General features: G+C 68.0%; 54 protein-coding genes, 1 pseudogene and 1 riboswitch (1 of these 56 running past the window's edge). Of the genes and pseudogenes, 23 read left to right on the forward strand and 32 right to left on the reverse strand.

All coding sequences use genetic code 11. From position 1 onward, the window contains the following. Positions 1 to 191 precede the first annotated feature (191 nt). Positions 192 to 647: a copper uptake system-associated protein gene (locus tag K3F48_RS14425; RefSeq protein WP_255609069.1), complete on the reverse strand. Its 456-nt coding sequence runs from the start codon at positions 645 to 647 to the stop codon at positions 192 to 194. Between the two features lie 100 nt (positions 648 to 747). Between K3F48_RS14425 and K3F48_RS14430 the strand changes: the two genes are divergently transcribed. From K3F48_RS14430 to mutS, 3 genes are all read left to right on the forward strand, one after another. After that, on the forward strand, positions 748 to 1,311 hold the full coding sequence (locus K3F48_RS14430; RefSeq protein ID WP_370631429.1) for a TetR/AcrR family transcriptional regulator: 564 nt from the start codon (positions 748 to 750) through the stop codon (positions 1,309 to 1,311). Positions 1,312 to 1,389: 78 nt separating this feature from the next. After that, on the forward strand, positions 1,390 to 1,518 hold the full coding sequence (locus K3F48_RS24740) for a hypothetical protein (RefSeq protein WP_305080292.1): 129 nt from the start codon (positions 1,390 to 1,392) through the stop codon (positions 1,516 to 1,518). A 97-nt stretch (positions 1,519 to 1,615) separates the two neighbouring features. Beyond that, a complete protein-coding gene (gene mutS / locus K3F48_RS14440; RefSeq protein ID WP_370631430.1) occupies positions 1,616 to 4,342 on the forward strand; it encodes a DNA mismatch repair protein MutS in 2,727 nt (908 codons plus the stop codon). Positions 4,343 to 4,406: 64 nt separating this feature from the next. Here the strand turns inward: mutS and K3F48_RS14445 are convergent, their stop codons facing one another. Both K3F48_RS14445 and K3F48_RS14450 read right to left on the reverse strand, forming a co-directional pair. Continuing rightward, positions 4,407 to 4,784 carry a hypothetical protein gene (locus K3F48_RS14445; RefSeq protein ID WP_222576136.1) on the reverse strand — a complete coding sequence of 126 codons (378 nt, stop codon included), beginning with the start codon at positions 4,782 to 4,784 and terminating at the stop codon, positions 4,407 to 4,409. Positions 4,785 to 4,907: 123 nt separating this feature from the next. After that, positions 4,908 to 5,186 carry a TonB-dependent receptor plug domain-containing protein gene (locus K3F48_RS14450; protein WP_222576137.1) on the reverse strand — a complete coding sequence of 93 codons (279 nt, stop codon included), beginning with the start codon at positions 5,184 to 5,186 and terminating at the stop codon, positions 4,908 to 4,910. A 165-nt stretch (positions 5,187 to 5,351) separates the two neighbouring features. Here K3F48_RS14450 and K3F48_RS14455 point away from each other — a divergent pair, with 165 nt between their 5' ends. After that, complete coding sequence (locus K3F48_RS14455; protein WP_222576138.1) at positions 5,352 to 7,124, forward strand: acyl-CoA dehydrogenase family protein; 1,773 nt, start codon at positions 5,352 to 5,354, stop codon at positions 7,122 to 7,124. 247 nt (positions 7,125 to 7,371) lie between these two features. Next, positions 7,372 to 8,529, forward strand: coding sequence for a succinyl-diaminopimelate desuccinylase (dapE, locus tag K3F48_RS14460; protein WP_222576139.1), 1,158 nt, complete (start codon positions 7,372 to 7,374; stop codon positions 8,527 to 8,529). A 91-nt stretch (positions 8,530 to 8,620) separates the two neighbouring features. Here dapE and K3F48_RS14465 read toward each other — a convergent pair whose 3' ends face one another. From K3F48_RS14465 to K3F48_RS14505, 10 genes and pseudogenes are all read right to left on the reverse strand, one after another. Continuing rightward, positions 8,621 to 9,925 carry a folylpolyglutamate synthase/dihydrofolate synthase family protein gene (locus tag K3F48_RS14465; RefSeq protein WP_222576140.1) on the reverse strand — a complete coding sequence of 435 codons (1,305 nt, stop codon included), beginning with the start codon at positions 9,923 to 9,925 and terminating at the stop codon, positions 8,621 to 8,623. A gap of 19 nt (positions 9,926 to 9,944) precedes the next feature. Then, positions 9,945 to 10,802 carry an acetyl-CoA carboxylase, carboxyltransferase subunit beta gene (gene accD / locus K3F48_RS14470; protein ID WP_222576141.1) on the reverse strand — a complete coding sequence of 286 codons (858 nt, stop codon included), beginning with the start codon at positions 10,800 to 10,802 and terminating at the stop codon, positions 9,945 to 9,947. Next, complete coding sequence (gene trpA, locus K3F48_RS24385; protein WP_255609112.1) at positions 10,799 to 11,701, reverse strand: tryptophan synthase subunit alpha; 903 nt, start codon at positions 11,699 to 11,701, stop codon at positions 10,799 to 10,801. Before trpA ends, accD begins: the two co-directional genes overlap by 4 nt. Before the next feature lie 93 nt (positions 11,702 to 11,794). Then, positions 11,795 to 12,382, reverse strand: a pseudogene (locus tag K3F48_RS24390) (thiamine phosphate synthase); the annotation flags it as partial. Beyond that, the gene (locus tag K3F48_RS14480) at positions 12,379 to 13,182 is read right to left on the reverse strand and encodes a thiazole synthase (protein ID WP_222576143.1); all 804 of its coding nucleotides are present in this window, start codon (positions 13,180 to 13,182) and stop codon (positions 12,379 to 12,381) included. The pseudogene K3F48_RS24390 and the gene K3F48_RS14480, both read right to left, overlap by 4 nt. Continuing rightward, a complete protein-coding gene (locus K3F48_RS14485) occupies positions 13,172 to 13,333 on the reverse strand; it encodes a hypothetical protein (RefSeq protein ID WP_222576144.1) in 162 nt (53 codons plus the stop codon). The genes K3F48_RS14480 and K3F48_RS14485 overlap by 11 nt, the downstream gene beginning before the upstream one ends. 6 nt (positions 13,334 to 13,339) lie before the next feature. Continuing rightward, entirely contained in the window at positions 13,340 to 13,525 is a 186-nt protein-coding gene (gene thiS, locus K3F48_RS14490; RefSeq protein WP_370631431.1) for a sulfur carrier protein ThiS, read from the reverse strand. Next, on the reverse strand, positions 13,455 to 14,528 hold the full coding sequence (locus K3F48_RS14495; protein ID WP_222576146.1) for an FAD-dependent oxidoreductase: 1,074 nt from the start codon (positions 14,526 to 14,528) through the stop codon (positions 13,455 to 13,457). The genes thiS and K3F48_RS14495 overlap by 71 nt, the downstream gene beginning before the upstream one ends. 27 nt (positions 14,529 to 14,555) lie before the next feature. Then, positions 14,556 to 14,693: riboswitch (TPP riboswitch) on the reverse strand. 212 nt (positions 14,694 to 14,905) lie between these two features. Beyond that, positions 14,906 to 15,355, reverse strand: coding sequence for a cupin domain-containing protein (locus K3F48_RS14500; RefSeq protein ID WP_222576147.1), 450 nt, complete (start codon positions 15,353 to 15,355; stop codon positions 14,906 to 14,908). A 318-nt stretch (positions 15,356 to 15,673) separates the two neighbouring features. After that, positions 15,674 to 17,389 carry an OFA family MFS transporter gene (locus tag K3F48_RS14505; protein WP_222576148.1) on the reverse strand — a complete coding sequence of 572 codons (1,716 nt, stop codon included), beginning with the start codon at positions 17,387 to 17,389 and terminating at the stop codon, positions 15,674 to 15,676. Between the two features lie 335 nt (positions 17,390 to 17,724). Between K3F48_RS14505 and K3F48_RS14510 the strand changes: the two genes are divergently transcribed. Next, positions 17,725 to 18,729 (forward strand): LLM class flavin-dependent oxidoreductase, encoded by a 1,005-nt coding sequence (locus tag K3F48_RS14510; RefSeq protein WP_222576149.1) that lies wholly within the window; start codon positions 17,725 to 17,727, stop codon positions 18,727 to 18,729. 55 nt (positions 18,730 to 18,784) lie between these two features. Here the strand turns inward: K3F48_RS14510 and K3F48_RS14515 are convergent, their stop codons facing one another. Beyond that, positions 18,785 to 19,807 (reverse strand): SGNH/GDSL hydrolase family protein, encoded by a 1,023-nt coding sequence (locus K3F48_RS14515; protein ID WP_222576150.1) that lies wholly within the window; start codon positions 19,805 to 19,807, stop codon positions 18,785 to 18,787. A 150-nt stretch (positions 19,808 to 19,957) separates the two neighbouring features. On the opposite strand from K3F48_RS14515, the gene K3F48_RS14520 reads away from it, so the two are divergent. Further along, positions 19,958 to 20,269 (forward strand): hypothetical protein, encoded by a 312-nt coding sequence (locus K3F48_RS14520; protein ID WP_222576151.1) that lies wholly within the window; start codon positions 19,958 to 19,960, stop codon positions 20,267 to 20,269. A gap of 33 nt (positions 20,270 to 20,302) precedes the next feature. Here K3F48_RS14520 and K3F48_RS14525 read toward each other — a convergent pair whose 3' ends face one another. Beyond that, complete coding sequence (locus K3F48_RS14525) at positions 20,303 to 21,520, reverse strand: MFS transporter (protein ID WP_222576152.1); 1,218 nt, start codon at positions 21,518 to 21,520, stop codon at positions 20,303 to 20,305. Between the two features lie 93 nt (positions 21,521 to 21,613). Here K3F48_RS14525 and K3F48_RS14530 point away from each other — a divergent pair, with 93 nt between their 5' ends. The 5 genes from K3F48_RS14530 (at position 21,614) to modC (ending at position 27,220) form a co-directional block, all read left to right on the forward strand. Next, positions 21,614 to 22,117, forward strand: coding sequence for a MarR family winged helix-turn-helix transcriptional regulator (locus tag K3F48_RS14530; protein WP_222576153.1), 504 nt, complete (start codon positions 21,614 to 21,616; stop codon positions 22,115 to 22,117). Positions 22,118 to 22,289: 172 nt separating this feature from the next. Continuing rightward, positions 22,290 to 24,818 carry an excinuclease ABC subunit UvrB gene (uvrB, locus tag K3F48_RS14535; protein WP_222576154.1) on the forward strand — a complete coding sequence of 843 codons (2,529 nt, stop codon included), beginning with the start codon at positions 22,290 to 22,292 and terminating at the stop codon, positions 24,816 to 24,818. A 183-nt stretch (positions 24,819 to 25,001) separates the two neighbouring features. Further along, complete coding sequence (trxA, locus tag K3F48_RS14540; RefSeq protein WP_222576155.1) at positions 25,002 to 25,337, forward strand: thioredoxin; 336 nt, start codon at positions 25,002 to 25,004, stop codon at positions 25,335 to 25,337. A gap of 84 nt (positions 25,338 to 25,421) precedes the next feature. Then, positions 25,422 to 26,117, forward strand: a complete 696-nt coding sequence (gene modB, locus K3F48_RS14545; protein WP_222576156.1) for a molybdate ABC transporter permease subunit — start codon at positions 25,422 to 25,424, stop codon at positions 26,115 to 26,117. Further along, positions 26,114 to 27,220 carry a molybdenum ABC transporter ATP-binding protein gene (modC, locus tag K3F48_RS14550; protein WP_222576157.1) on the forward strand — a complete coding sequence of 369 codons (1,107 nt, stop codon included), beginning with the start codon at positions 26,114 to 26,116 and terminating at the stop codon, positions 27,218 to 27,220. The genes modB and modC overlap by 4 nt, the downstream gene beginning before the upstream one ends. A gap of 98 nt (positions 27,221 to 27,318) precedes the next feature. On the opposite strand, the gene purB is transcribed toward modC, so the two are convergent. Next, the gene (purB, locus tag K3F48_RS14555; protein WP_222576158.1) at positions 27,319 to 28,626 is read right to left on the reverse strand and encodes an adenylosuccinate lyase; all 1,308 of its coding nucleotides are present in this window, start codon (positions 28,624 to 28,626) and stop codon (positions 27,319 to 27,321) included. 734 nt (positions 28,627 to 29,360) lie between these two features. Here purB and K3F48_RS14560 point away from each other — a divergent pair. Beyond that, positions 29,361 to 30,380, forward strand: coding sequence for a hypothetical protein (locus K3F48_RS14560; protein ID WP_222576159.1), 1,020 nt, complete (start codon positions 29,361 to 29,363; stop codon positions 30,378 to 30,380). A 114-nt stretch (positions 30,381 to 30,494) separates the two neighbouring features. On the opposite strand, the gene fabI is transcribed toward K3F48_RS14560, so the two are convergent. Further along, on the reverse strand, positions 30,495 to 31,361 hold the full coding sequence (fabI, locus tag K3F48_RS14565; protein WP_222576160.1) for an enoyl-ACP reductase FabI: 867 nt from the start codon (positions 31,359 to 31,361) through the stop codon (positions 30,495 to 30,497). A 268-nt stretch (positions 31,362 to 31,629) separates the two neighbouring features. Between fabI and K3F48_RS14570 the strand changes: the two genes are divergently transcribed. Next, positions 31,630 to 32,118: a sigma factor-like helix-turn-helix DNA-binding protein gene (locus tag K3F48_RS14570; RefSeq protein ID WP_222576161.1), complete on the forward strand. Its 489-nt coding sequence runs from the start codon at positions 31,630 to 31,632 to the stop codon at positions 32,116 to 32,118. Positions 32,119 to 32,120: 2 nt separating this feature from the next. Continuing rightward, on the forward strand, positions 32,121 to 32,987 hold the full coding sequence (locus K3F48_RS14575; protein WP_222576162.1) for an anti-sigma factor: 867 nt from the start codon (positions 32,121 to 32,123) through the stop codon (positions 32,985 to 32,987). Between the two features lie 73 nt (positions 32,988 to 33,060). Here the strand turns inward: K3F48_RS14575 and K3F48_RS14580 are convergent, their stop codons facing one another. From K3F48_RS14580 to K3F48_RS14590, 3 genes are all read right to left on the reverse strand, one after another. After that, a complete protein-coding gene (locus K3F48_RS14580; protein ID WP_222576163.1) occupies positions 33,061 to 33,510 on the reverse strand; it encodes a DUF2147 domain-containing protein in 450 nt (149 codons plus the stop codon). 75 nt (positions 33,511 to 33,585) lie between these two features. Continuing rightward, positions 33,586 to 34,014, reverse strand: a complete 429-nt coding sequence (locus tag K3F48_RS14585) for a DUF1772 domain-containing protein (protein ID WP_222576164.1) — start codon at positions 34,012 to 34,014, stop codon at positions 33,586 to 33,588. 168 nt (positions 34,015 to 34,182) lie between these two features. Then, on the reverse strand, positions 34,183 to 35,250 hold the full coding sequence (locus K3F48_RS14590; protein WP_222576165.1) for a GSCFA domain-containing protein: 1,068 nt from the start codon (positions 35,248 to 35,250) through the stop codon (positions 34,183 to 34,185). 150 nt (positions 35,251 to 35,400) lie between these two features. On the opposite strand from K3F48_RS14590, the gene K3F48_RS14595 reads away from it, so the two are divergent. Then, positions 35,401 to 36,450: a WcbI family polysaccharide biosynthesis putative acetyltransferase gene (locus tag K3F48_RS14595; RefSeq protein ID WP_222576166.1), complete on the forward strand. Its 1,050-nt coding sequence runs from the start codon at positions 35,401 to 35,403 to the stop codon at positions 36,448 to 36,450. Between the two features lie 9 nt (positions 36,451 to 36,459). Here the strand turns inward: K3F48_RS14595 and K3F48_RS14600 are convergent, their stop codons facing one another. Continuing rightward, positions 36,460 to 37,815: an ATP-binding protein gene (locus K3F48_RS14600; protein WP_222576167.1), complete on the reverse strand. Its 1,356-nt coding sequence runs from the start codon at positions 37,813 to 37,815 to the stop codon at positions 36,460 to 36,462. Further along, the gene (locus K3F48_RS14605; RefSeq protein ID WP_222576168.1) at positions 37,812 to 38,474 is read right to left on the reverse strand and encodes a response regulator transcription factor; all 663 of its coding nucleotides are present in this window, start codon (positions 38,472 to 38,474) and stop codon (positions 37,812 to 37,814) included. The genes K3F48_RS14600 and K3F48_RS14605 overlap by 4 nt, the downstream gene beginning before the upstream one ends. 132 nt (positions 38,475 to 38,606) lie before the next feature. Here K3F48_RS14605 and K3F48_RS14610 point away from each other — a divergent pair, with 132 nt between their 5' ends. The 3 genes from K3F48_RS14610 to K3F48_RS14620 are packed head-to-tail and all read left to right on the forward strand — an operon-like array spanning position 38,607 to position 44,261. Next, the gene (locus tag K3F48_RS14610) at positions 38,607 to 39,743 is read left to right on the forward strand and encodes an efflux RND transporter periplasmic adaptor subunit (RefSeq protein ID WP_222576169.1); all 1,137 of its coding nucleotides are present in this window, start codon (positions 38,607 to 38,609) and stop codon (positions 39,741 to 39,743) included. 10 nt (positions 39,744 to 39,753) lie between these two features. Further along, positions 39,754 to 42,894: an efflux RND transporter permease subunit gene (locus tag K3F48_RS14615; protein WP_222576170.1), complete on the forward strand. Its 3,141-nt coding sequence runs from the start codon at positions 39,754 to 39,756 to the stop codon at positions 42,892 to 42,894. Continuing rightward, on the forward strand, positions 42,891 to 44,261 hold the full coding sequence (locus tag K3F48_RS14620; RefSeq protein WP_255609083.1) for a TolC family protein: 1,371 nt from the start codon (positions 42,891 to 42,893) through the stop codon (positions 44,259 to 44,261). The genes K3F48_RS14615 and K3F48_RS14620 overlap by 4 nt, the downstream gene beginning before the upstream one ends. A gap of 48 nt (positions 44,262 to 44,309) precedes the next feature. On the opposite strand, the gene K3F48_RS14625 is transcribed toward K3F48_RS14620, so the two are convergent. Then, a complete protein-coding gene (locus K3F48_RS14625; protein WP_222576171.1) occupies positions 44,310 to 45,425 on the reverse strand; it encodes a histidine phosphatase family protein in 1,116 nt (371 codons plus the stop codon). 80 nt (positions 45,426 to 45,505) lie between these two features. Continuing rightward, positions 45,506 to 46,345: a hypothetical protein gene (locus tag K3F48_RS14630; RefSeq protein ID WP_222576172.1), complete on the reverse strand. Its 840-nt coding sequence runs from the start codon at positions 46,343 to 46,345 to the stop codon at positions 45,506 to 45,508. 274 nt (positions 46,346 to 46,619) lie between these two features. On the opposite strand from K3F48_RS14630, the gene K3F48_RS14635 reads away from it, so the two are divergent. Beyond that, positions 46,620 to 46,949, forward strand: coding sequence for a hypothetical protein (locus tag K3F48_RS14635; protein WP_222576227.1), 330 nt, complete (start codon positions 46,620 to 46,622; stop codon positions 46,947 to 46,949). Between the two features lie 183 nt (positions 46,950 to 47,132). Here K3F48_RS14635 and K3F48_RS14640 read toward each other — a convergent pair whose 3' ends face one another. Next, the gene (locus K3F48_RS14640; RefSeq protein ID WP_222576173.1) at positions 47,133 to 47,342 is read right to left on the reverse strand and encodes a molybdopterin-binding protein; all 210 of its coding nucleotides are present in this window, start codon (positions 47,340 to 47,342) and stop codon (positions 47,133 to 47,135) included. Between the two features lie 127 nt (positions 47,343 to 47,469). Here K3F48_RS14640 and K3F48_RS14645 point away from each other — a divergent pair, with 127 nt between their 5' ends. After that, positions 47,470 to 47,958 (forward strand): TOBE domain-containing protein, encoded by a 489-nt coding sequence (locus tag K3F48_RS14645; protein WP_222576174.1) that lies wholly within the window; start codon positions 47,470 to 47,472, stop codon positions 47,956 to 47,958. Here K3F48_RS14645 and K3F48_RS14650 read toward each other — a convergent pair. The 5 genes from K3F48_RS14650 to K3F48_RS14670 all read right to left on the reverse strand — a co-directional run bounded on the left by K3F48_RS14650 (position 47,873) and on the right by K3F48_RS14670 (position 51,976). After that, on the reverse strand, positions 47,873 to 48,313 hold the full coding sequence (locus K3F48_RS14650) for a winged helix-turn-helix domain-containing protein (RefSeq protein WP_222576175.1): 441 nt from the start codon (positions 48,311 to 48,313) through the stop codon (positions 47,873 to 47,875). The genes K3F48_RS14645 and K3F48_RS14650 overlap by 86 nt on opposite strands. An 80-nt stretch (positions 48,314 to 48,393) precedes the next feature. Then, positions 48,394 to 49,266, reverse strand: a complete 873-nt coding sequence (locus K3F48_RS14655) for a xanthine dehydrogenase (protein WP_222576176.1) — start codon at positions 49,264 to 49,266, stop codon at positions 48,394 to 48,396. 175 nt (positions 49,267 to 49,441) lie between these two features. Beyond that, the gene (locus K3F48_RS14660; RefSeq protein WP_222576177.1) at positions 49,442 to 50,413 is read right to left on the reverse strand and encodes an LLM class flavin-dependent oxidoreductase; all 972 of its coding nucleotides are present in this window, start codon (positions 50,411 to 50,413) and stop codon (positions 49,442 to 49,444) included. A 430-nt stretch (positions 50,414 to 50,843) separates the two neighbouring features. Next, a complete protein-coding gene (locus tag K3F48_RS14665; protein WP_222576178.1) occupies positions 50,844 to 51,281 on the reverse strand; it encodes a cyclic nucleotide-binding domain-containing protein in 438 nt (145 codons plus the stop codon). 17 nt (positions 51,282 to 51,298) lie between these two features. Further along, positions 51,299 to 51,976, reverse strand: coding sequence for a winged helix-turn-helix domain-containing protein (locus K3F48_RS14670; protein ID WP_222576179.1), 678 nt, complete (start codon positions 51,974 to 51,976; stop codon positions 51,299 to 51,301). Between the two features lie 99 nt (positions 51,977 to 52,075). Between K3F48_RS14670 and K3F48_RS14675 the strand changes: the two genes are divergently transcribed. Then, complete coding sequence (locus K3F48_RS14675) at positions 52,076 to 52,642, forward strand: L,D-transpeptidase (RefSeq protein ID WP_222576180.1); 567 nt, start codon at positions 52,076 to 52,078, stop codon at positions 52,640 to 52,642. On the opposite strand, the gene K3F48_RS14680 is transcribed toward K3F48_RS14675, so the two are convergent. Next, complete coding sequence (locus K3F48_RS14680; RefSeq protein WP_222576181.1) at positions 52,627 to 53,301, reverse strand: YggS family pyridoxal phosphate-dependent enzyme; 675 nt, start codon at positions 53,299 to 53,301, stop codon at positions 52,627 to 52,629. The two genes, K3F48_RS14675 and K3F48_RS14680, sit on opposite strands and share 16 nt — an antisense overlap. 7 nt (positions 53,302 to 53,308) lie before the next feature. Continuing rightward, a complete protein-coding gene (locus K3F48_RS14685; RefSeq protein WP_222576182.1) occupies positions 53,309 to 53,782 on the reverse strand; it encodes a CCDC90 family protein in 474 nt (157 codons plus the stop codon). A 615-nt stretch (positions 53,783 to 54,397) separates the two neighbouring features. On the opposite strand from K3F48_RS14685, the gene rpsL reads away from it, so the two are divergent. Next, positions 54,398 to 54,704, forward strand: the 5' portion of a protein-coding gene (gene rpsL / locus K3F48_RS14690; RefSeq protein WP_003610013.1) for a 30S ribosomal protein S12. Its footprint extends 65 nt past the window's final position; the window shows 307 of its 372 coding nt (coding positions 1-307); it begins with the start codon at positions 54,398 to 54,400; its stop codon lies off the right edge, out of view.

Raw genomic sequence — 54,704 nt, forward strand, 5'->3', positions numbered from 1 at the left:
TTAGGGGGAGGGTCGGACCGCCATAGCCCGGCGCTTGCGACGGGCGTTCTTCCACAACGCCCTATGGCGGTCCGGGGAGGGGCTTTCACGGCAAAGACTCGGGGAACCCTCTCCCGAGCGAGCGCCTCTTCCAGCAATAATTTTCGATCACCCGATTGCCCTGAGGCGCCACAGGGAGCGTTTCGGGGAAACTATGGGATGGGCTTATGATGAGGATCGACCGGCGAATGGCCGCCGGCCGCGTCGACGGCGACGACGCCGTCGAATTTTGCCATGCGCTCGAGCAGGGCGGGCGAAAGGCCTCGCTCCGCCTTCGCCAGCGAGGCGGCCAGCGCTTCGGCGCGCGGCCTGGCGAGTCCGAGCTTTTCGAGCGAGGCGCTCTGACGCAGCGCGTCGCCGCCGCAGAGCGCGACCTCCCATGCGCCGTCCTTGCGCTTCAAGAAGGCGCGTCCTCCGAGCTCCCCCTGGCTCCAATCGGCGATCGCCGCGTCCTGCTCGATCACCACTGGCTCGACCGTGAGCGGAGCCTCCGGCTTGTCGAACAGATCCGCCAGCAGGCGGCGGATGGCGGCGACGTCGTCCGCGCCCTGCGCCGGCGCCCCCAGCATTGCGATGAGAATTGCGAGTCCCGCCCGGCGACGATCCATGTTTTCCTCCCGATCCGCCTTTGCTGGTGCTATTGGTAAACTACCAAGACGCGGCTGGCAACAGGCGCGAGCAGCCCGCGCATGAGAGAAATTCGGCGGCGTGCGCGGCACAGGGGAGCATGGCGTCGTCGTGACAGCGCAGCCGGGCGTCAGACAGCGGATATTGAGCGCCGCGCTCGATCTCATCGAGCAGGAGGGGGTGGACGCGCTCACCCAGCCGCGCATCGCCAAGGCGGCGGGCGTGCGCCAGTCGCATCTCACCTACTATTTTCCACGCAAGGCCGATCTGTTCGTCGCGCTGCTGCAGGCTTCGCACGAGCGCGCGCCGAACGCCGGCGACGCAGATCCGCTCGCCGAGGCCATCACGCTGATGCTCGACCGTCGGCGCATGCGCTTTTTCCTGGCCATTGTGCTCGGAGCGGCGGAGCAGCCGGAGTTGCGCCCCGTGCTCGCGGCCCATGCGCGTGAGCTGACGGCGCGCGTCGCGGCCGCCTTCGGCCGCGGCGCGGATGATCCGTCGGCGGCGGCCTTTGTCGATCTGCTGCGCGGCGCCGGGCTGCGCAGCCTGCTCGAGCCGGAGACGATGCGCCTCGACAAGGCCGAGGCGGAGCGCCTCGCCGCCGCCCTCGGCCTATCGCGCCCGTCGCCGCCGGGGCAGGGCTGAAGCCATGCGCCGGCTCGGAGGGGAGGGGCGCAAGATCGTCCGGCGGCTTGCGCCGACGAACTCCGCGAACAGCCGATCGTGACGCAGCGCGTCGCGATCATTCGTGTCTTCATAGCCGAGCGCGAGGCCGACCAGCCGCTGTCCGAGCAACGTCGCGACCTCGCGCTCGATCAGCGCGGGATTTGTAGCAAAGCAACTTATCCATGATTCGCCGCCTCGATGCACTGGATTTGGTGAGATATGCGGGCTAGGGATTTTCTCCCCCTCCCCTTCGTGGAGAGGGCGGGGCGCGCGCTGTTCGCCGATGCATTGCCCCGAGGCGCCGAGGATAGACGTGCGACCATCGACCGAGTCGTCCGACGATAAGAACGCCGCGCGGCCGACGCCGATGATGGCGCAATACATCGAGATCAAATCCGCCAATCCGGATTGCCTGCTGTTCTACCGGATGGGCGATTTCTACGAGCTGTTCTTCGACGACGCCGAGACGGCGTCGCGTGCGCTCGGCATCATGCTGACGAAGCGCGGCAAGCATCAGGGCCAGGACATTCCGATGTGCGGCGTGCCGGTCGAGCGCGCCGATGATTATCTGCAGAAGCTCATCGCGCTCGGCCATCGGGTCGCCGTCTGCGAGCAGCTGGAGGACCCGGCCGAGGCGCGCAAGCGCGGCGGCAAGTCGGTGGTGCGGCGCGACGTCGTGCGGCTCGTCACGCCCGGCACCATCACCGAGGAGACGCTGCTCGACCCGGCGCGCGCCAACGCCTTCGCGGCGCTCGCGCGCCTTCGCGCCGCCGATGGCGGCTGGCGTTACGGCTTCGCCTGCGTCGACATATCGACCGGCGCCTTCGATGTCGGCGAAGCCGGCGAGGCGGAGCTCGCCGCAGAATTGGCGCGGCTCGAGCCGCGCGAGATGGTCGCCGCCGAAGCCGTCTGCGCCGACCCCGGGCTCGCTCCCCTGCTCGAGACCATCGACGCGCCGCTGACGCCGCTCGGCCGCGACGCCGGCGGCGGCGAGAGCGCCGCCCGCCGCCTGCTCGATTTCTATGGCGTCGCGACGCTCGACGGCTTCGGCGCGCTGTCGGAGGCGGAGGTCGCCGCGGCGGCCGCCGCGATCCTCTATGTCGAGCGCACGCAGAAGGGCAGGAAGCCGGCGCTCCGCCTGCCCGCGAGCCGACGCTGCGGCGCGACGCTGGAGATCGATGCGGCGACGCGCGTCAATCTCGAGCTGACGCGCACGCTGAAGGGCGAGCGCGACGGCTCGCTGCTCGCCGCCATCGATCTCACCGTGACGCCCGCCGGCGCGCGCCTCCTCGCCGAGCGCATCGCCGCGCCCGCGACCGATCCGGCGCTGATCGCAGAGCGGCTCGACGCCGTCTCTTTCTGTGTCGAAGACTTCGAGCTGCGCGCGCGCTTGCGCGCGCAGCTCGCCCGCGCGCCCGATCTCGCCCGCGCGCTCTCGCGGCTCTCGCTGCAGCGGGGCGGACCGCGCGACCTCGGCGCCATTCGCGCCGCTCTCGCCTCGGCGCGCGACATCGCCTCCTGCTTCGCCGGGTGCTCGCCCGTCGCGCTCATCGCGCGCGAGAGCGCGGCGCTCACCGAGGCCGATGCGGAGCTGGAGCAGGCGATCGAAGCGCGCCTCGTCGCCGATCCGCCGCTCGACAAGCGCGCCGGCAATTTTATCGCGCGAGGGTTCGACGACACCCTCGACGAGGCGCGCGACCTGCGTGACGAGAGCCGCCGCGTGATCGCGTCGCTGCAGCAGAAATATGTCGAGCTCGCCGAGACGAGGCAGCTCAAGATCAAGCACAATCACTTTCTCGGCTTCTTCATCGAGGTCCCGCAGGCGCAAGGCGAGCGGCTGCTGCGCGCGCCGTTCGACGCGACCTTCACGCATCGCCAGACGATGCAGGACGCGATGCGCTTTTCGACGCGCGAGCTGGCCGAGCTCGAGGCGAAGATCGCCTCCGCCGCCGATCGCGCGCAGGAGCGCGAGCTTGCGCTGTTCGACGATCTCGCCGCGCGCGTGCTCGACAAAGCGCAGGAGCTGCAGCGCCTCGCGCAGGCTTTCGCGGCGCTCGACGTCTTCGCCGCGCTGGCGGAGCTCGCCGCAGCGCGCGACTGGACGCGGCCGCATGTCGACGCCTCGCTCGATTTCGAGATCGTCGGCGGCCGCCACCCCGTCGTCGAGGCGGCGCTGCGCGCGCAAGGAAAAATCTTCGCCGTGAATGATTGCGATCTCTCCGACGCGCGCGCCGGCAAGATCGCCGTGGTGACCGGTCCGAACATGGCCGGCAAATCCACCTATCTGCGCCAGAACGCGCTGATCGCCATTCTCGCCCAGGCCGGCTCCTATGTCCCCGCAACGCGCGCGCGTGTCGGCGCCGTGGATCGCCTGTTCTCGCGCGTCGGCGCCGCCGACGATCTCGCGCGCGGACGCTCGACCTTCATGGTGGAGATGGTGGAGACGGCGGCCATATTGAATTGCGCCGGCCCGCGCTCCTTCGTCATTCTCGACGAGATCGGCCGCGGCACGGCGACCTTCGACGGCCTCTCCATCGCCTGGGCGACGATCGAGCACCTGCACGAGATCAATCGCTCGCGCGCTCTGTTCGCGACGCATTTCCACGAGCTGACGCAACTGACGAAGCGCATGGGCCGGCTCGTCAATCTCACCATGAAGGTGACGGATCACGCGGGCGAGGTGGTGTTCCTGCACGAGGTGACGAAGGGCGCCGCCGACCGCTCCTATGGCGTGCATGTCGCCGAGCTCGCGGGCCTTCCGGCGAGCGTCGTCGCGCGCGCCCATGCGATCCTCGCCGAGCTCGAGGCCGCCGACCGGCGCGCGCCGGTGGAGAAGCTCATCGACGATCTGCCGCTCTTCGCCCATGTCACGCCGAGCGCGGTCACGCCGAGCGCCCCGCCGAAGGACCCGCTGCGCGAGGCGCTGGCCGCGATCGACCCGGACGCGCTGACGCCGCGCGAGGCGCTGGCCGCGCTCTATGAGCTGAAGGCGAAGGCTGCAGGGCGTTAGCCGCAGACAAAGCGTCTCCGTCTTCCGCCCGCGGAAGACGGAGCGCGCGTCGGAGGCTGCCGCTTCACATTTGCAGCGGCGCGCTCAGGCCGGGCGGGTTGTCCGAATGCCCGACATAGGCGGTGATCGCCTGCGTCGTGGTTGCAGTGGACGCGGTCGTGGCGCTCTCCGCGCCGCCCAGCGTGAGCTGGCGCATATGGTTGAGCAGCGTGTCGATGCGCGCCCAGGCTTCCTCGGAGGCGGTTCCATTGCTCGCTTGGCTCAGCTCGTCGAGCGCCAGGGGCATGCCGGCGACCCGGGAGCTCTGACTCTCGGCCGAGAGGAGCGAGGCGGCGCGGTCCGATCCGCGCTCGACGTCCGACGATGGGGACAATCGCTGCAGATAGGCGGCGACCGGCGCCCGCGCCAAAGCGGCGGCGGAGCCGGAAACAGAAAGGGTCATTCGGGCGTCTCTCGCTCGGGTGGTCGTGACGCCCAAGATCCGGCATTCGCCTTTAATTTGTGCGTTCCAAATGGAGACGATCGACGACGTCGCGTCAATCTTTCGCTTACCGTTCGCGGCCGGTCAGCGACCGACGACGACCCCTGGAACAAAGCGCAGCGCATCGCCGAGCGACGTCGCCTGGGTGTCGTCCATCAGCTTGCGCGAGACGACGGTGACGCTGCCGGGGATCGCCATCACGTCACGCTTTTCGCCGCCCGGTCCGGTGACGAAGGGAACATAATAGCCGTCCTCGGCCGGCGGCTTTGTCGCGCGACGCTCCCGGCTCGACGATCCGGCGAGCGCTGCGGTCGAAACCAATGCGAGCGCGACGCTCGCGCCGATCATGCGTGAAATCGTCATGACGAGGGCTTCCTCACCGGCGATGGGAGCTCGAAACGCGCTAAGATACGATAGACTCGATGATTGCGCATGATCTTTCGACCTAGGGGCGAAAGGTCGCGCGCCCGGTCGCTGGCGTCCGCCCGCGACTGCGCTAGACTCTGAGAGATTCGCCCGGAGACCCTGATGGCCTATCGCGCCCCGCTCGATGATCTTCTCTTCGCCATGCGGCGAGCGGCCGGAGAGACGGCCTTCGCGCCGGACGGGCTCTACGCCGATTGCGACGAGCAGACCATGCGCGCGACCCTGGAGGAGGCGGCGAAGCTCGCCGAGGGGGTCCTCCTGCCTCTGGATCGGATCGGCGATCGCGAGGGGCTGCGTTTCGCGGAGGGCGAGGTGGCGACCGCTCCCGGCTGGCGCGACGCCTATCGCCAATGGGTCGAGGGCGGCTGGAACGCGCTCGCCGCCGGCCCCGCCCATGGCGGAATGGGCCTGCCGCTGCTGCTCGCCGCCGCCTGCACCGAGATCTGGAACGCCGCCAACATCTCCTTCGCGCTCTGTCCGCTGCTCGGCCAGGGCGCGATCGAGGCGATGGAGGCGCATGCGAGCGAGGCGCTGAAGGCCGTCTATCTGCCGAAGATGATCTCCGGCGAATGGACGGCGACGATGAATCTCACCGAGCCGCAGGCGGGCTCCGATCTCGCGCTGCTGCGCGCCCGCGCCGAGCGCGCCGGCGACGGGACCTATCGCCTCGCCGGCCAGAAGATCTTCATCACTTACGGCGAGCACGACCTCGCCGAGAACATCGTGCATTTCGTGCTGGCGCGCCTGCCCGACGCGCCAGCCGGCACGCGCGGGATCTCGCTGTTTCTCGTGCCGAAATTCCTGCCCGACGCCGATGGGCGTCCCGGCCGGCGCAATGATCTTCGCTGCGCCGGCCTGGAACGCAAGCTCGGCATCCACGCCGCGCCGACCTGCACCATGGCCTATGGCGATCACGGCGGCGCGACGGCCTTTCTCGTCGGCGAGGAGAACGCCGGCCTCGCCTGCATGTTCACCATGATGAACAACGCCCGGCTCTCGGTCGGCCTGCAGGGGGTCGCGCTCGCCGAGCGGGCGACGCAGGCCGCCCTCGCCTATGCGCGCGAGCGGCTGCAGGGCCGCGCGCCCGGAGGCCCCGACCCCTCGCCGATCGTCGCGCATCCAGATGTCGCGCGCATGCTGCTGACGATGAAGGCCGAGACCGCGGCGGCGCGGGCGATCTGCCATCTCACCGCGGCCTCGCTCGACCGCGCGCGGCGGCAGGGCGGCGCAGCCGCGCGCGAGGCGGAGGAGCGCGCCGGCCTGCTGACGCCGCTCGCCAAGGCCTACTCCACCGACATCGGCGTCGAGGTCGCCTCGCTCGGCGTTCAGGTCCATGGCGGAATGGGCTTCATCGAGGAGACCGGCGCGGCGCAGCTGCTGCGCGACGCGCGCATCACGCCGATCTATGAGGGGACCAACGGCATACAGGCGATCGATCTCGTCACGCGCAAGCTGCGCCGTTCGGAGGGCGCGGCGGTGTGGCGCGAGATCGACGACATGCGCGCAGATCTCGACGCGCTCGCATCGAGCGACGTGATCTTCGCTCACATTGCGGCGCACGCCACGGCCGCCGTCGACGCCTTCGAACGCGCGACCGATTTTCTGTTCTCGATCAGCGAGCCGCGCGGCGTCGACGCGCTGGCGGCGGCGACCCCCTATCTGAAGCTCTTCGGTCTCGCCCGCGCGGTCACTCTGCTCGGGACGGCCGCGCTCGCCGCGCATCGCGCCGGCGCCGCCGCCGCCGAGGAGAAGATCGTGCTGGCGCGTTTTTACGGCGACAATCTCGCCGTGGGCGCGGATGGATTGGAGCGGGCGGTCGTCGCCGGCGGCGACTCGATCGCCGCGGCTCTGCCGCTGCTCGCGCGAGACCAGTGACTTGCTTCCTCGATATCGGCGCCGATGTCGGCAGCTCTACGATCTTGGTCGCGGGCGTGCGCCGGGCCGGGCGGGCTATCGTCGAGGCGCGCGTCGAGCCGGGGGCGTCGAGATTTTCGGGCGGCGAATCTGATGGTCTGGACACTTTTCAGCGCAGGACCATGGTCCTCTCGGACGACGTCCGCGCGCCATTGCCGGCCGCGCGGAACGGTTGCGCGGCGCGCCGCCTTTTCCTAATTTCGCGCGCATGACCCTTTCCCCCGCACTTTCCATCACCCGCGATCTTCTTCGCTGCCCCTCCGTCACCCCGGCCGACGCCGGCGCGCTCGGCGTGCTGGAGCAGAGGCTGAAGGAAGCCGGCTTCATCACGCATCGGCTCGTCTTCTCGCAGGAGGGGACGCCCGACGTCGACAATCTCTTCGCCAAGATCGGCGAGGGACGGCCGCATCTCGTCTTCGCCGGACATACGGATGTGGTGCCGAGCGGCGATCCGGCGCGCTGGCGCTTCGATCCCTTCTCCGGCGAGATCGCCGACGGCAAGATTTTCGGCCGCGGCGCCTCGGACATGAAGGGCGGCATCGCCGCCTTCGCCGCCGCGGCGATCGACTATGTGAGGGCGCATGGCGTTCCCGAGGGCGCCATTTCCTTCCTCATCACCGGCGACGAGGAAGGGCCGGCCGTCAATGGCACGGTGAAGATGCTCGACTGGGCGAAAGCTCATGGCGAGATTTTCGACCATTGCATCGTCGGCGAGCCGACCAATGTCAAATATCTCGGCGACACCATCAAGATCGGCCGGCGCGGCTCGCTCAACGGGCGGCTCGCCGTGCGCGGCAAGCAGGGACATTCGGCGCATCCGCATCGCGCGGAGAATCCCGCGCCCATCGTCGCGCGCATCGTGACGGCGCTGTCGACGCATCGCTTCGACGACGGCACGGAGCATTTCGACCGCTCCCATCTCGAGGTGACCTCGATCGACATCGGCAATCCGGCCGCCAATGTCATTCCCGGCGAAGCGCGCGCGCGCTTCAACATCCGCTTCAACAACAGCTGGACGCTGGAGACGCTGCAGGCGGAGATTTCCCGCGTCATCGAGGCCGCGGCGGCGGGCGCGCGCGTCGAGGTGGAGTTTTTGCCGTGCAACTCGCTGCCCTTCCTTACCGCGCCGGGCGATTTCACCACGCTGGTGTCGGAGGCGATCGAGGAGGTGACGGGGCGCCGTCCCGGCCTTTCGACCAGCGGCGGCACCTCGGACGCGCGCTTCATCACGCGCGATTGTCCGGTGCTGGAGTTCGGGCTCGTCAATGAGTCGATCCACGCCGTCGACGAGCATGCGCGGCTCGCGGATGTGGACGGGCTGACGGCGGTCTATCAGCGCGTTCTGGAAAAATATTTTACGCGGTGAGCGGTGTGGGCGGAGCCGAGCAACCGCCTGCGGCGACGAGAGCGCATAGGCGAAGGCGCGCGGCGAGTGTCGGGAAAAAAGGAAGAGCCGCCTATTCGATCACCGAGCCGTTGAGGGCCAGCACGCCGGCGGCGAGATAGAGAGAGCCGGCGATCAATATGCGCGGCGGGACCTCATATGATCCCTGTGCGATGATGGCCAGCGCCTCCTCGACGCTGCCGGCCGCCGCGGCGCGCATGCCCTCGGCGCGGGCGAGGGCGGCGATCTCCTCGGGCGGCCAGCTCTTGTGCTCGCCCTCGACCGGCACGGCCGCCACCTCGCGGGCGAGGCCGGCGAAATGCTTCAGCAGCGCGCCGACGTCCTTGGTCACCTGCGCGCCGCAGACGAAGACGAGCGGCCGCGCGGATTTCTCCTCGAACTCCGCCATCGCCTCGGCGAGCACGCGGCCGCCGTCGTCATTATGCCCGCCGTCGAGCCACACTTCGGAGCCCGGTGGAACCAGTTCGGCCACGCGGCCGCGCGAGAGCAGCTGCAGCCGCGCCGGCCATTCGGCGCGCAGGAGGCCGGCCTCGATGTGCTCGGCGCCGATGTCGGGCGCGACAGCGCGCAGCGCGGCGATGGCGCCGGCGGCGTTGGCCTGCTGATGCCGTCCCGGCAGGCGCGGCAAAGGCAGATCGAGCAGGCCCTTCTCGTCCTGAAAGACGAGCCGGCCATTCTCCTCGTGAATCTGAAAGTCCTCGCCGGCGATGAAGACGGGAGCGCCGACGCGCCGCGCCTCGCGCTCCAGCACATTGCGCGCGGCGTCCTGCTGAAAGCCGATGATCGCCGGAACGCCGCGCTTGAAGATTCCGGCTTTCTCATGGGCGATTTTCTCGACCGTATCCCCGAGGAACTCGGGATGGTCGTGCGAGACCGAGGTGATGATCGTCGCCTTGGGCGCCTCGATCACATTGGTCGAATCATAGCGGCCGCCGAGCCCCGTCTCCAGCAGCAGCCAATCGGCCGGCTCCTCGGCGAACAGAGTGAAGGCGGCGACCGTGGTGATCTCGAAGAAGGTGACGGGCTGCGCGCCATTGGCGCGCTCGCAATCCTCCAGCGCGCGGCGCAGGCGGTCGTCGTCGACCAGCGTTCCGGCGAGGCGGATGCGCTCGTTGAAGCGCAACAGATGCGGCGATGTGTAGACATGCGCCCGCAGGCCGGCCGACTCCAGAATGGCGCGCAAAAAGGCGAGCGTCGAGCCTTTGCCATTGGTGCCGGCGACATGGATGATCGGCGGCAGGCGCCGCTCGGGATGGCCCATGGCGGCGAGCAGCCGCTCGGTGCGGCCGAGCGACAGGTCGATCTTCTTAGGGTGCAGATCGAGCAAACGCGAGAGAATGGCGTCCCGCTGATCCATGATGCGCCTCGACCTCCCGTCAGGCCGCGCGTCGCGCCTTGGTCAGCAGCGCGCAGAGCCGCGCGAGCGTGGCGCGCATCTCGGTGCGCGGCACCACCATGTCGACCATGCCGTGGTCGCGCAGATATTCGGCGCGCTGAAAGCCCTCCGGCAGCTTCTCGCGAATGGTCTGCTCGATGACGCGCGCGCCGGCGAAGCCGATGATGGCGCCGGGCTCGGCGATGTGAATGTCGCCCAGCATCGCATAAGAGGCGGTGACGCCGCCCGTGGTCGGATTGGTGAGCACGACGATATACGGCAGGCGCGCCTCGCGCAGGCGGCGAACCGCAATGGTGGTGCGCGGCATCTGCATCAGCGAGAACATGCCCTCCTGCATGCGCGCGCCGCCGGAGGCGGTGAAGATGATGAAAGGCGTGCGCTTCTCCAGCGCGTGAGTCATGCCGGCGATGATCGCCTCGCCCGCCGCCATGCCGAGCGAGCCGCCCATGAACTCGAAATCCTGCACCGCGACAGTGACCGGCGCGCCCTCGAGCTTGCCATGAGCCAGCGTCACCGCATCGGCGTGGCCGGTCTTCAGGCGATATTCCTTGATCTTGTCGACATAGCGCTTGATGTCGCGGAACTTCAGCGGATCGGCCGGGACTTCCGGCGTCGGCAGCAGCTCGTGCTCGCCGTCGTCGAACAGCGTCACCAGCCGCGCCTGCACGGGAATGCGCATGTGGTAGCCCGAGCCCGGCACCACATAGAGATTGTCCTCTATGTCCTTATGGAAGACGAGCTGGCCGCTCTCCGGACATTTGACCCAGGCGTTCTCCGGCGCCTCGCGCTTGATGAGCGCCTTGATCTTGGGCGGAACGACGTTTGAATACCAGTTCATGACCAGAGCCTCGCGATCGCTCCGAAGGTCGCCTTCAACGAGAACGGCGCGTCCGTCTTCGCCGGGCCGTCGGCGACGCGCGCCCCGCGCACGCCGCGCGCGAGATCGGCGACGAGCGCGGCGACCGCAGCGACCGTCTTGTCGCTCGCGCGCTTCTCGTCGTCGAGCGAGCGGGCGAGCGCATCGACCAGCGCCGAGCCGACCACGACGCCGTCGGCATATTTGGCGATCGCCGCGGCGTTCTCGGCCGTCTTGACGCCGAAGCCGACCGCGATCGGCAGCGGCGTGTGGCGCTTCAGCCGCGCGACCGCCTCGGAGACGCCGGCATAATCGACGAGCGCCGCGCCGGTGATCCCGGTGAGAGAGACATAATAGACGAAGCCGCTCGTGTTTTCGAGCACCTTGGGCAGGCGCGCGTCATCGGTGGTCGGCGTCGCGAGGCGGATGAACTCGAGCCCGGCGGCGCGCGCCGGCAGGCACAGCTCCTGGTCCTCCTCGGCCGGCAGGTCGACGACGATCAGCCCGTCGACTCCGGCCGCCTTGGCCTCCTCGAGGAATTTTTCCGGGCCGCGCACATAGATCGGATTGTAATAGCCCATCAGCACGATCGGCGTCGCATCGTCCTCGGCGCGAAAGCGCTTCACGAGCTCGAGCGTCTTGGCGACCGTCGTCCCCGCATGCAGGGCGCGCAGGCCCGCCGCCTGGATCGACGGGCCGTCGGCCATCGGATCGGTGAAGGGCATGCCGAGCTCGATCACATCGGCGCCGGCCTTCGGCAGGCTCTTCATGATCTCGAACGAGGTCTCGAGGTCCGGATCGCCGGCCATGACGAAGGTCACGAGGGCGGCGCGGCCCTCGGCGCGCAGGGCTTCGAAGCGGGCGTCGATGCGAGTGGTCATGGAAGCAGGCGATAGCATAGGGCCGGGCGAAGGGAAATGGTGCGGCATGCCGTCAGGGGAAACGGGCCGGCCGGGCGATCGGCTTCGCGTCGCCGCGACCCATTCGCGCGTTCGGGCTTCCGGATCGCCGGCTCGCAAAATATCGGTGACGACGCAGGCGCTGTCGGCGCCGGCGGCGAGAGCGGCGCCGGCGCGCTCGGGCGTCAGCCCGCCGATGGCGACGAGCGGAATGGAGCCGATGCGGCGCTTCCACTCGCCGATGCGCCCGAGCCCTTGCGGCGCGAACGCCATTCTCTTCAGCAGCGTCGGATAGATCGGCCCCAGCGCCACATAATCGGGAGACAGCGCGAGCGCGCGCTCGAGCTCGGCCGGATCATGCGTGCTGACGCCGAGCCGAACTTTATGCGCGCGAAGGGCGCCGATGTCGGCCGTGTCGAGATCGCTCTGGCCGAGATGGACGAAGTCGCAGGACAGATCGATGGCGAGGCGCCAGTAGTCATTGACGACGAGCTGCGCGCCATGCGCCGCGCAGAGATCGCGCGCGCGCGCGATCTGCTCGCGCAATTCGCGCTCCTCGCGGTCCTTCACGCGCAGCTGCACGAGGCGCGCGCCTTGCGGCAGCAGGCGCTCCAGCCAGGCGGCGTCATCGACGATGAGATAGAAAGGATCGAGATTGCTCATGCTCCGAGCCCTTCGTCGAAGGCGCGGCCGAGCACCGGCGTCGACGGCTCGGCCATGTCGCGCGGCGTCATCAATCCGGCGAGATGCGCCGCGCGGCCGGCCTCTATGGCGAGAGCGAAGGCGCGGGCCATGCCGATGGGATCGCGTGCGCGGGAGACCGCTGTGTTGAGCAGCGCGGCGTCGAAGCCGAGCTCCATCACGGCCGCCGCCTGCGACGGCGCGCCGAGGCCGGCGTCGACGATGAGCGGCGTGTCGGGGAAATGCGCGCGCAGCGCGCGCAGGCCGAACAAATTGTTGATCCCGCGGCCCGAGCCGATCGGCGCCGCCCACGGCATCAGCACGCGGCAGCCGGCGTCGAGCAGCCGCTCGGCGGCGACGAGATCCTCGGTCGTATAGGGAAACACGGCGAAGCCGTCGTCGGCGAGCGCGCGCGCCGCCTCGACGAGGCCGAACACATCGGGCTGCAGCGTGTCCTCCTCGCCGATGACCTCGAGCTTGATCCAATCGGTCGCAAATAATTCGCGCGCCATCTGCGCGGTGGCGATGGCCTCCTTGGCCGTGCGGCAGCCGGCGGTGTTGGGCAGGACGCGCACGCCGAGCTCGCGAATGAGCGACCAGAAGCTCTCGCCGGCGCGCGAGGCGCCCGCCTCGCGCCGCAGCGACACGGTGACGATCTTCGCGCCCGCGGCGCGGACCGCCTCGGCGAGAATGGCGGGCGATGGATAGCGCGCCGTGCCGAGCAGGAAGCGCGAGGACACGGGGACGTCGTAGAGGAGCAGAGGCGTCGTCTCAGTGGTCAAGGAGCAGCAGCTTTCCGAGCGCGAGAAGAGTGAGCGCGATGTTGGCCGCGAGCATTCGTTTCACAGTGACGACGTCGCGGTGGAATTGATGGGATGCGCGATCGTCGCACGACGTCGTTTTCTCGACGAGCTTTCCGCCGGGCGCAATCATGGCGCTTTATCCACCCTGCCGCGGCGTGACGATCTCCACCGCATCCTCCTCCACGAGCAGAATCTCGCTCCGGTCCTTGTTGCGCACGAAGCTCTGATTGACGGCCGTCGCGACGGTCTTGTCACCATAGCCCAGCTCCTCGAGCAGCTTCTCGAGCGTCGGCGCCTCGATCTCGATCGGCTCTCCGTTCACCCTGATCCGCATGCATCACCTCCGGAAAAACATGGCCCTCGAAAAGGAATTGGGCGGCGCGGCGGGCCAGCGCCGGCGCGAGCAGAAAGCCGTGACGATAGAGCCCGTTTATATAGAGCGCTTCGCCCCGCCGCGAAATGCGCGGCAGATTGTCGGGAAAGGCCGGACGCACATCCGAGCCGGTCTCGACGATCTCGGCCTCGGCGAACGCCGGATGAATGGCGAAGGCGGAATTGACCAGCTCGACCATGGAGCGCGCGGTGACGCGCGAGCGCTCCTCATTCTCGATCATGGTCGCGCCGATCATGAAGAGGCCGCCGCCGCGCGGCACGATATAGACCGGATGGCGCGGATGCAGCAGCCGCACCGGGCGCGACAATTCGATCTCCTCGCTGCGCAGAACCAGCATCTCGCCCTTGACGCCGCGCAGCTCGCGAAGCGCATCGCGCGCGGCAAAGCCGCGGCAATCGATTGTCCAGTCGGCGCGGGGGCGCGCCGCCGTCGCCTCGGCGCCGAAGCGCAGCGTCACATTCTCCATTCCGGCGAGGCGGTCATGAAGCGCGCGCAGGGCCGCGCGCGGCTCGAGATGCGCCTCCTGCGCAAAGAACAGCGCCTGCGAGAAGCGGCCGGCCAGCGCCGGCTCCAGCGCCGCGACGCGCTCCGGGCCCAAGCGCTCGCAATGCTCGGCGCGCGGGGCGAGATCGATGAGCTCGCCGCGGTCGCGCTCGCGCGCGACGAGCAGCGTGCCGGCGACGGTCGCGACCGCAATGTCGCGCGTCCAGAAGGCGAGCGCCTCCTCGCCGAGCTTCGCCACCAGCGGCTCGGTCTGCATCGCCTCGCACCAGGGCGCGATCATGCCGCCGGCGTGGTAGGAGCAGCCGAGCCCCGGCGCGGGCGCGGCGTCGACGATCTCGACCGCGGCGCCGCGCGCAAGGCCGGCGCGGGCGATCTCGAAGGCGGCGCAGAGGCCGGCGACGCCGGCGCCGATCACGCGGATCAGCATGAGTTGCGCGAGCCTTTCGGCTCGAAAACGGGGCGCATGCGACCTCCCTACGCCAGCGCGAACTGGATCAGGTTCGAAGGGTCGCCGAGCCGCTTGCGCTCATCGGCCTCTCAGCCTCTGTCGGTCCGCCGAGGGCGGCCGGGCGAGGCTCCCCCGGGCGAGGACAGGGTCGCGCAATGGGAGGCGGGCGTCAAGCGGGGCAGGCGGGCGGGGTAGGGCAATCGGGTGAAGGAACATATCCCTGACCCTCGTCCTGAGGAGCCCGCGCAGCGGGCGTCTCGAAGGACGGCAACGGGAAGAAACCTGAAGATTTCGCCCCACGGCCGGTGATACGCCCCTTCCCGCGGTCACCCGGCTTGCGATCGAGGCGGGGAACGTCAACGCTGCGGCGGCGGCTTCGGCCACAGGCTCGCGCCGGTCGGGCCGACGCCGGTCTCGAGCATCAGCGCCTCGCCGTCCTTGGCCCAGCCGTAATGCGCGGTTTCGGCGGGGATGACGATCGAATCGCCGGGTCCGAGCGCGCGCAACGAGGCTTCGTCGATATTGCCGCCGACGCCGACATAGAAACGGCCGGAGATGATGGTCACGACGCGCGTGTCGGGATGGGTGTGCGGCAGCGATCTGGCGCCGGCCGCATATTTGACCGAGAGCGCATAGAGCGCGCCGGGCTGCGTCGCCGCGCCGCTCACCGGCGCAGCGAAGACGCCCTGGAACAAAGGCACGGGCGCATATTTCAATTCGCTCTGCAGCACGGCGGGCGGCGCGCCCTCGGCCAGCGCGGGCGCGCCGAGCGTGAGAGAAGGAAGAAGGAAAATCAATCGGCGCATGCGCCTCGCCTCGGTGTCGGTGGGGTGACGACGACTGCGTCACATGATTGCAAACGCTGCGCTTCTGGCGACGACGGCTTGGCCGACTCTCGACGCCCTCGCGTCAGCGGGGGTCGGATGAGGGCGCCTGCGGTTCTCCTCGAACCTGCGCCGCTTCGCCTCGAATTTGTAACGCTTTCTCAGCGAGGGCCCTCATCCGACCCCGCCATAGCCCGTCGCTTGCGACGGGCGTCCTGACGGACGCCCTATGGCGGGGCCACCTTCTCCCGCCCTGCGGGAGAAGGATTGCGCCCCTTTCTTCAACGAACGGGCGCCGCCTCAATGAAACAGGACGAAGGTCTTCTGCAAGGTGATCGACACGCCCCAGGCGAGCGGAATGCCGACCGCGGCCCAGGTTGCGAACAGGATGACCCGTGTCAGGCCGTTGCGCTTTTGCGCATCGACCTTGCGCGCCTCGGCGGCAGCCAGCTCGGCGACGGCGCCCTCCTCGACGAAATCCTCGAAATCGGCATGCGCCTCCGCCTCCTCCTTCGCGATGGCGGCGGGGCTGGTCTTCTTCTCGGCCGCGACTTCCGCGTCGGTCATGAAGAAGCGCTCGGCGACGGGCCGCACGGCGAGATCGCAGACGAGGCCGACGACCAGCAGGCCGGCGAGAATATACATGGTCTGATTATAGACGGCCTCGCGCGCGACGCCGTGGTCGAGCTGATAGTCGCGGATGTAATTGACCAGCACCGGCCCCAGCACGCCGGCCGTCGACCAGGCGGTGAGCAGGCGCCCGTGAATGGCGCCCACGTGATGTGTGCCGAAGATGTCGGCGAGATAAGCGGGAATGGTGGCGAAGCCGCCGCCATACATCGACAGGATGACGCAGAAGAACAGCACGAACAGGATCACGCTGCCGTCGTGCGCCGCCCAGGGCGCGGCCGAATAGAGCAGGAAGCCGAGCACGAAGAAAATGGCGTAGGTGGTCTTGCGGCCGAGCTTGTCGGAGCCCGTCGCCCAGATGAAGCGGCCGCCGATGTTGCAGAGGCTGAGCAGTCCGGTGAAGCCGGCGGCGATCGCCGCGATCTTCTTCTTCTGGTCGATGGAAAGGTCGGAGAAGCCGATGTCGAGCCCGATGAGACGCCCGCCGAACACTTCCTGCAGCATGGGAGAGGCCATGCCCAGCACGCCGATGCCGGCGCTGACATTGAGGCAGAGCACGCCCCACAGCAGCCAGAATTGCGGGGTCTTCCAGGCGACGTCGAGATGGACATGGCGGCTCGTCACCATCTTGCCGACGGCGGCCGTGGGCGGCGTCCAGCCATCGGGCGTCCAGCCGTCGCGCGGCACGCGATAGCCGAGCGCGCCGCCGACCATGAACACGAAATAGATCGCCGCCATGGCGACGAAAGTCTGCCAGACGCCGACCGAGTCGGGCGTCGCGAAATAGCTCATCAGCTTGTCGGCGAGCGGCGCGCCGATCATCGCGCCGCCGCCGAACCCCATGATGGCCATGCCGGTGGCCATGCCGCGCCGGTCCGGGAACCATTTGATCAGGGTGGAGACGGGCGAGATGTAGCCCAATCCGAGGCCGATGCCGCCGATGACGCCGGAGCCCAGCCACAGCATCCAGATCTGATGCAGATAGACGCCGGCCGCCGAGATCAGCAGGCCGCCGCACCAGCACACCGCCGCGGCGAGACCCGCCTTGCGCGGACCCGCCGTTTCCAGCCAATGCCCGAACACCGCCGCCGAGGAGCCGAGGAACACGAAGAACAGCGTGAAGGTCCAGCCGAGCATGCTGATCTTCCAATCGCAGCTCGTGGCGAAGACGCTGGCGAGAAAGCCCATGTCGGCGGGGCAGGCCTTGGGCTCGGCGCCGCCCACGGCGCGCGACAGCGGCAGCCAGAACACGCTGAAGCCATAGGCCATGCCGATGCACAGATGAATGGCCAGCGCCGCCGGCGGAACGAGCCAGCGATTGAATCCGGGCGCGGCAATCGAGCGCTCCCGGCTGAAGAAAGACATGGACGGCGACGCGGCTGACATGAATCCTCCGAACCCGATTATGCGCTGGCGCGATGATCCGAGCTTTTCCGCATCGGAATCGCCACAGCGCCGATCCTCGATCAATAGGGATTTCTCGTCATGTCATGCGAATTATCTATGACAGTCCCGGTCGGAGCACGTAAGAGCCTGTAAATGCAGCCGGCGATTCTTTGTGCTTGCTGGGAAAGCGAGCCGTCCCTATTCTCGGATCACGATATGTAACTGGCGTATATAGCCTTGTGACATGCTTCGTGGAAGCGACGCGGGCGTCACGGCCCGCGCTTTCGGTCGAGCGAGCAGTCGCGACGCCAAATCGCCCTCCGAGGAACAGCGCCATGCGGTTCGGCGTCTTCTGCACCTATGAAAATCCGCAGCAGGATTTCGCGCGCTGCTTCGAGACGCAGACGCTCCTCGTGCGCCAGGCCGAGGCGCTCGGCTTCGAGGAGGCTTGGGTCGCCGAGCATCATTTCGACCCGGACGCCGTTTGCCCCTCCATTCTCTCGCTGCTCGCCTATCTCTCCGGCGTCACCAGCCGCATTCGGCTCGGCTCGGCGGCGGTGCTGCTCGCCTTCCGCAACCCGATCCAGGTGGCGGAGGATGTCGCGACGATCGACATTTTGTCGCGAGGCCGCTTCGATTTCGGCGTCGCGCGCGGCGGGCCGTTCGAGCTGCAAAATCGCCATTTCGGGGCCGGGAAGGACAATGCCCGGGAGATGACCCTGGAGGCGCTCGGCCTCGTCGACCGGCTGCTCTATGAGGACAAGGTCACCTTCACCGGCGCGCATTACGAGGCCAATGGCGTGAGCCTCGCGCCGCGCCCGCTGCAACAACCGATCCCGACCTATCTCGCGACGACGACGCCCGGCGCGATCCGCTACGCCGCGCGCAATGGCTTCGGCGTGATGGCGGGGCCGCCTTTTCCGATCGAGCAGATCCGCGAGACGCTGCGCATCTATCGCGAGGCGGCGGGGCCGGAGGGCGATCCGCGCTTCACCATGGCGCGCTTTTATTTCGCGGCGCAGCGGCGCGAGCAGGCGCTCGCCGAGGCGGTTCCTTTCTTCGCCCGCTTCGCCGAGCGCATGCGCGGCAATTTCGCGCGGCAGGACGGAGCGCCGCCGCCGTCCTTGACCGAGGAGGGGCTGCTCGAACGCTCGCTGGTCGGAGATTTCGACGAGGTCGCGGAAAAAATTTCCGCCTATCGCGAGCAGACCGGATTTCGCGCCATTCTGCTGAAGCCGATCTCGCGCGATGCGGAGAAGAATTTGCGGTCGCTCGAGGATTTCGCCCGCCATATCCGGCCCGCGCTCGGCGCCGAGGCGGCGGCCGCAGCCGCGCAATGAGAGCAGCGAGCCTTCAGGCTCGCTCTTCAAGTCGCCGCACAGGCAGGCCACGGCCTCATCGAATCGCGGCGCGTCGCCACATCATCACGCCGTGAATCTCCAGCAGCTGCGCGTCGAAAGGCGTCTCCGGCGCCGCCGCGAGAGGCGTCCTGTCCTCGCGCAGGCGGATCAGCTCCGCCTCGCTCTCCGGCATGGAGATTTCGAGATCATCGGCGCAGGCCAAGGGCTTGGTCAGATAATGGAGCAGCATCAGCCGCGGCGCCGCCGCGCGCATTCCCGATTGCGCATTCTTGCGCAATCGGCGCCGCCCCGCCGAGATCGCGAATTCGCCGGCGGTCTGCGTCGAGCGCAGCATGAGCCCGACGAGGTCTCCGCGCCCCGGCCAGAGGGACGCGCCGCCGCGCGCGATCTCGAGAAATTTTCCGGAGAACACGGTCGAAGCAATGTCGACGCGCCGGCACGGCCCCAGCGGCAGCGCTGCGACCGTGCGATGATAGAAGAACGCCGGCGGACGCGCGGGCGGCGCCTCGGGAATGGTCACGCGGCCGAGCGCGATCTCGAGCAGCAGCCGATCGACGACCCGCTTCGACACGTCTTCGGAGAGGTGATGCTCGTCGGCGAAATCCTCGGGGCGAGGCGGGCCGAGGATTTCGTCGAGCGTCAGGCAGCGCACGCCATGCTCGCGCGCGACCTCGACATAGAGATCCTTGACCACGGCGACGCAAGCATGGACGCGCTGGCGTCCGATCGGCTGCACTTCCAGGCAGAGGAACAACAGGGCGAGGCCGCGGCTCGCGCAAAAGCCGATCACGTCGAGCAGAGTGTCGCGCAGCTGAGCCGGCGTGACGCAGCCCGAATCGAGCAGCATCATATCGTTGAGCGAATATTCGAAGATCACGAGATCGGGGAGCGGCGCGCCTTCGCGCTCCGCCTCCATCAGCCGCAGCAGTCCGAACAGCGAGCCGACCGCGCCGAGGAAGCGGTTGGCGACGACGTGCCGTTTCGCCGCCGCCTGAAACTGTCTGGCCCAGCCGTAGGAAATTCCCGTGTTGGAGCCCCCGACCAGAATAATGTTCATCGCCTCTCTTCAATCGCTTCGTCCTGCCTCAGCAGGCGCACGGCTGCCGCGCCGTCCTTTTAGCGGGGGAGGGCGGCGGAGTTAAGCGGGGGCGAGAGAGGCCGACGAGCGACATGAAAAGCCCGCCCCTATCGTGATAATGGAGAGGCCGTGACCAGCCAGGCGCTTTTCAATCAATTCGGCTATGTCGACCATCTGAAGCGCGGAGGCTTCTCGGATGAGCAGGCGCGCGCCTCGGCGGCGGCGCTCGCGGGCGCGCTGAGGGAAACCGTCGCGGCGAAGCATGACGTCGACCGGGTCGAGACCAAGATTCAGGCGCTCGAGCAGAAGATCGTTTCCCTGGAGCACAAGCTCGTCGCCGAAATTCATGCGACCGTCTACAAGACGTTCGGCGCGCTTGCGGCGCTGATCGGGCTGATTTCCGGGGTCGCGGCTGTCGCCGCCAGATTTTGGGCGCATTGAGCTGCATGCGCAGCGCCAACGCGGCGGCCGTCTCTATCCGCGCGATCGCCGATAGCTGCTCGGAGAAAAGCGGGCGGCGATCGCGACCGACAGAAGGATGATGACCGCCATCGCGGCCCAGGCGCCCGAGAGATCCGCGAAGCGATCCCGTATCGCGCCGGCGATGAATGGCGTCGAGCTCGCCACGACATAGCCGCCGCCCTGGACAAAGGCGGCGAGGTCGCCGGCGCGAGCCGGATCGTCGACATGATCCAGCGTGACGATCAGGGAGAGCGGAAACAAGGCGCCGAGCCCCAGTCCGAGCAGCAGCGCAGCCGGCGCCGCGAGGGCGATCGGCGCCGCGACGAGGCAGGCGAGGCCCGCCGCCACGCCGAGCAGCGCCGCGATCAACGGGCCCCGCCGATCTGGAAAGCGGTTGATGAAGGCCGACACGGCGAGGCTGGCCGCGACCTCCGCGACGATCACGCCGGCCAGCCAAAAGCCGCTCGCTTGCCGGCTCTCGTCGAGGCTCATGTAATAGGGAGGCAGCCAGGCGAGCACCAGCGTGAAGGCGCCGGTGCCGATGCCGAAGAACAGCATCAGCGTCCAGGCGCGGCCATTGCGCCAGAAAGCCTCGCCCGCCGCCGCCTTCGCCGTTTCCGGCGGAAAGCGAAGCGCTGTCCAGGCCGCCGCCGCCAGGAGGGCCGGCAGCGACCAGAGGGCGAGGGCCGCCTGCCAGCCGATGACGCGCGCGAGGCCGGCGGCGGTCGCGGCGGCGAAGGCGGCGCCGCCCATGATCGCGGTCGTATAGAGCCCCATCGCGCGGCCGACGCCGGCGCCGAAGCGCGCCTTGATGACGCCGGGCAGCAGCGCCTGGACGGCCGCCACGCCGAGGCCGGCGCCAGCGGCGCTGGCGAACATTCCGGCGGCGTCATTCCACACCCATCGGCTGGCGCAGGCCAGCGCGATCAGCGTGATCGCGAGCGCGACGCCGCGCTTCGCGCCGAGCAGGCGGCGCAGCCGCCCGCCCGCGAAGGCGCCGAGCCCCATGAGGAAAATCGGCAGGGTGGTGAGAAGCCCGGCCTGCGCCGAGGTGAGGTCGGCCGCGCGCTCGACGAGATCGAGCAGCGGCCCGAGCCCCGCCATCGCCGGACGTAAATTGAAGGCGATGAGCAGGATCACGGCCAGAGCCAGCCCCCGCCCCGGGCGCTCGCCTTCACGCCGTTCGGAAGGGTCAGCGGCGCGCGTCGCTGTTTCGGCCGTCGAGGTCATGTGGCTGCTCCTGTAGCGGGAGGTCGTCGGCGGTTGCCATTCGATCGCTCGGACGCTAATATCTTTTCAGAAAGTATCTCGATGTCAAGAAATATGTCCGAGCCCGACACGCCGAAAGACCGCGCCGCCGCCGCCGCCCGACAATGGCGGACGGAGCGGCCCGACCTCGATCCCTTCCCGATGGAGGTTCTGGGCCGGCTTCTCGAGCTGGCGCAGCTCGTCGCGCGCGACCGCCTCGCTTCCGTCTTCGCCGAATTCGGACTGCAAATGGGCGAGTTCGACGTGTTGGCGACGCTGCGCCGCTCGGGCTCCCCCTACGCCCTGACGCCGACGGCGCTCTATGAGGCGACGATGATCTCGTCCGGCGGCATGACGGCGCGAATCGATCGCCTGGAAAAGGCCGGGCTCGTCCAGCGCCTCAGGCATCCCACAGACCGGCGCGGCGCGCTGGTGGCCCTTACCGATCCCGGCAAGGCGCTCATCGACGACGTTCTGACGCGCCATGTGCAGGCCGAAAGGGCGATCCTCTCGCCGCTGACGGAAGAGGAGCAGAAGACGCTCGACCGCCTGCTGGCCAAGCTGCTCGCCGGGCTCTAAAGCGTTATCCGATCCGAATGGATCGGATAACGCTTTGGCATTCTTTAGTTTGGCGAGTTCTGATCGATCGAACGATTGCGTTCGATCGGAAAGCGCTCTGAGCGACGCGCATCGGCGAGAGGGCCGCTCTTCTCGCTTCCATCCGCGCGTGTCCAGGGCCATATTCGCGGCCATGGCCTCTTCCCCGAAAAAGCCGAAGAACCCCGCGAGACCGACGCGCGCCAAGGCGGCGAAGCCCGAGGTCGCGCCGATCGCGCCGCATCTGCAGGCGTTGCTCAATCCCGGCCTCGCCGAGCGGCAGGCGGGATTGGCGGAGGCGCCGCAGGCGGGGTACGATCCGGGCGCCGTGGCCGGCGTCGACGACGAGCTGGCCGAAAAGCTCGATCTGCGCGGGCCCGGCGGCGTCACCGCGACGATGGAGAGTCTCGAGCAGCTGCTGAAGCTCGGCGACCCCAATCTGCGCGAGAAGAAGCCGTGGACGCCGCATCGCCCCGAGCGCCCGCAGAAGAGCGAGGGCGGAGTCAAATTCGACCTCGTCTCCGATTATGAGCCGCGCGGCGACCAGCCGCAGGCGATCGCCGAGCTCACCGCCGGCGTCGAGGCGAATGAGCGCGACCAGGTGCTGCTGGGCGTCACCGGCTCCGGCAAGACCTATACGATGGCGCAGGTGATCGCGCGCACGCAGCGGCCGGCGCTGGTGCTCGCGCCCAACAAGACGCTGGCCGCCCAACTCTATGGCGAGTTCAAGAGCTTCTTCCCCAACAACGCCGTCGAATATTTCGTCTCCTATTATGATTATTATCAGCCCGAGGCCTATGTGCCGCGCACCGACACCTATATCGAGAAAGAATCGTCGGTGAACGAGCAGATCGACCGCATGCGCCACGCCGCCACGCGCTCTCTGCTCGAGCGCGACGACGTCATCATCGTCGCGTCCGTCTCCTGCATCTACGGCATCGGCTCGGTCGAGACCTATACGGCGATGACCTTCGGCGTCAGCCTCGGCGAGAAATTGGAGCAGCGCCAGCTCGTCACCGATCTCGTCGCCCTGCAATATCGCCGCATCTCCTCCGATTTCACCCGCGGCACGTTTCGCGTGCGCGGCGATACGGTCGATATTTTTCCGGCTCACTATGAGGATCGCGGCTGGCGCATCGGCTTCTTCGGCGACGAGGTGGAATCGATCTGCGAATTCGATCCGCTCACCGGCAAGAAGACGCAGGACCTCGAATTCGTGAAGGTCTATGCGAACTCGCATTATGTGACGCCGCGCCCGACGCTGCTGCAATCGATCAAGGCGATCAAGGACGAATTGCGCGCGCGGCTCGACGAATTGAATCGCTGCGGACGCCTCGTCGAGGCGCAGCGTCTGGAGCAGCGCACGCGCTTCGATCTCGAGATGATGGAGGCGACCGGCTCCTGCGCCGGCATCGAGAATTATTCGCGCTATCTCACCGGCCGCAGGCCGGGCGAGCCGCCGCCGACCCTGTTCGAATATCTGCCCGACAACGCCATCGTCTTCGCCGACGAGAGTCACGTGTCCATTCCGCAGATCGGCGCCATGTACAAGGGCGACTTCCGCCGCAAGGCGACGCTGGCCGAATATGGCTTCCGCCTGCCCTCCTGCATGGACAATCGTCCTTTGCGCTTCGAGGAATGGGACGCGATGCGGCCGCAGACCGTCGCCGTCTCGGCGACGCCCGGCGATTGGGAGATGGAGCAGACCGGCGGCGTGTTCGTCGAGCAGGTCATTCGCCCGACCGGCCTCATCGATCCGCCGGTGGAGATTCGTCCCGCGCGCTCGCAGGTCGACGATCTGCTCGGCGAAGTGAAGGCGGTGAGCGATCTCGGCTATCGCTCGCTGGTCACCGTGCTGACCAAGCGCATGGCCGAAGACTTGACCGAATATCTGCACGAGAATGGCGTGCGCGTGCGCTACATGCATTCGGACATCGACACGATCGAGCGCATCGAGATCATTCGCGACCTGCGCCTCGGCGCCTTCGACGTGCTGGTCGGCATCAATCTCCTGCGCGAAGGATTGGACATTCCCGAATGCGGCTTCGTCGGCATTCTCGACGCCGACAAGGAGGGTTTTTTGCGCTCGGAGACCTCGCTGGTGCAGACCATCGGCCGCGCCGCGCGCAATGTCGACGGGCGTGTGATCCTCTACGCCGATTCCATCACCGGCTCGATGAAGCGCGCCATGGACGAGACCGACCGCCGCCGCGCCAAGCAGCAGGCCTATAACGCCGAGCACGGCATCACGCCGGCGAGCATCAAGCGCGACATCGCCGACATTCTCGGCTCGCTCGCCGAGCAGGATCATGTGACCGTCGACGCTGGCCTCTCGGAGCTGGCGCCCGGCCATAATATGCAGGCGACGCTCGCCGATCTCGAGAAGCGCATGAAGGCGGCCGCCGCCGATCTCGCCTTCGAGGAGGCGGCCTGCCTGCGCGACGAGATTTCGCGCTTGCAGCGCGCCGAGCTATTGGCGGAAGCCAATCCGCTGATGCGCCCGCGCGGCCGCGGCGGGGCGGGTGAGGAGGCGGTCCCCGGCACCCGTGCGCGAAAACCGACGGATGCGGATATGGGTCCGCATAATTTCGGCGGCGGCGAGGCGCGGCCTTTGTCCCGGCCGCTGCCGCGATCGATGGCGGGCAAGGCGGGGACGAAGGTGGTGAAGGGGAAGCTGCAATAGGCCCCGAGGAGAGTGAGCCTAAAGGCTCGCAGCCCAGGGTCCGCGCTCGGACCGCGAGCCTTCAGGCTCGCTCTTTCTATCGAGTGTCGCAGACGCTCGTGCCTCCTCGCCCGTCCCCTCGCCTTGACGCCGCACGGCCCACTTCCTACTCTCACGCCACGTTTTCACTTCGAAAGGCGAACCATGTCCACGGCCACCGTCAAAGTCTCCGACGCGAGTTTCGAAGCCGAGGTTCTGAAATCCGACCAGCCGGTCGTCGTGGATTTCTGGGCCGAGTGGTGCGGCCCCTGCCGCACGATCGCTCCCGCGCTCGAGGAAATCGCCACTGAGCTCAAGGATAAGCTCAAGGTCGTCAAGCTCAATGTCGACGAGAATCCCAATGTCGCCGGCGCGCTCGGCATCCGCTCCATTCCGACCCTGATCGTCTTCAAGGACGGCAAGGCGGCCGCACAAAAAGTGGGCGCCGCCCCCAAGGGTGAATTGCTGCGCTGGATCAATGGCGCCATCAGCGCCGCGTGAGGCCCTGCAGCGCTGTGTAAGCTCTCGACGTAACGACAACGAAGGCGTAAGGCTCCGGAAACGCGCGTTTCGGAGCTTACGCCTTTGTTCGATTTCTCCCCTCAGGAGCTGACGGCGATCGCCCTCAGCCTGAAGGTCGCGGGGACAGCCACCGTCATCTCCCTGCCCCTCGCCATTTTCGTCGCTTATGCGCTGGCGCGCTGGCGGTTTCCCGGCCATGCGGCGCTCAATGCGCTCATTCATCTGCCGCTGGTCATGCCGCCGGTGGTCACCGGCTTCGTGCTGCTGCTGCTGCTCGGCCGCAAGGCGCCGCTCGGACACTTCCTGGCCGAATATCTCGGCATCGTCTTCGCCTTCCGCTGGACCGGCGCGGCGCTCGCGGCGGCGGTGATGAGCTTGCCGCTGATGATCCGCCCGATTCGCCTCTCCTTCGAGAGCATCGACGAGCGGCTCGGCCAGGCCTCGCGCTCGCTCGGCGCCGATCCTTTATGGACCTTCTTCCTCGTCACCCTGCCGCTGGCGGCGCCCGGCGTCATCGTCGGCGCCATTCTCGGCTTCGCCAAGGCGCTGGGCGAGTTCGGCGCGACCATCACCTTCGTCTCCAACATCCCCGGCGAGACGCAGACCATTCCGGCCGCCATCTACAGCCTCACCCAGACGCCGGACGGCGACGCCGACGCGCTGCGCCTCGCCGCTGTTTCCGCCGTCATCGCCATTGCGGCGCTGATCGTCTCGGAAATGCTGCAGAAGCGCGCCGACGCCACGAGGGCCGGCAAATGATCGCGGTCGACGGCGTCCGCCTGCGCCGCGGCGATTTCGAGCTCTCCGCCTCCTTCGCCAGCAAGGCGCGCATTCTGGCGCTCTATGGGCCCTCCGGCTCCGGCAAGACGACGCTCGCCCATCTCGTCGCCGGCCTCGCCGCGCCGGACGAGGGCCACATCGCCGTCAACGGCGCCGCGCTCGTCGACACGGCTGCGCGCCTGTTCGTTGCGCCGGAGAAGCGCCGCATCAGCCTCGTGTTTCAGGACGCGCTGCTGTTTCCGCATCTCGATGTGAAAACCAATATCGTGTTCGGCCGTTTCTTCACCCCCGTCGCCGAGCGCCGCGTTCCCTTCGACGCGGTGGTCGAGACGCTCGGCGTCGCGCATCTGCTGCGCCGGCGGCCGGGCACGCTTTCGGGCGGCGAGCGCCAGCGCGTCGGCCTCGCCCGCGCGCTCCTATGCTCGCCGCGCCTGCTGGTGATGGACGAGCCGATGGCCTCGCTCGATTTCGACCGGCGCCAGGAGATCATGGCGCTGATCGAGCGGCTGCGCGACGAATTCGTCATTCCGATCCTGCTCGTCTCCCATGCCGCGGACGAGATTTTGCGGCTCGCCGACGAGGTGGTGGCGCTGGAGCGCGGCCGCATCGTCGCGCAGGGCCTGCCGTCGGAGACGATCGCTGCGGCGAGCCGGGCGGTCGAGGGCGGCCGCTTCTCGGTGGTGAGCGCGCTGAACGCGCGCGCGGGCGCGTTCGATCCGCGCTATGGCGTGACGCGGCTCGCGCATCCCTCCGGCGAGATCGTGATCGCCGCGCGCGTCGCCGACGGCGAGCGGCCCGTGAGGGCGCTGATCAAGGCCACCGACGTGGCGCTGGCGCGCCGCGCGCCCAGCGAGACCAGCATTCGCACCGTGCTCGAGGGCGTCATCCGCTCGATCGACGAGGACGAGGGGCCGCTCGCCTTCGTGCAGATCGGCCTGAAGAACGGCGACGTTCTCACCGCCTCGGTGACACGGCTCTCGGTCGCCGAGATGAATTTGACGATCGGCGGGCCGGTCTTCGCCCTGGTGAAATCGGTCGCGCTCGACGAGAGGGAACTGGGCGCCGGCATGTCGCGCGATTAGCGGCCTGCGCCCTCGATATTGATGGGCCTCGAGAGCGAGCCTGAGAGGCTCGCATTCTCGACGCCGTCGCTCCCTCTGCCGCGCGTCGCGGAGTCGTCTCAACTCTCGCCGAACACACGATCGAAGATCGTGTCGACATGCTTGAAGTGATAGGCGAGGTCGAACAATTCGTCGAGCTCGGCGGGGGAGAGCTTGGCGCTCACTTCCGCATCGGCGCCGAGCAGCGCGCGGAACTCGCCTTCGCCGCGCCACACCGGCATGGCGTTCCTCTGCACCAGGGCATAGGCGTCCTCGCGCGAGACGCCCTTTTGCGTCAGCGCCAGCAGCACGCGCTGCGAATGCACGAGGCCGCCGAGCCGGTCGAGATTCTTCTGCATGTTCTGCGGATAGATCATCAGCTGATCGACGACGCTGATCAAACGCGCGAGCGCGAAATCGAGCGTCACCGTGGCGTCCGGCCCGATATTGCGCTCGACCGAGGAATGCGAGATGTCGCGCTCGTGCCAGAGCGCGACATTCTCGAGCGCCGGCGTCACCATGCCGCGCACCAGACGCGCGAGGCCGGTGAGATTTTCGGTCAGCACCGGATTGCGCTTGTGCGGCATGGCGGAAGACCCCTTCTGCCCGGCGGAGAAATATTCCTCCGCCTCCAGCACCTCGGTGCGCTGCAAATGGCGAATTTCTGTCGCCAGCCGCTCGACCGAGGAGGCGACGACGCCGAGGGTCGCGAAGAAGGCCGCATGGCGGTCGCGCGGAATGACCTGCGTCGACACCGGCTCGACGACGAGTCCGAGCTGCTTGGCCACATGCTCCTCGACGCGCGGATCGACATTGGCGAAAGTGCCGACGGCGCCGGAGATGGCGCAGGTCGCGACCTCCTTGCGCGCCGTCACCAGCCGCTCGCGCGCGCGCGTGAATTCGGCATGGGCCTGCGCGAGCTTGAGGCCGAAGGTGGTCGGCTCGGCGTGAATGCCGTGCGAGCGGCCGATGGTCGGCGTGTATTTGTGCTCGAGCGCGCGGCGCTTAATCGCCGCGAGCAGGCTGTCGACATCGGCGATCAGGAGATCGGCGGCGCGAGCCAATTGCACGGCGAGGCAGGTGTCGAGCACGTCGGAGCTGGTCATGCCCTGATGCACGAAGCGCGCATCCGGGCCGATGAACTCGCCGAGATGGGTCAGGAAGGCGATGACGTCATGCTTCGTCACCCGCTCGATCTCCTCGATGCGCGCGACGTCGAAGGTGACGAAATCGGCCTTGTCCCAGATCGCCTTGGCGCTCTCCTTGGGGATGACGCCGATCTCGGCGAGCGCGTCGCAGGCATAGGCCTCGATCTCGAACCAGATGCGGAAGCGAGTCTGCGGCTCCCAGATCTTGGTCATTTCGGGCCGGGAATAGCGCGGGATCATGGGCGTCGGCATCCTGAAGGAGTGGAGTGCGGCTCGTTTAAGCCGTCCGGCCCGCCGAGTGAAGAGCAGCGGACGTGTTTTGCGCGGCGGCGGCGGCTCGCGGTCCGATCCGGCGCGGCGACGCTGGCGCCCGCGTTTTCGAAGGTCTCGAGCGGGGCTTTTTTCAGGGCGGACTACAGCCCCATCACCCTCGTCCTGAGGAGCCCGCAAAGCGGGCGTCTCGAAGGACGGAACGGAAGAAACCTATGATTTCGCCCCGCGGCCGTCCTTCGAGACGCCGCCTGCGGCGGCTCCTCAGGACGAGGGTTGGGGATTTTGTCCTTCACCCGATTGGTCCTGCGCGTTCGCCCGCATCCTGTTGCCCAGGGGCGGACGAAAGCCGTCGACGCCCAGGCCTGGCCGACGCGGCCGGAGGCGAGGCGGCCGCTATCCGACCGCCGCGTCATTTTCCGAAATCGCCTGTTTCGTCTGAGTTTTTTCCCTCGCGAATGCGACCGTGAGCTGAACTGATTGTTATCCGCTGCGCGGTTGGCTATACAAGATAATTGCGTCGCTTCGTTCTCGAGAGTCCGGTCCAAGACTTCGTCGACACGCTCTCGAAAGGACATCGGGATTCGGCGGCCGCTTTTCGGCGTCCAACTGGAGCGTTTGATCCGGAGCTGTTTCAGCGACTGATCCTTTACCGGAAAGAGGAGGTTATGATGAGAGGGTTTCATCTATTCCAGGACAAACAGATGCTGGGGGTCCTTCTATCGCCGCTTCTCCTTCTCTCGTCTGCAGCGCTCGCCGCGGAAGCCGCCGGGCCGAGCGCCGCTTCCGATTCCGCCTTGGGAACCAGCGCCGCGAAAGGCCTGTCTCCTTCCGTACGGCAGGCGATAGAGAGTTCGGCCGTCACGGCCGCGGTCACGGCGTCGCCGATCGCGACCTTTTCCAAGGCTCAATATGCTACGGCGGGGGTCGCTCTTCGCAACCGCCAGACTGGCGCCATTCAGATCAGCGGCGTCGTCGGGCCGGTCAAGCGCGCATATCTTTATTGGGCGTTCCTGTTCGGCTCCGCTCCGCCCGCGACGCAAGCCGTCGTTCTGGGGCCGCCCGGGGCGGCGCGCGCCTCGGCCACGGGATCTCTCATCGCGACCGGCGCCGACACATGCTGGAGAAGTAGCGGAATAGCCGTCTATCGCGCGGATGTGACGTCTTTGGTTTCCGGCAACGGCCTCTATTCCATCGCGCTGCCGCGCACGGCGTCCGCCACCAACAGCGGCGCGGACCCTTGGACATCTCTCACCCTTCCCGCCGCCGAAGGCGCCGCTCTCGTCGTGGTCGGCGCGGGGACGCGCAATGTCGCCGTCTTCGACAAAGGCATAGCGGGCGCGACCTTCTTCGGCTCGACCAGCTACACGCTGAACGTCCCGGGCGGCGTCAAGACGGCGCCGGTCCTGTGGGACAATATCGGCGCCGACGGCCAGACCGGCGTCAGCGTCGGCGGGCGCGGCTTCGGCGTCGCCAAGGAAAAAACCTACGTCAATGACGTGCAGATCGCCGGACCCGGCACGGACGTGACCGCCAATGGCGTGACCGGCAGCGATTGGGACGGCGGCGTCGGCTCGCCCTTGCCGCAGCTCTGGGACGTCACCGGCCGCACCCTGCCCGTCGCCGCGGCGCCGGTCGGCAAGCCGTCCCTCGCGGTCCGTTTCGTTTCGGTGGGCCAGACCTATGACTGCGCGACGCCGATCGCCAATGTGATCGCTTATTGAGGCGGCGCGGGCGGCTGTCGGCCGTCCCGCACCTCCCCCGCGTCGCTCATGGAGGGGGCAATCCACTCCAGCTTCAGCCGATCCTCGCGCGACCCCTTTGGGCGCGCGGACCCCTCACTTCTCCTGCGGCAGCAGGGCGAGAAGCTGCGCCATCTTCGGCGCGGCGCTCGGATTCATCATGCCGACGACATGATAGCCGGCGTCGACATGCAGCACCTCGCCGGTGACGCCGCGCGCCCAGGGCGACAGCAGATAGACCGCGGTCTCGCCGACCTCCTCGATGGTCACCACGCGGCGCAGCGGCGCGTTATATTCATTCCATCTCAGAATATAGCGGAAGTCGCCGATGCCGGAGGCCGCGAGCGTCTTGATCGGCCCGGCGGAAATGGCGTTGACGCGGATGTTCTTGACGCCGAGATCGGCGGCGAGATAGCGCACCGACGCCTCGAGCGCCGCCTTGGCGACGCCCATCACATTGTAATGCGGCATCCATTTCTCGGCGCCGTAATAAGTGAGGGTGAGCAGCGAGCCGCCGTCCGGCATCAGCTTCTCGGCGCGCTGCGCCAAAGCGGTGAAGGAGTAGCAGGAGATCAGCAGCGACTGCGTGAAATTCTCCGCCGTCGTGTCGACATAGCGGCCGTCGAGCTGGTCCTTGTCCGAAAAGGCGAGGCAATGGACGACGAAATCGAGCTTGCCCCACAGCCGTTCGACCTCGGCGAAGACCGCGTCGATCGTCGCGGGCTCGCTCACATCGCAGCGGCCGGCGACCACCGCGCCGAGCTCCTCGGCGAGCGGGCGCACGCGCTTCTCCAGCGCCTCGACCTGATAGGTCAGCGCGAGCTCGGCGCCCGCGTCGCGCGCCGCCCTGGCGATGCCCCAGGCGATCGAGCGATTATTGGCGACGCCGAGGATGAGTCCGCGCTTGCCGGCGAGAACGCCGCTGTTGAGAGTGCCCTTCGACGTCGGTTCTGGCTGCGACATATAGAATGTGTCCTGATGAGCTGCTCGACCGGCGGGCTCGCCGCCTTGTCGTCGAGCGCGCCGTTGAAAGGCTGCGCGAAATGCGCCGACGCGGGGAGCGCGTTGCGCGCATGGGCCGCGCGGGCCGCCCGTCCCAGCGGACAAAAAGACATAAATCGTAGGGCGCGGAGATAGTCAATCGCGGCGGAGTGGCATAATATCGGCGAAGGAAGCGAACCAGAGCCGAGCGAGAAAAGTCGCTAAGACCCCGCGCGCAATGGGCTGACCGATGGGCAAGCCAGAGGATTTCGCGGAGACGTTGGAAAGGCTGACGCCCGGGTTGCGGCGCTACGCGCGCGCGCTGCTCGCCGGCGCCAATAACGAGGTCGCCGACGAGCTGGCGCAGGCTGCGCTGCGGACGACGGCGGACGAGGCGCGCGCCGACGCCGCCGCGATCGATCCACGCGTCGATCTATATATCGCGCTGAGCAACGCCGCGCAGCGACGCTTGCGCGCGGCGCCGGCGCATCGGCCCTCCCTGCGCCAGCCCGCCATCATGCACCGCCTGGCCGATCTCGCCTTCGAGGAGCGGGAGATCCTGCTGCTGGTCGCGCTCGAGGGTTTTACTTACGAAGAGGTCGCGCGGATCACCCGCACAGATCGGCCGGTGGTCATGATGCGCCTGATGCGCGCGCGCTCGGCGCTCACCGCGCTCGACCGACGTCCGACGCCCGACGCCGGCCGACGTCCCGGACCGCATTTGCGTCTCGTGAAATAAACATGCGCGCCGATCCGGTCGACGAATCCGATCTTCACGCCTATGTCGACGGCGAGCTCGAGCCCGACGAGCGCCGGCGGATCGAGGATCATCTGCACAAGCATCAAGAGGATGCGGCGCTGGTCGAGGGCTGGCGCCGCCAGAATGCGGCCCTGCGCGCAGCCTTCGCGCACACCATCAAGGAGCCGCTGCCGCCCGCGCTGCGCAGCGTGACGAAGAGCGGTCTCTCCGGCAGCTTCGGCTCGGGCGTGAATTGGGCGCGCTTCAGCCCGAGCAAGGCGTCCTCGCTGCGCACGCTGCGGCGCCCGGACACGAGCCGGAAGATGCCGCGGCGGCCGATGATCGCGATGTCGCTGCTGACGCTCTCGATCGGCGCGCTCGTCGCCGGCGCGGCGCTGCTCGCCTTCACCAGTCCGGCGGCGCCGCCGGTCGAGCCCGCCGCCGCGCGCGGCCCGGCTTTCATCGAACGCGCCGAGATCGCTTATCGGACCTTCGCTTCGGACGAGCGGCCGGTGGAGCTCGGCGCCGACCGCGCCGCCGAACTGTCGCAATGGCTCGCCGACCGGGTTGGTTTCGGCGCGCTCCCGGATTTGACCGCCGCCGGCCTCGAGCTGCGCGGCGGCCGGCTGACGCCGGGCGCGCAGGGTCCCGCCGGCCTTTTGTTCTATCGCTCCGCTGCGGGCGCTCTCGTCGCCTTCTATTTCGAGCGCGCAATGGGCGAGCGCGCCTCCGGCCCGCCGCCGCGGGCCACGCCCGGGCTCGAGGCCGTGGAATGGCGCGCGGGCGGCCGCGCCTTCGCGCTGCTCGGCCCGCTGGACGCGGAAGCTCTGCGCGCCGCCGCCGAGATCGCCGAGCGCTCGTCACGCTGACAGGCCGGCTCGGGGTCCCGCGCCGTGGATCGAATCGATCCGCATTTTCTCGGAAGGGTCGTGGCGAGTCCGCTCACTGCGTCGGCGCGACGGCCATCGCATGGCGCGCCGGCGGTCCGGAGACGCGCGTCCAGGTCTCGTCGCTGCACAGCATTCCCCACAGGCACCCTTTCAACGTCAGCCGTGTCGCGCTGACGACGGTGATGAAGCCGTCATAGGTCTTGCCGTCGTCGACGTTGAACAGCGTGCCGGCCCATTCGTTCGGTCCGGTCTGCTTGGCGCCGCGCAGGATGACGGCGCCGATCGCGCTGCGATCCTCCGCATTCTGCGCCGAGACGACCTTGGCGCACAGCAGGCCGTCGCAATCATAGAAGCTGAACTGCACGCCGCCTTCCGGCCGCAGCCACACGCCATGCGGATCATTGGCCGCGGCGCTCGCCGCGGGCGCCGCGGAAAACAGGAGAGCGGCGATGGCGGCGCTCGCCGAGAGCGTCGAAAACTGCTGACCGAAAGAGCGTTGCATGGGGATGCTCCTGCTCGACTACGCTGGACGGAAGCGTCGACGAACATCATGTCGAATGTTCGGCCTTTCGGCGCCTCAGCCGATCGCAACGACGAACACGGCGGTCGCGAGCGCTCCGAGCGCGGTGAGGACGAACTCGAGTCGTCCCCATAGCTCGATCGTCTTGCGCGCCTCCGATCCCGCCTCGGCGGCGATCAGCGCCAATATGCGATTGTTGAGCGGCACGATGGCGAAAAACATGAATGGCCAGACCGCGATGATGGCCGCCGAGCCGACCAGCCAGCGGAAGTCGTCCAACGTCTTGTAAACGAAGAAGCCGCACAGGGCGGAGAGCAGCGCGAGCCCGGCGAGGATGACGAAGCCGCGGTGATCGCTGTCCTGCCATTCCGCGAGCAGAGCCTTGTCCTCGAGCCGCAGGCGCGCCGGCTGCTCGACGAAATTCACATAGAGGGAAGCGCCGGTGAATGCCGCCGCCGCGGCGAGCGCGAGTGAGCCGGTGACCATGAAAATCCTCCTCTTCCTCGCGAGAAGATATGGGAAGGGCCGGCGGCTCGCGCCAGATCGCTTTCCCCTGAGTTCGGCTGACGCAGGTCATTAATGGCGTGATTCAGCCGATTTGAGCGAGCCTTCAGGCTCGCCCTTTCACCCTGTCAAATCGGCTGAATCACGCCACTAGGTCGGATCGATCGCCTCTTCGTCGCAAATGATGCGGGAATGGCTCTCCGCCTCGGCTGCGACGTCGATCCTGATGATCCTTTCGGCCGCCTTGCGCATCGCGCGATCGGTGAAATGGTCGAAGAACATTCGCATCACGCGGTCGACTCCGTAAGGATCGATGCGACGCGTGTCCTCCGAATAGAACATGGGGACAGTCGCCGATAGCGTGGCGAGATCGAAGGACGGGAAATAGGCGATGTCCGGCCGCGCGCGCACCACCTCGTCGGCGGCCGCGCGCAGGATGGACTTCACCACGCTGTTCGATTGGACGACGTGTCGATCCTCATAGGTCGCGATGATGCCGACCGGCGACACGCTGAGAATGATGCGCGCGCGCGCATTCACTTCGCGGATGCGATCGGCTGCGGCGAGAAAGTCGCGCACCACCTCGCTCACCGTCATATTGTAGAATTCGAAAATGTCTGGATTCCATTCGCCGCCGGCGACGCCGGGAGCGAGCTGAAGGATCGCGCCGTCGCTTCTGTGGCGCCAGGTCTCGGTATGGCCGAAGGTGAAGACGAAGACGTCCATCGTCTCCAGCATATGGCGCACTGCGGCGAGATGGCGCTCGCGATCGGCGCGCATGTCCTCCAGCGTCGCGAAGCCGTCGGGCTCGATGCGCGGACGAAACGGATCGACGAAGCGGCCGTCCTCGGGACGGGTCCAGAAATCGAGCCGGGGGACGAAGCGTCCATAGGCGCGATCGATCAGCTGGCGCAGCTGCGCCGTCGTGTAGATATTGCCGTAGCGGCAGGAATACATCGAATAGTTGCGGCGCAGCGCTTCCTCGGCCGATGCGCCGGCCGGCGGCTGCTCGGCGAGATAATAGCGATAGCCGCTCTCCTGCAATCCATGCGCGATCTCTTGCGCGAAGCAGCTGCCGGCGGTCGCCACCTTGTCCTGCTTCGTCACGACGAAGGGCGGCGGGTGGACGATGAGATCGATGGCGAAGGGCGGCACGGATGCGACCGCCTTGCGCCAGAAGCGGTGGTCGGGTAGGAAGCCGTAGGGATTGTCCGCCATCGTCGCCGCGTTTCTCCTTCTGGTCGGGCCGAGAGTTCTGCGATCGCCCTGTCGAGCGCCGCAGCGCCCGAAAATAAGCGGCGGCCGAACGCTTGTCATCCATGAGAAAAAGACGCGCGTCGCCGGCGCTGCTTTGGCCTGTGGACCCGAATGCTGTCTCAGCTCGACAAAGAAATCCTGCGATCCTGGAGCCGTCACGCCATCGCGCCGCGCATCGCGCGCATCGCCGGCCGTCCCGCGGGCGACGACGGACCACGCATCGCGGTCGTCGGAAACTGCCAGAGCTTCGGCGTCGCCTATGGCATGAAGCTGCTCGAGCCCGGCGCGACGATCGATCGCTTCACCGTGATCGGCCAGTCACGCGCGAGCCTCGCGCTGTTGGCGAGGACGCTCGAGGCCTATGATTATGTCTTCGCCCATGAGTTCGTCTCCGGCTCCTTGCGCGGGGGCGGGACGGAGGAATTCGTCCGGCTGACGCCGAACGCGATCTTGTTTCCGCCGATCTCTTTTGCTGCCTTCCATCCCGATCTCGTCTTCGTTCGAGATCCCATGCGGCCGCACGGCTATGTCGACAGCCCGCTCGGTCCCTATCAGTCGGCGCTCTGCCTGTTCGCTTACCTGAAGGGCCTGTCGCTCGACCTGGCGAATGCGCTGTTCAACGAGAATGTGTTCGAGGCGGTCGGCTATCTCGACATGTGGGGAGAGGCCTCGCGCGAGCTCGTGGAGACGGCGCGCGGCAAGTTCGGCCTCGACTTCTCCGCGGAGCTGATGAGCTGGTCGCGGCGCGGCGTGTTCATGTACAGCTCGGTGCATCCGATGGGCTTCGTGATGTGCGACGTCGCCAAGAAGCTGCTCGAGGCCGCGGGCTTCGCGCCGCGCGCGACGAACGCGCATTACTATGACATCGACGATCTCGCGCGCGGCGACATTTTTCCCGTCTATCCGCCGATCGCGAAGCGATATGGCGCGCAGGGGAGCTATCTGTTCAAGCGCGAGAACCATCATATCTCGCGCGGCGTCGGCGAGCTGCTGACGCTGCCGCAGTTCCTCGCGCGGAGCTATGAGTCGTTTTGCCGGCGCGACAAGGCGAAGCTCCATAATCCGCGCGTCGACGGCTGGCTCGCGGACGAGGCGTCGAGCCGCATATTGGTCGAGCTCGCGCGCGAAAATCTGGCGGCGGGGCTGACGCCGACGCTGTGAGCGGCGAGGCTACCGATCGTCCGCCGCCGCGCGCGCGAGATAGGCCTCCACGCGCAGACCGCCGAGGTCCGAGCGCGAGAAGCGCATGGCGCCGCCATAAGCGTCGAGCACGTCCTGCACGATGGCGAGGCCGAGGCCGGCGCCGCCGCCGCCGCTCTCGTCGAGCCTTCCGCCGCGCTCGCGGATCAGCGCTTCGCTCTCCGCCGCGAGTCCGGGACCGTCGTCCTCGACCACGAAGAGGCCGCCCGTCGCCGAAACGCGCACGCGGCTCGCCGCATGGCGCGCGGCGTTCTCCATCAGATTGCCGAGCACCTCCATCAGATCGACGCGCTCGACGACGACGCGCTCGCTCGGCGCGACGCGCAGATCGAAGGCGACCTCGGCCCCGGCGCTCGCCAGCGTGCGCGCGAGAGCGTCGACCACTTCGCCGACCGACGTCGGCTCGATCGCACGCGCATGGCGGATGCGCGCCCGCGCGAGCTCGCGCTCCACATGGCGGCGCATCGCGTCGCCGATGCGCTCGAGCGATTGCGCGATATCGATTTCGCCGCGCGCGCGCAGGAGCCGCGCATCAGCGGCGAGCGCGGTCAGCGGCGTCTTCAGCCCATGGGCGAGGTCGGAGGCGCGATTGCGCGCGCGCGCGATCTCCTTCTCGCGCTCGTTCAGGAGGCCGTTGACCTCGTCGACGAGCGCCTGCACCTCGCGCGGGCCCTCGTGGCCGAGGCGGCGGCGCGCGCCGCGGGCGATCTCGCCGACCTCCTGGCCGAGCCGCGCCAGCGGCGCGAGGCCGAGCCCGACCTGCACCCACATGGCGAAGGCGAGGCCGAGGGCCAGCAGCACAAGCGTCGCCACGAGCTCGGTCGCGAAAGCGTCGCGCGCCCGCTCGACCGCGACGAGATCGAGCGCGGCGAGCACGCGCACCTCGAGCGGCGCGGCCGGATCGCCGATGGAAACGCAGCGCAGGCCGCCGCGCAGCGGCTTTCCGGCGGGACCGAACATGCGATAGTAGCGGATGTCGTCTTCCGACCCGCACTCGGCGGGAAATTCGAGGCTGCGGTGGCCGAGCGAGGGCGAACGCTCGCTCTCCCCCTCCGCCTCGGTCGCGACCTGCCAATAGAAGCCCGAATGCAGCCGCTCGAAGCGCGGATCGGGGGCGCTGCGAATGACGCGCAGCCTTCCCTTGGAGGCGTCGACGGTCAGCTCGGAGACGATCTTGCGGACATAGGTCTCGATATCGTCGTCCATCGTGCGTTCGAGGTGATGCTCGAACAGCAAGACGAGGCCGAGGCCGGCGAGGGCGAGGGCCAGCGTGACGGCCAGGGCGCCGGCCAGGAACAGCCGCAGCCGCAGCGAGCGCGTTCTCACGGCTCGAGATCCGGGGCGAGATAGCCGAAGCCGCGCCGCGTCTCGATGAAGCCGGCGCCGATCTTCTTGCGCACGCGGCCGATCAGCACCTCGATCGCATTGGATTGCTGCTGGTCGTGGCCGTAGATGTGCTCGGCGAGCTCCGTCTGCGCCACGACGCGCCCGCGCCGGTGCATGAGATAGGCGATGAGGCGATATTCGATCGCCGTCACCTCGATCGGAGCCCCGCCGACCTTGATCGTCATGCTGCGCTCGTCGAGCGAGAGCAGCCCGTTGCGCGTCACCGAGGAGGCGCGGCCGGCGGAGCGGCGGATCACCGAGCGCAGCCGCGCCAGCAGCTCCTCCATGCGGAAGGGCTTGGGCAGATAATCGTCCGCTCCGGCGTCGATGCCCTCGACGCGCTCGCTCCACGAGCCGCGCGCGCTCAGCGCCAGCACCGGCGTCGTGCGGCCCTGCTCGCGCCAACGCTCCAGCACGGTCAATCCGTCGAGCGCCGGCAGGCCGAGGTCGAGCACGACGGCGGCGAAATCCTCGGTGTCGCCGAGGAACCAGGCGTCCTCGCCATTGCCCACCACGTCGACGACATAGCCCGCCTCGACCAGCGCGCGCGAAATATCGGCGGCGATGCGTTCGTCGTCTTCGACCAGTAGGATTCGCATTGGCCCGTCCAGGTGCTACAATCGCTGTGCTACAATCGCTGGGTCAAGCGTCGAGCTCGAGTTTGTCAGCCGCCTGTCAGCTTCGATAGGCCAAATTCGCCCGAGACGCAAAGGCACCGCCCCACTCCCCGCATGAAAAATCCACTTCTTCAAAAACTTGCGCGCACAGCGCGGATCGGCGCCGCCGTTGCCGCGGTCGTCGGCGCGACGCTCGCCCGCGCCGCGGAGGATGTCGCGATCCAGCTCTCCGAGCAGGCGATCGAAGCAGCGGGGATCGAGACGAAGCCGATCGAGAAATCCGCGGGAAGCGACGAGCTCGTCGTGCCCGGGACGGTGAGCGTGCCGCCGCAGCAGACGCGCATGGTCGCCTCGCCGGCGGCGGGCCTGGTCGAGACGCTGCTCGTTTCCCCCGACGAGGAGGTGAAGGAAGGCGATCCGATCGCCACGCTGAAATCCTCCGAGCTCATCGAATCGCAGCGGGCTTTTCTGCAGGCTTCAGCCGACGCGGCGCTGGCGACCGAGAAGCTGAGGCGCGACGAGCAGCTCTACAAGGAGCGGATCATCGCCGAGCGGCGGCTGCTGGTGACCCGCGCCGAGGCGGCGCAGGCGCGCTCGGTTCTCGACGAGCGCGCTCAGCTGCTCGCGCTCGACGGCATGAGCGAGCAGGCGATCGAGACCTTGCGCAAAGACCGCAAGCTCGGCTCGGCGCTCACCGTGCGCGCTCCGACCTCCGGCGTCATCCTCGCCCGCCACGCCACGGTCGGCGACCGCATCCAGGCGTCGGCGCCGCTCGTCACCATCGCGCGGCTCGACCCGGTCTGGGTCAATCTGCAGATTCCGATCGGCCGCTCGGTCGGGCTCGATCGCGCCGACCGCGTCGTGCTTCCGAGCCTCGGGGCCGAGGGCAGGCTGATCCGCATCGGCCGCACCGCCGATCCGGCGACTCAATCGGTCACCGCCGTGGCGGAGTTTCACCCGGGCAAGAGCCCCATCCGGCCGGGCCAGGCGGTGCAAGCCATTCTGCGGCTGCGCGGCGCCGGCGGCGCGCAATGGCGCGTGCCGGCCGACGCCGTCGTCCACCATCGGGAGCTCGACTGGATTTTCGTGCGCACGGCCGAGGGCTTCCGCGCCGTTCCGGTCAAGCTGCTGTCGGAGACCCCGCAGACCGCTTCCGTGCAGGCGCCGCTCGCCGCATCGGATCGCGTGGCGACGCGCGGCATGTTGACCCTTTTGGCCGAGCTCGCAGCCCGGGACGCGAGCGCCAAGTAAGCGAAGGACCATGCTCGATCAACTCATCCGCACGGCGCTCGGTCAAAGGCTCCTCGTTTTCCTCGGGGCGCTGGCGCTCGCCGTCTGGGGCGCGCACGCCTATTCCAAGCTGCCGATCGACGCCTTCCCCGATGTCGCGCCGGTGCAGGTGCTGGTTTCCATGCGCGCGCCGGGCCTGACGCCCGAGGAGCTGGAGAATCGCGTCACCGCGCCGATCGAGATCGCCGTGCGCGGCGTGCCCAATCTCGTGCGCATGCGCTCGATGACGCGCTATTCGGTCGCGCTGCTGACCTTCGAGTTCACCGAGGGGACCGATATTTTCTGGGCGCGCGCCCAGGTCAACGAGCGCCTCGCCTCGGTCGCCGACCAGCTTCCCGAGGGGGCTTCCGGCGGCCTCGCGCCCATTGTGACGCCGCTCGCCGAAATGTTGATGTTCACCGTCGTCGGCGGCGGACTCTCGCCCACCGAGCAGCGCAGCCTCGTCGACTGGACCATCCGCCCGGCGCTGCGCAGCCTCGTGGGCGTCGCCGACGTCAATGTGCTCGGCGGCTTCGTGCGCACCTTCGAGGTGGCGCCTTCGCCGCCGGCCATGGCGGCGCGCGGCATCACCGTGGCCATGCTCAAGGACGCGCTCGCCGAGAACAACCGCAACGACGGCGCCGGCCGCGTGCGCGACGGCGAGGAGGCGCTGCTGGTGCGCGCCGAAGGCCGCCTGCGCACGCTCGACGACATCCGCTCGGTGGTGGTCGCCGCCAAGCCGACCGGCGTCGTGCGCATCGGCGATGTGGCCGAAGTGCGCAATGGCTCGCTCGCGCGCAACGGCGTGTCGACCCGCAATGGCGAGGCCGAAGCGGTCTGGGCGCTGGTCCTCGGCCTGCGCGGCGCCGACGCCAGCACGGTCGTCTCGGGAGTCAAGGCGCGCCTCGAGGAGCTGAAGCCGAGCCTGCCGCCCGGCGCGCATATCGATATCTTCTATGACCGCAGCGAGCTGATCGGCAAGGCCGTGTGGACGGTGCAGAAGGTGCTGCTCGAGGCGATCGTCCTCGTCGTCATCCTGCTGTTCCTCTTCCTCGGCAATCTGCGCGCCGCGGTCGTCGTCTCCTTGATGCTGCCGCTGGCCGCGCTCGCCACTTTCGCGATCATGCGCCAATGGGGGCTCTCGGCCAATATCATGTCGCTCGGCGGCCTCGCCATCGCCATCGGCATATTGGTCGATTGCGCGGTGGTCGTCGTCGAGAATGTCGAGCATCGGCTGACCTCGGTGCGCGAGGCCGATATCGGCGAGCGCATCCGCCTCACCTATGAATCGGCGCGCGAGGTGGCGACGCCGCTGATCTCGGGCGCGGTGATCATCATCACCGTGTTTCTGCCGCTGCTCTCGCTCGAGGGGCTCGAGGGCCGCCTGTTCGCGCCGGTGGCGCTCACCATCGCCTTTGCGCTGGCCTCGGCGCTGTTCCTGTCCTTGACCGTGGTGCCGGCGCTGAGCGCGACGCTGCTGCGCGCCGGCGAGACCGACGAGCCGCCGCTCGTGCGCCGGCTGTCGAACTTTTACAATCCGCTGCTCGAGCGCGCGCTGCGCCGTCCGCTGATCGTCGGCGGCATCGTGACCGCCGGCCTCGCGCTGGCGCTGCTCGCCTCCAATCACATCGGCCAGACCTTCATGCCGGTGATGGACGAAGGCACGCCGGTCATCACTGTGCGCAAGCATCCGACCATCAGCGTCGACGTCGCCGCCGAGACCGACATGCGCATCGAGCGCGCGCTGATGGCGCGCGTGCCGGAGGTGAAGGGCGTGATGGGCCGCGCCGGCGCCGACGAGCTCGGCATCGATCCGGTCGGCCTCAACGAGACCGACATGTTCCTGACGCTCGCTCCGCAGAAGGAATGGCGCGGCAAGGGAACCGAATGGCTGCTCGGCGAGCTGCGTCAGGTGCTCGAATCCTTCCCCGGCATTTCCTACTCCTTCTCGCAGCCGATCGACATGCGCGTGCAGGAGATGATCATCGGCGCGCGCGGCGATGTGGTGGTGAAAGTGTTCGGCGACGACCTCGACGAGCTGAACCGGCTCGCGCGCGAGGTGGCGGCGACGCTGAAGAAAATCCCCGGCTCCGAGGACGTGTTCGCGCTCAAGAACGACGGCATGCGTTATCTGAGCGCCAAGATCGATCGCCTCGCCGCCGGGCGCTTCGGGCTCAACGCCAGCGAGATCCAGGACGGCCTGCGCGTCTGGGTCGACGGGCGCCAGGTGGGCCTCGTGCTCGAGGGGCCGATCCGCACGCCGCTCATGCTGCGCGGCGATGCGGTGTCGCGCCGATCCCCGGTAGACTTCGCGCGCCTGCCGGTCGTCTCCCCGGAGGGCAAGGTGGTCGAACTGTCGCAGCTCGCCGACATTCACATCGAGAATGGCCCTATTCAAGTGATCCGCGAGGAGGGGCGGCGGTTCGCCACCGTGCTCGCCAATGTCACGGGTCGCGATCTCGTCGGCTTCGTCGACGAGGCCAAGGCCGCCGTCGCCAGGGACATCAAGGCGCCGGTCGGCTATCAATTCGTCTGGGGCGGACAGTTCGAGAATCAACAGCGCGCCTCGGCGCGTCTCGCCATCGTCGTGCCGCTGGCGCTCGCGCTGATCTTCCTGCTCCTTTATCTGACCTTCAACTCGCTCGCCCAGGCGGCGCTCGTCTTCTGCAACGTGCCCTTCGCCGCGATCGGCGGCGTCATCGGCCTGTGGCTCTCGGGCGAGTTCCTGTCGGTGCCCGCCTCGGTCGGCTTCATCGCGCTGATCGGCATCGCCGTGCTCAATGGCGTGGTGCTGATCTCCTACATCAACAAGCTCGTCGCCGAGGGCCGGCCGGTGCACGAGGCGGTGCGCGAGGGGGCGAAGCGGCGCATGCGTCCGGTGGTTCTGACGGCGACCATCGCCGCTTTCGGCCTCATGCCCTTCCTCTTCGCCAGCGGACCGGGCGCCGAAATCCAGCGGCCGCTCGCCATCGTCGTGATCGGCGGGCTGATCACCGCGACCGCGCTCACGCTCGTGCTGCTGCCGATCCTCTACGATCGCTTCCGCCTGCCGCGTCGCGCGAGCGTGAGCCCGCCGAGCGAGACGGTTCAGCCCGATTCGCTTCTGGCGAAATGGCGGATCGCCCGCCGATGACCCTCCTGTCGACGTGCGAGCAGAGTGTGACGCGCATCCTCGTTCTGTGTCTCGCCGGCCTTCTCGCCGGCGGCGCTTCGGCCGCCGAGCGCGAGCCGGCCGCGACCCCGGCAAAGCCGACGGCGTCGGCCGTGGCGAAGCCCAAGGTAGTCGGAATGCCATCGCCGCCGCGAAAGCGCGCGGCGAAGCCCAGGGCCGTCGCCCCGCGCAGCCATCTCATCGCCGGCCATCTCGAAATGGCGGTGGCGATCGACGCTCAGAGCGCGTCGCTGGAAGCCCAGCGGCGCGCGGTCGCCTCGCGCTATGCGACCTCCAATTCGATCACGCCTGGCTCGCCCTATTTCGCCGGCGCGCGGCAGGACCGCCTGTCCGGCAATGTGAAGGGCTATCGCGAGACGGAGCTCGAGGTCGGAATGCCGCTGTGGCTTCCCGGCCAGCGCGACGCCTTCGAGAACAATGTGACCGCGGGCGTGCTGGAGCTCGAGGAGCGCCTCGCCCTGCGCCGCCTGGACGTGGCGGCTCTGGTGCGCGACGCCTGGTGGCGGGCGCAGCGGGCGGTCAGGGACGCGGCGATCGCGCGCGACCGCCTCGCGACGGCGCGCGATATCGGCCGCGACATGACGCGGCGCGTGGAGCTCGGCGAGAGCTCCTCTCAGGACGAGCTGCTCGCCCGCAATGAGACGCTCGCCGCCGAAACCGAAGTCACGCAAATGAACGCCGCCGCCGAGGCGGCGCGCGCCTCCTATCGCGTGCTGACTGGCGGGGCCTTTCCGGACGGGACGCTGGAGCCGATCTTGCCGCCGCGTCCGATCGAGGACCATCCCGCGCTGCGCGCGCCGATTGCGACGCTCGCCAGAGCGGAGACGAATCTGCGTCTCGTGGACGCCTCCTTCATCGAAAATCCCGATCTCGGCGTCTTCGGCCGCAATGAGCAGGGCACCGAGCCGGTCGTGACCGGCGACGTGCCGGTGAGGTCCAACAACAACACCATCGGCGTGCGCTTCCGGCTTCCGCTGCCGACGCCCGGCCGCAACGAGCCGCGCATAGCGGCGGCGCGGGCGGAGATGGACAGCGCGCGCGCCGAGCTCGATCGGGCGCAGCGGCTGGTCGCGGCGGAGATCGCGGCGGCGCGCGCCGCTCTCGTCGCCGCGCGCCGCGCCGACGGCCTCGCCGCCGAGCGGCTCAGAGTGGCGACGGATCAGTTCGAGCTGGCGCGCAAGGCGTTCAGGCTCGGCGAAATCAACGCGTTCGATCTCTATCGCGTGCGCCAGCTCCAGCTCGACGCGCAGCGCGCCCGCGCCGACGCCGCCGTCGATCTCGGCGTCGCGCAATCGCGGCTCAATCAGGCATGGGGCTATGCGCCGTGACGCGACGTCGGCGGAGCGAGTCAGGCGCGCCGTGCGAGCGCGTCCCGTTCAGGCTCGCCTTTGCCGGAGCGCCGCGCAGCGCTCCAGCAGCCAGTCCAGCGCCTCCGGGAAGACGAGCTCCTCGGAGGCGGCGATCTCCGCCGCGCTCCACCATTTCCAGCCGAGCACATCGCGCCGCTCGATATCGGTGAAATTGCGCGGATCGAGCGTGAAATCGCCGACCCGGACGGCGTAGAAGCGCTCGCTGGCCAGCAGCCATTCCTCGCCGAGCTGCATGGGAAATTGGCGGGCGGCGACGATCGGTCCGAGCTCGACGCCTTCGAGCCCCGTCTCCTCGAACAGTTCACGACGCGCAGCGGCGTCGAATGTTTCGTTCCCCTCGAGCGCGCCGCCGACCGCGCCCCAGAAATGCGCATGTCCGCGCGCGATCAAATGCGGCGCGAGACGCGAAGAGTAGCGCAGCAGCAGCGCCTCGTTCGCCTCGTTGAGCAGCAGCACGCGCGCCGCCTCGCGCCGGCGCAGCTTGCGGCCGTCGTAGGGAAGCGCGATGGGAGGGCGGCTGCGCTCCTCGGGCCAGCGCGTCAGCCGCCAGACGCCTTTCTCATAAGTGAACCAGCTCGGCGCCGCGTTGAGCACCGGCGTCTCGCGCTTGGCCGAGAGGCCGAGGCCGATGGCGATGCGATAGGCGATGTCGAGAACGCCGGCATGGGCGATGACCAGAACCGTCTCGCCCGCATGGCGCTCGGCGATCGCGTCGAGCTCGGCGCGCACGCGCGCGGCGAATTGCACATGGCTCTCGCCGCCGCCGAGAATGGTGAAATGCGGGCGGCGCCGGCGATGCATCGCATATTGGCGGGGATAGAGCTGCTCGACCTCGTCGGAGACGAGCCCTTGCCATTCGCCGTCATGCTTCTCGCGCAGAGCGGCGCTGGTCGTGATCGGCAGTCCGAGGCGAGACGCGACCGGCGTCGCCGTCTGCAGCGCGCGTTTCAGATCGCTGCTGTAGATGCGGTCGAAGCGCTCGGTCGCGAGCTCGCGCGCCAGAGCCTCCGCCTGAGCAAAGCCTTTGACGTTGAGCGGAATGTTCAGCTGGCCCTGGACGCGCCTCTCGAGATTCCAATTGGTCTCGCCGTGGCGCGCCAGACAAATGCGCGTCAGCGCCATGAAATCGCTCCGGGGGACGCCCTCCGTCTAACGACCTGAGGGCCGATAGTCCAGCACGGAAGGGGGCGCGCGGCCGGCAATCAGCCCGGATAGCCGCCGTCTTCGTTCAGCGCGTCCCAGGAGAAGGGAGTCCAGCCTTCCGCCTGCATCTCGATAGCGAAGGCGACGCCGCGTGCGATCAGCCGATTGCGGGGCGTCATGCCGGCGACCTGCGCGGCGGTGGAAACGGCGATGTCGGCGAGCGGCGTGCCGGCGGCGACGGCGCGCCCGTGCTTGATGACGCCACGAATGCGCCCCGCCTGCGGCGCGAGAGCAGGAACGCCGTCGATCGCGCCGAAGGCCTCGCCGGCCTCGACGATATTGCCGATGTCCTTGATCATCGAAAAAATCCCGGAGACCGGCGCGCGCGCCGGCTCGCTCTCGCCCGGCTCGGGGACGGGCGCGGGCCCCGCGCCTTCGCCCGGCCGACGGATCGCGCCGGGATCCTTGCCAAAGGCGTCGACGACGAGGTCACAGCTCTCGCCGGCGATGGAGTCCGGCGAGAGGCCGATCGTCAGGCCGGCCAGATTGCGCACCCCGAAGGGCTCCCGGCGCGGCGCCATTTCGGCGTCGACGACGACCTCCCACGGCCAGCGCTCGAGGATCTGCTGCAGCGGATGAGTGAGCACGGGGATGAACATGCGGCTGCGCAGGCCGAGCATGAATTCGGCGACGAGATCGGCCCGCCGCGCCTCGACGCCCTCGAGCACGCTCGAGCCGTCGAACCAGGCGTCGGAGAAGGTCATCTTGCGGCGCAGGTCCGGCGGCGGCGCGGCCTGGTGCATGGCGACGATATGGTCGGCGAGAAACAATTCGCGCGCGATCGCCGAGGCGGTTTCGCCGATCCCGAGGATCAGCACGCAGGAGTGTCGGTCGGACATGGCTCGAACCGTCGTCTGTTGCAGTCTCGCGACGACAAGCAAGAATCCGGCCTCGCTGAGCCGTTCCCTGTTCTGCGACGCATGAATGTCGCAAAATTTGGCGCCAGTGACCATTTGCCGCAGAAAAGCAGGCCTTCTTTGGAATGCTTGCAGTATATTAGTTTATACGGCTCATATATAAAAGCGCGTTCGGAGCCGTCACGCCGAGGCAACCGGCGACGGAAGCGACGACAATATGGAGAGCGCCGCGGCTGCGGCGAAGATGGAGGTTCCTGTGCAAGCGAATGTTTCTTCGACGGAAACGACCGAGGTCGGCAATGTGGCCCCCGTCGGCGTCGCAGCGCCCGTGGCCGAGACGGCTCCTGGTCCCGAGGCCGGCGTCGCCTCCGAGGTCGCCGACGGCTTCATTCTCCATGTGCGTTTCCGTCCCGATGCGACCATTTGGATGATCGACGAGTGCCCCTCCCATTTCACGCCGCAGGAATGGTATAACTTCCTCTGCAGCCGCATTCCCGATCGCTATTCGCCGCGCATGGGCGGCCGCGGCGACTTCCGCGTCAGCCGCGCGCAGCTCGAGGCGTTGAAGGTCCGCAATCCGAGCTGATCTTACGAATTCGGACAAATCACGGACGCCGCAATGCGGCGTCCGGCCGCAGCTTCAGGCTCGCTCTTCGACGTTTTGCCTACCGCGAGGCGCTGGTGGTCTGCTTCATCGAATTTGATGGGTTTCGAGAGCGAGCCTTCAGGCTCGCCCTTTCACCCCTTTCAAATCGGCTGAATCACGCCGCTAGTCCACGGCCAGGATCACATCGGACGCTTTGACGATTGCCTTGACCTCGCGTCCGGCCTTCAGCTCCAGATCGTCGACCGATTCATTGGTGATGGCGGCGGTCAGCCGCGCGCCCTGCACCTGAACGACCACATGAGCGGTGGTCGCGCCCTTCTCGACCTTTTCCACCTTGCCAGCGAAGACATTGCGCGCCGAGATCTTGGTCATTTGGCACTCCCTGATCGTCCGGGCCTCGGACGGGCCCGAGGCCCGCATCTAGGGCGCGGAGGGCGGCGAGCGAGCCGGCCGTCCGGCGGGGCTCGCGGGTGGCGCGTTTCTCGCTTCGGCTTCGGACATGCTGGACTCGAGTTCGCCTCTTTTCGCCCGAACCTATCGTTTCGTGTCGGCTTTTCCGGCGCGCCTCCTTCGTCACGACGAGACGCTCGGCCTGTCGACGCTGCTGTTTGCGGGCGGCGAGCTGCGCGTGCCCCTGGTGGACGCCGCGGCGGGGACGGTGGTCGAGGCAAAGATCGACGCCAGCGACGTCTCGATCGCCCTGTCGCGACCAATGGATGTCACCATCCTCAACCGTCTGCCGGGCGAGATCGTCGCGCTTGGGTTCTTGGCGCCGCCTTTCGTCGTCGCGACCCTGTCGCTCGGCGGGGCGGAGCTGCAGGCGATCATCACGCGCGAATCGGTCGATCGCCTCGCCCTCGTCGAGGGGCTGCGCGCCTGGGCGATGATCAAGGCCGTGGCGATCAGCGGCCGGACGCTCGATCCCGATGCGGCTCCCTATCCGCGTCGCTGGCCGTCTTCTGATAGGACCAGTTCAGGGACGCGATGACTTCGTCCAGCGTGCGTTTGGCCGAATGCGCCGCATGTCGCTCGATGGAGCGATAAATGCTCGCCAGCCGCTCGCCGAAGGGCGTGATCTCGGCGCCGCCCTCGCGGCGGCCCGGAAAAGTGGCGACGACCGGGCTCTCGAAGGTGCGGTTGAGCGCGTCGACCGACAGCCAGCATTTGCGATAGGAGAGGCCGAGCGCGCGGCTCGCTCCGATGATCGAGCGCTCCTTGCGCACCGCGTCGATCAGCTCGAGGTCCTGTGGTCCGAGCGTGCCGCCATTGGGCAGCCGCAGCACCACTCCGACCTGCAAGGCCGAAATCTGCGAGGGCTCATGCTCCGCCCGCGTCATCCGCATCTCCCGCTCCGCGACCAGCAATATAGCATTTAATATAGCAGAAATGCGACGGCCCTGTCACATTTGCGACAAGGCTGCTGTCACTGCGCCACGAAGGAGCCCGGCGAGAGGGCGGCGGCGCGCTCGGCGAGCTTCACGCGAATGGCGCGCGAGACCGCGCTGGCGATGAGCCCCGACCGCTCGTCGATGCCGGTCCAGCGCGCGGAGCGTCCTCGCGGATCGATCTCCAGGACCTTCACGCCGCACGGGATCTGGGCGCCGTCGCGAACGACGCCGCGCAGCACGCCGTCGAGCGGCGCCGTGATCGGCTCGCCGCCGAGATGGCCGACAACGAAATCCTTGAACACGCGCTGGCCGATGTCGATCGCGGTGTGCCACAGGCCCGGACGGGACGAATAGACGAAACGCTCTTCGCCGACGCCGCCGAGGAGGCCGGGAATGCGATCCGCCGCCTCGGTCGCTCCGCTATGGACGATGCGGCCGGCCTCGGAGGGCTTGGTCTCGATGGCGATGTCGCAATTGCGGTCGACGGCGAAATTCGGGCCGAGGCCGACGGCGAGCCCGGCGAGATGGCGCAGATCGGGGGTGGCGCGATATTTCTGCATCCGCGCGTCGACCAGCGCGTCGGGCGCGCGCAGCGCGACGAGATCATGGAATTGCAGCGGCGTCACCGCAATGTGGGTCGAGTAATCGAGAGTGGCGAGCAGCTCCAGCGCCGTCTCGGCGCGCTCGCTGGTCACGCCGTCGAGCGTGACCCTCTCGCCATAGAGGCTGTCGTGAAAGGCCATCTGCCGCCGGATGACCGGAGGAAACGAGTCGTGACTCAGCACGACGGCCCAACCGATGCGATGCATATGGACGGCGATCGCCGAGGCGATCTCATTCGTCCCCAAAATGACGGCCAGCGGACGCTTGCGTCGCGGCTGGGCGCCCGGGTCTTCCGACGCGCGCATGAATTCCTCCTGATCCGGCGAAGGAGGAAAGCAAGCCTCGCGCCAGCGCAAAAAATCAAAAAATACTCTGCAATAACAACAAGGTGACTGAAGGGCGCGGCACCGCGCCGGCAGGCGCGAGCTGTATTGTTATGGATATAACACGAGCAAAGCGCGAAAGGCGACAATCGCGCCTTCAGTCCACGGGAAGGCGCAGACGGATCTCGTCGACGAAGGCGGCGAGGCAGCGCTTCACCGTATCGAATTGCGCCGAGGTCGGGATAATCGCGACGCCATGGACGCCGAGCTCTTCGTTCAGCCGGTTCACATGAGCGGCGACCTCCTTATAGTCGCCGACCAGCGACATGGACAGCAGCGCCTCGGGGTCGAGCTCGCCACTGCCGACGTGATCGCGTTTCTTCATCTGCTCGCAGAACGCTTCGAGATAGGGGCGGGCGATCGAGATCGCCTCGTCCCGCCCGGCGGTCGCAAAGCCGAAGCGCGCCAGCACCAGGCGCGGATCGCCCTCCGGCGCCTCCTCGCGGTAGATCGAGAGCATATGGCGCAGCCGCTCCTCCGTGCAGGTGGCCGAGGCCATGAGGCCATAGCCCTTGCGCGCGGCGAGCCGGATGGTGCTGTCCGTGGTCGTGGCGATCCAGGTCGGGACAGGCTGCTCTGGCCGCGGCGCGAGGGTCAGCCGATCGACGGCGAAGAACTTGCCCTTATGCGTGACCTCCGTCTCCTTCAGCAGGCGCTGCACGAGCTCGAGCGCCTCGAGCCCGCGCTCGCCGAGGTCGGCCGGCTCGACGCCGAAACATTTGGCGTCGGCCCCGAAGGCGACGCCGCTGGCGACGCCGAAATTGAAGCGGCCCTTGGTGAGCAGATCAATGCTGGCGACATCCTCGGCGAGCTGGATCGGATCACGCAGCGCGGGCAGATAGGCGGCGGAGCCGACGCGCGCGCGCATGGTGACGCCGGCGGCGTAGCCGAGCATCACCGAAGCGGCGCCGCTCGGCCAGCGATCGTCGAAATGCTGCTCGCCGACCCATATGTCGTCATAGCGCATGCGCTCGGCCTCGCGCACCAGAATGAGCTGGCGCGTCAAGGCGCGGCCGTCCTCGAGGGTGGGATTGTCGAACAGGCACAGATAGCCAAATCTCGGATTCATCACGCAGCTCCAACGGGTCCCGGCCATCGCAGAGGTGCAACAACCGAGCCGGACGGGCCGGCGCGGGCTTTTTGCCGCTCGGGCCAAAAAAACTCTCGCTGTTTCTGTGGCTTGCATGTGCGGCGCGGAGCGCGGTCCGTCGCAAATCCGACACGTTCGCGCGCGTCGCGGCCGAGGCGCCGCCGAAGATGTGCGCTTTCGACAGGCAAACCGCGCATGCGCAGGGCGATGGGTGCAGGGATCGGGTGAAGGACAAAATTGCCGAATTCTCGTCCTGAGCCGCCGTAGGCGGCGTCTCGAAGGACGGCCGTGCGATCCTAATCCAGAGCGGCGGCCATAAGCGCTTGATCCACAATCGGGCGCATCTTCTGGGTTCCTTTCGGTTCGAACGACACACCGAACCCTCGCGAGCCGATCAGTCGGAAATTTATCAGGGGTCGAAGGCGAGGTCGCGCGCGAGCTGGACCAGCCGGTCGGCGAGCCGCTGGCGCACCCGCGCGGCGGTGGCGGGATATTCCTCCAGCAGACGGTGGAACAGGGCGCGGGTGATCTTCAGAGTCGTCGCCGGCTCGCGCGCCAGCGCGGTGATCGGGCGGATGGTCTCGGCGATCAGCGCGGTCTCTCCGATCAGCGTGACCGGCCGCAGAATTTTCTCGGCGGGCCGGCCGTCGTCGCGCTTTTCCAGCGCGATCGAGCCGCCGGTGAGGATGTAGCCGCCATCCGACGGCTCGCCGCGCCGAAACAGCGCGTCGCCAGCGCGCAGGAGCTTGGTCTCGGAGCCGAAGACGAGCAGGCGCAGCGCCTCGGTCTCGAAATCCTCGAACAGAGCGATGCGTCGCAGATTGGCGATGTCGTCCTCGAGAGCCATCGTTCAAAGGCGCCTTTTCAAAAGCCGGCCTTCGCTGTGCCGCCTTCCGCCCGCCGGAAGATCAGGCGATAGCCGGTCTTCTCGGTCAGAAGCCAGCGCGCGCCGGGGGTCGTCGCGATCTTGCGGCGCAGGCGGCTCAGATGAACCTCCAGCGTCCGCGTGGTCACATCGGGACGATAGCCCCAAATGTCGCGCAGCAATATCTCCTTCGTCACGATCTCCCCATCGGCCTCTACGAGCCGCGAGAGGATCGCCGCCTCCTTTTCGGTGAGCGGCAGGCGCCGTCCCTTCTCGTCGAGGAGATCGAAGCCGCCGGGCCGGAAGCGGCGGGCGCCGATGACGACATCCCCGGCCGCGTCGCCGCCGGCGCGAAGCCGGAGCAGGAGATCGGCGAAGCGGAAGGGCCGCGCGATGCGCTCGACCGAAGGCGGAAGCGCGTCTCGATCCTGCCCGTTTGTGTCGCCGAACAGAAAAATGGGCCCTCCGAACCGCTTCCGCGCCGCCGCGGCGAGGCCCATTCCGATCTCCGCGTCGATCAGCAGAATGTCCAGCGCGCCGGCCGCGACGGTCGCCTCCGCCCGATCGGCCGCAGCCACGTCCGTGACTTCGAATTCGGGATAGAGCGCCAGCTGCTCGACGAGCGCGTCGCGCAGGCTCGCCGCGGCGACGATCAGGATGCGGCGCGGATGCGACACGGGATTGGAGCTCCGGCGCCCGATCGGACCGGCGCGAACGGCGCGACGCAGGCGCCGATGTTTTGTCCCGGCGCGCCGAGGGTGTAAACGATCATGGTCATGTCCCGCCCTTCGTCTCCTCCTCCGCGTCTTCGCCGCGGCCTCGGCCTGTTGCGCGTCGCCCGGCGCTTCGACGGAGCGCCGCCGCACCGGGGCAAGCTGATCGCCGGTTCCCTCATCCTGCCCTGCGCGCTCGGCCGCTCCGGCGTGACCCGCGCCAAGCGCGAGGGCGACGGCGCGACGCCCGCGGGACGGCTGCGGCTGCTCTACTTCATGCTGCGCCCCGGACGCGCGGCTTGCGCCATTCCCTCCCGCTCGATCCGGCCGGACGATCTCTGGTGCGACGATCCGGAGTCCTTCTCCTATAATCGCCCTCTGCGAGCGCCGACGAAGCTCGGCCATGAGCGCTTGTGGCGAGGCGACCGGCTCTACGATGTGGTCGGCGTGCTCGATTATAATATTCGTCCGCGCGCGCTCCGCCGCGGCAGCGCGATCTTCTTCCATATCGCGACGCCGGATCTCGGTCCGACGGCGGGCTGCGTGGCGCTGCGCGCGCGCGACATGGCGCGGCTGCTGCCACGTCTCGCGCGCGGCGTCCGGCTGGCGATCGATCAGCCTTTCGAATAATCGCGCTCGCCCATGATGGCCGAGCCGATGCGCACATGGGTGGCGCCGAGCTGGATGGCGAGCTCGTAATCGGCGCTCATGCCCATGGACAGCTCATTCAGCCCGTTGCGCTCCGCGATCGCCGCCAGCAGCGCAAAATGCGGCGAGGCCTGCTGATCGGCCGGCGGCACGCACATCAGCCCGGCCACGTCGAGCCCATGACGCTCGCGGCACTCTCTTATGAAGGCGTCGGCCTCCTGCGGCCGCACGCCCGCCTTTTGCGGCTCTTCGCCCGTATTGACCTGAACGAGGAGGCGCGGGCGCCGGCCCTGGCGCGCGATCTCGCCGGCGATGGCCTCGGCGATCTTCGGCCGGTCGACGCTCTCTATGACATCGAAGGTCTCGATCGCCTCGCGCGTCTTGTTGGACTGCAGCGGGCCGATGAGATGCAGCTCCACATCTGGAAACCGGGCGCGCAGCGGCGCCCATTTGGCGCGCGCCTCCTGCACCTTGTTCTCCCCGAAGACGCGATGGCCGGCCTCGAGCAGGGGGACGACCGCTTCGCCCGGAAACGTCTTGGTCACGCAGACGAGCGTGACGCCGGCCGGGTCGCGACCGCAGTCGCGCGCACGCCGGGCGATGGCTTCCTGCGCGGCCTTCAGCCGGTCGACGACGCTCATGTGCGGCTCAGCGAACGAATTTCACAATGGTGAAGATAGCGCCGATCAGCACGATGACGAATCCGAACAGCCAGCGCAAAGTCTCGTTCTTCGATTGGGCGATCTCGAGCCGAATATCGGTGAGATCTCGCTTGAACTCCAGCCGCAGCCGAGACTCCGCTTCCGCGACGTCCCGCTTCACCTCGGCCACATCGTGCTTGACGCCGTCGATGCTCGCCGCGGTCTCGCGCCTCAGGCTTTCGATGCTCGCGGCTGTCTCGTGCCGAAGCGCGTCGATGTTCGCCGCCGTCTCGTGCCGAAGCGCATCGATGCTCGACTGGAGCTCCCGTTTGGAGCTTTCCACGTCCGACCGGGTGGCGACGCCCTCGGAAAAGGCAGTCTCCAGCGCCTCGGCCGAGGCGCGCGCCTGCTCGGAGGTGAAGCCGCCGCGAGTGAGGCGGTCCACATAGGCGAGTTGGTTGAACAGCACTTGCGCGGGCATGGCTTCGATATAGCACGCGTCCGCCGCTTCGGCGAGGGCGCTCGCCGACGATCAGCGCTGATCGCTCGACGCGGCGCCGCTCTTGACGAGTTCCGACACGAAGGCCTCGACTTCAACGCGACGCACCGAAGGCTCGACGTCGAATTCAGCGACAAGACGGGCGCACAGCGAGCTTGCTCGATGCGGGTGATTGCGCTTACGCTCGCGCAACGGCGGGCCGCATGAGCACGGCAACGCCGCCGCCGATCCCGCCGCATTCGCCGCGCGCCGCGTGAAAATTTCTTTCACGCGTCGCAATCTACGCTTGACGCGTCGATGCTCGGACATTAGGTTCCGCGCACTTTCGGCAGGCCGTAAGTTCCATGTGGTCGCGCGCGCCGAGCGAGCGACATTCCGGACTTAAACGCTGCTGGCCTCACCTGAGACTGCCACGCGGTTGGTCATCATACGGCGAGAAATCGCCGGACAGGAAGGCACGACCCCGGATTCCGGGGTCCTCTGCATGAGGAGCGCCTTGGGCCGGCTGGCCGAGGGCGCTCGGCTCGCTTGCGTTCGTGGAACGCTGGCGGGTCAGGACTACAGTTTCGCCAATTCGCCACACGCGAAGGACCTGGAATGCCGACGATCAGCCAGTTGATCCGCAAGCCGCGGCAACCGAAGACCTACCGTGAGAAGTCCCGCCATCTCGGGGCCTGCCCGCAGAAGCGCGGCGTCTGCACGCGCGTCTACACGACGACGCCGAAGAAGCCGAACTCGGCTCTCCGCAAGGTCGCCAAGGTTCGCCTCACCAACGGCTTCGAGGTCATCGGCTATATCCCCGGCGAAGGGCATAACCTTCAGGAGCACTCGGTGGTCATGATCCGCGGCGGCCGCGTGAAGGACCTTCCCGGCGTGCGCTATCATATTCTGCGCGGCGTGCTCG

The organism is Methylosinus sp. Sm6 (genome assembly GCF_019802345.1).
In the GTDB taxonomy this organism is placed as follows: domain Bacteria; phylum Pseudomonadota; class Alphaproteobacteria; order Rhizobiales; family Beijerinckiaceae; genus Methylosinus.

What these genes read in the sequence shown, in the direction of transcription:
- dapE (WP_222576139.1), top strand. Translation starts at nt 7,372, where the DNA reads ATGACCCTTTCCCCCGCACTTTCCATCACCCGCGATCTTCTTCGCTGC.
- K3F48_RS14585 (WP_222576164.1), bottom strand. Translation starts at nt 34,014, where the DNA reads ATGGTCACCGGCTCACTCGCGCTCGCCGCGGCGGCGGCATTCACCGGC.
- K3F48_RS14630 (WP_222576172.1), bottom strand. Translation starts at nt 46,345, where the DNA reads ATGTCCGACCGACACTCCTGCGTGCTGATCCTCGGGATCGGCGAAACC.
- K3F48_RS14425 (WP_255609069.1), bottom strand. Translation starts at nt 647, where the DNA reads ATGGATCGTCGCCGGGCGGGACTCGCAATTCTCATCGCAATGCTGGGG.
- K3F48_RS14450 (WP_222576137.1), bottom strand. Translation starts at nt 5,186, where the DNA reads ATGACGATTTCACGCATGATCGGCGCGAGCGTCGCGCTCGCATTGGTT.
- modC (WP_222576157.1), top strand. Translation starts at nt 26,114, where the DNA reads ATGATCGCGGTCGACGGCGTCCGCCTGCGCCGCGGCGATTTCGAGCTC.
- purB (WP_222576158.1), bottom strand. Translation starts at nt 28,626, where the DNA reads ATGATCCCGCGCTATTCCCGGCCCGAAATGACCAAGATCTGGGAGCCG.
- K3F48_RS14465 (WP_222576140.1), bottom strand. Translation starts at nt 9,925, where the DNA reads ATGGATCAGCGGGACGCCATTCTCTCGCGTTTGCTCGATCTGCACCCT.
- K3F48_RS14675 (WP_222576180.1), top strand. Translation starts at nt 52,076, where the DNA reads ATGTCCCGCCCTTCGTCTCCTCCTCCGCGTCTTCGCCGCGGCCTCGGC.
- K3F48_RS14605 (WP_222576168.1), bottom strand. Translation starts at nt 38,474, where the DNA reads ATGCGAATCCTACTGGTCGAAGACGACGAACGCATCGCCGCCGATATT.
- uvrB (WP_222576154.1), top strand. Translation starts at nt 22,290, where the DNA reads ATGGCCTCTTCCCCGAAAAAGCCGAAGAACCCCGCGAGACCGACGCGC.
- K3F48_RS14515 (WP_222576150.1), bottom strand. Translation starts at nt 19,807, where the DNA reads ATGAACATTATTCTGGTCGGGGGCTCCAACACGGGAATTTCCTACGGC.
- K3F48_RS14560 (WP_222576159.1), top strand. Translation starts at nt 29,361, where the DNA reads ATGCTGGGGGTCCTTCTATCGCCGCTTCTCCTTCTCTCGTCTGCAGCG.
- K3F48_RS14645 (WP_222576174.1), top strand. Translation starts at nt 47,470, where the DNA reads ATGCTGGACTCGAGTTCGCCTCTTTTCGCCCGAACCTATCGTTTCGTG.
- K3F48_RS14665 (WP_222576178.1), bottom strand. Translation starts at nt 51,281, where the DNA reads ATGGCTCTCGAGGACGACATCGCCAATCTGCGACGCATCGCTCTGTTC.
- trpA (WP_255609112.1), bottom strand. Translation starts at nt 11,701, where the DNA reads ATGACCACTCGCATCGACGCCCGCTTCGAAGCCCTGCGCGCCGAGGGC.
- K3F48_RS14650 (WP_222576175.1), bottom strand. Translation starts at nt 48,313, where the DNA reads ATGCGGATGACGCGGGCGGAGCATGAGCCCTCGCAGATTTCGGCCTTG.
- K3F48_RS14625 (WP_222576171.1), bottom strand. Translation starts at nt 45,425, where the DNA reads ATGGCGCTGACGCGCATTTGTCTGGCGCGCCACGGCGAGACCAATTGG.
- K3F48_RS14640 (WP_222576173.1), bottom strand. Translation starts at nt 47,342, where the DNA reads ATGACCAAGATCTCGGCGCGCAATGTCTTCGCTGGCAAGGTGGAAAAG.
- trxA (WP_222576155.1), top strand. Translation starts at nt 25,002, where the DNA reads ATGTCCACGGCCACCGTCAAAGTCTCCGACGCGAGTTTCGAAGCCGAG.
- K3F48_RS14590 (WP_222576165.1), bottom strand. Translation starts at nt 35,250, where the DNA reads ATGGCGGACAATCCCTACGGCTTCCTACCCGACCACCGCTTCTGGCGC.
- K3F48_RS14615 (WP_222576170.1), top strand. Translation starts at nt 39,754, where the DNA reads ATGCTCGATCAACTCATCCGCACGGCGCTCGGTCAAAGGCTCCTCGTT.
- K3F48_RS14595 (WP_222576166.1), top strand. Translation starts at nt 35,401, where the DNA reads ATGCTGTCTCAGCTCGACAAAGAAATCCTGCGATCCTGGAGCCGTCAC.
- K3F48_RS14510 (WP_222576149.1), top strand. Translation starts at nt 17,725, where the DNA reads ATGCGGTTCGGCGTCTTCTGCACCTATGAAAATCCGCAGCAGGATTTC.
- fabI (WP_222576160.1), bottom strand. Translation starts at nt 31,361, where the DNA reads ATGTCGCAGCCAGAACCGACGTCGAAGGGCACTCTCAACAGCGGCGTT.
- K3F48_RS14655 (WP_222576176.1), bottom strand. Translation starts at nt 49,266, where the DNA reads ATGCGCGCGTCGGAAGACCCGGGCGCCCAGCCGCGACGCAAGCGTCCG.
- K3F48_RS14485 (WP_222576144.1), bottom strand. Translation starts at nt 13,333, where the DNA reads ATGATTGCGCCCGGCGGAAAGCTCGTCGAGAAAACGACGTCGTGCGAC.
- K3F48_RS14525 (WP_222576152.1), bottom strand. Translation starts at nt 21,520, where the DNA reads ATGACCTCGACGGCCGAAACAGCGACGCGCGCCGCTGACCCTTCCGAA.
- K3F48_RS14445 (WP_222576136.1), bottom strand. Translation starts at nt 4,784, where the DNA reads ATGACCCTTTCTGTTTCCGGCTCCGCCGCCGCTTTGGCGCGGGCGCCG.
- K3F48_RS14570 (WP_222576161.1), top strand. Translation starts at nt 31,630, where the DNA reads ATGGGCAAGCCAGAGGATTTCGCGGAGACGTTGGAAAGGCTGACGCCC.
- K3F48_RS14610 (WP_222576169.1), top strand. Translation starts at nt 38,607, where the DNA reads ATGAAAAATCCACTTCTTCAAAAACTTGCGCGCACAGCGCGGATCGGC.
- K3F48_RS14500 (WP_222576147.1), bottom strand. Translation starts at nt 15,355, where the DNA reads ATGCGCCGATTGATTTTCCTTCTTCCTTCTCTCACGCTCGGCGCGCCC.
- K3F48_RS14680 (WP_222576181.1), bottom strand. Translation starts at nt 53,301, where the DNA reads ATGAGCGTCGTCGACCGGCTGAAGGCCGCGCAGGAAGCCATCGCCCGG.
- K3F48_RS14685 (WP_222576182.1), bottom strand. Translation starts at nt 53,782, where the DNA reads ATGCCCGCGCAAGTGCTGTTCAACCAACTCGCCTATGTGGACCGCCTC.
- K3F48_RS14620 (WP_255609083.1), top strand. Translation starts at nt 42,891, where the DNA reads ATGACCCTCCTGTCGACGTGCGAGCAGAGTGTGACGCGCATCCTCGTT.
- K3F48_RS14505 (WP_222576148.1), bottom strand. Translation starts at nt 17,389, where the DNA reads ATGTCAGCCGCGTCGCCGTCCATGTCTTTCTTCAGCCGGGAGCGCTCG.
- K3F48_RS14575 (WP_222576162.1), top strand. Translation starts at nt 32,121, where the DNA reads ATGCGCGCCGATCCGGTCGACGAATCCGATCTTCACGCCTATGTCGAC.
- K3F48_RS14530 (WP_222576153.1), top strand. Translation starts at nt 21,614, where the DNA reads ATGTCCGAGCCCGACACGCCGAAAGACCGCGCCGCCGCCGCCGCCCGA.
- accD (WP_222576141.1), bottom strand. Translation starts at nt 10,802, where the DNA reads ATGAACTGGTATTCAAACGTCGTTCCGCCCAAGATCAAGGCGCTCATC.
- K3F48_RS14580 (WP_222576163.1), bottom strand. Translation starts at nt 33,510, where the DNA reads ATGCAACGCTCTTTCGGTCAGCAGTTTTCGACGCTCTCGGCGAGCGCC.
- K3F48_RS14660 (WP_222576177.1), bottom strand. Translation starts at nt 50,413, where the DNA reads ATGAATCCGAGATTTGGCTATCTGTGCCTGTTCGACAATCCCACCCTC.
- K3F48_RS14455 (WP_222576138.1), top strand. Translation starts at nt 5,352, where the DNA reads ATGGCCTATCGCGCCCCGCTCGATGATCTTCTCTTCGCCATGCGGCGA.
- mutS (WP_370631430.1), top strand. Translation starts at nt 1,616, where the DNA reads ATGCATTGCCCCGAGGCGCCGAGGATAGACGTGCGACCATCGACCGAG.
- K3F48_RS14495 (WP_222576146.1), bottom strand. Translation starts at nt 14,528, where the DNA reads ATGCTGATCCGCGTGATCGGCGCCGGCGTCGCCGGCCTCTGCGCCGCC.